General features: G+C 74.1%; 50 protein-coding genes (2 of these 50 only partly in view). 21 read left to right on the plus strand and 29 right to left on the minus strand.

The annotated features are described in order from the left end of the window. Together HZZ00_RS12210 and HZZ00_RS12215 are read right to left on the minus strand one after the other, a co-directional pair. A protein-coding gene (locus HZZ00_RS12210; RefSeq protein WP_180332194.1) for a phosphodiester glycosidase family protein crosses the window boundary here: on the minus strand, positions 1-317 show its start. It extends 922 nt beyond the left edge of the window; the window shows 317 of its 1,239 coding nt (coding positions 1-317); it begins with the start codon at positions 315-317; its stop codon lies off the left edge, out of view. Positions 318-725: 408 nt separating this feature from the next. Then, positions 726-1,220: a MarR family winged helix-turn-helix transcriptional regulator gene (locus HZZ00_RS12215; protein WP_180332195.1), complete on the minus strand. Its 495-nt coding sequence runs from the start codon at positions 1,218-1,220 to the stop codon at positions 726-728. An 86-nt stretch (positions 1,221-1,306) separates the two neighbouring features. Between HZZ00_RS12215 and HZZ00_RS12220 the strand changes: the two genes are divergently transcribed. The 3 genes from HZZ00_RS12220 (at position 1,307) to HZZ00_RS12230 (ending at position 4,764) form a co-directional block, all read left to right on the plus strand. Continuing rightward, positions 1,307-2,518 (plus strand): multidrug effflux MFS transporter, encoded by a 1,212-nt coding sequence (locus tag HZZ00_RS12220; protein ID WP_180332196.1) that lies wholly within the window; start codon positions 1,307-1,309, stop codon positions 2,516-2,518. A gap of 53 nt (positions 2,519-2,571) precedes the next feature. Continuing rightward, the gene (locus HZZ00_RS12225; protein ID WP_180332197.1) at positions 2,572-3,558 is read left to right on the plus strand and encodes a hypothetical protein; all 987 of its coding nucleotides are present in this window, start codon (positions 2,572-2,574) and stop codon (positions 3,556-3,558) included. A 108-nt stretch (positions 3,559-3,666) separates the two neighbouring features. Next, on the plus strand, positions 3,667-4,764 hold the full coding sequence (locus HZZ00_RS12230; RefSeq protein ID WP_257585936.1) for an alcohol dehydrogenase catalytic domain-containing protein: 1,098 nt from the start codon (positions 3,667-3,669) through the stop codon (positions 4,762-4,764). 128 nt (positions 4,765-4,892) lie between these two features. Here HZZ00_RS12230 and HZZ00_RS12235 read toward each other — a convergent pair whose 3' ends face one another. Next, positions 4,893-5,255, minus strand: coding sequence for a DUF779 domain-containing protein (locus HZZ00_RS12235; RefSeq protein WP_180332199.1), 363 nt, complete (start codon positions 5,253-5,255; stop codon positions 4,893-4,895). Between the two features lie 41 nt (positions 5,256-5,296). After that, positions 5,297-6,781 carry a cytosine permease gene (locus HZZ00_RS12240; RefSeq protein WP_180332200.1) on the minus strand — a complete coding sequence of 495 codons (1,485 nt, stop codon included), beginning with the start codon at positions 6,779-6,781 and terminating at the stop codon, positions 5,297-5,299. Positions 6,782-6,875: 94 nt separating this feature from the next. Here HZZ00_RS12240 and HZZ00_RS12245 point away from each other — a divergent pair, with 94 nt between their 5' ends. Both HZZ00_RS12245 and HZZ00_RS12250 read left to right on the plus strand, forming a co-directional pair. Beyond that, a complete protein-coding gene (locus HZZ00_RS12245; protein WP_180332201.1) occupies positions 6,876-7,610 on the plus strand; it encodes a TetR/AcrR family transcriptional regulator in 735 nt (244 codons plus the stop codon). A gap of 9 nt (positions 7,611-7,619) precedes the next feature. Then, positions 7,620-9,239, plus strand: a complete 1,620-nt coding sequence (locus HZZ00_RS12250; RefSeq protein ID WP_180332202.1) for an amidohydrolase — start codon at positions 7,620-7,622, stop codon at positions 9,237-9,239. Positions 9,240-9,263: 24 nt separating this feature from the next. Here HZZ00_RS12250 and HZZ00_RS12255 read toward each other — a convergent pair whose 3' ends face one another. Beyond that, on the minus strand, positions 9,264-9,950 hold the full coding sequence (locus HZZ00_RS12255; RefSeq protein WP_180332203.1) for a DedA family protein: 687 nt from the start codon (positions 9,948-9,950) through the stop codon (positions 9,264-9,266). A gap of 167 nt (positions 9,951-10,117) precedes the next feature. Here HZZ00_RS12255 and HZZ00_RS12260 point away from each other — a divergent pair, with 167 nt between their 5' ends. Beyond that, positions 10,118-10,693 carry an HD domain-containing protein gene (locus HZZ00_RS12260; protein ID WP_180332204.1) on the plus strand — a complete coding sequence of 192 codons (576 nt, stop codon included), beginning with the start codon at positions 10,118-10,120 and terminating at the stop codon, positions 10,691-10,693. A gap of 48 nt (positions 10,694-10,741) precedes the next feature. Further along, the gene (locus HZZ00_RS12265; RefSeq protein WP_257585756.1) at positions 10,742-11,989 is read left to right on the plus strand and encodes a GAF domain-containing SpoIIE family protein phosphatase; all 1,248 of its coding nucleotides are present in this window, start codon (positions 10,742-10,744) and stop codon (positions 11,987-11,989) included. A 37-nt stretch (positions 11,990-12,026) separates the two neighbouring features. Here HZZ00_RS12265 and HZZ00_RS38305 read toward each other — a convergent pair whose 3' ends face one another. The 17 genes from HZZ00_RS38305 to HZZ00_RS12350 all read right to left on the minus strand — a co-directional run bounded on the left by HZZ00_RS38305 (position 12,027) and on the right by HZZ00_RS12350 (position 32,406). Then, on the minus strand, positions 12,027-12,791 hold the full coding sequence (locus HZZ00_RS38305) for a zinc-ribbon domain-containing protein (RefSeq protein ID WP_257585757.1): 765 nt from the start codon (positions 12,789-12,791) through the stop codon (positions 12,027-12,029). Positions 12,792-13,293: 502 nt separating this feature from the next. Further along, positions 13,294-13,857, minus strand: a complete 564-nt coding sequence (locus tag HZZ00_RS12275; protein WP_180332206.1) for a phage tail protein — start codon at positions 13,855-13,857, stop codon at positions 13,294-13,296. After that, positions 13,854-15,812, minus strand: coding sequence for a putative baseplate assembly protein (locus HZZ00_RS12280; RefSeq protein WP_180332207.1), 1,959 nt, complete (start codon positions 15,810-15,812; stop codon positions 13,854-13,856). Before HZZ00_RS12280 ends, HZZ00_RS12275 begins: the two co-directional genes overlap by 4 nt. Then, a complete protein-coding gene (locus HZZ00_RS12285) occupies positions 15,812-16,234 on the minus strand; it encodes a GPW/gp25 family protein (protein ID WP_070028115.1) in 423 nt (140 codons plus the stop codon). Before HZZ00_RS12285 ends, HZZ00_RS12280 begins: the two co-directional genes overlap by 1 nt. Further along, entirely contained in the window at positions 16,234-16,551 is a 318-nt protein-coding gene (locus HZZ00_RS12290; protein ID WP_180332208.1) for a PAAR domain-containing protein, read from the minus strand. The genes HZZ00_RS12285 and HZZ00_RS12290 overlap by 1 nt, the downstream gene beginning before the upstream one ends. Positions 16,552-16,596: 45 nt before the next feature. Continuing rightward, positions 16,597-18,423 (minus strand): VgrG-related protein, encoded by a 1,827-nt coding sequence (locus HZZ00_RS12295; RefSeq protein ID WP_180332209.1) that lies wholly within the window; start codon positions 18,421-18,423, stop codon positions 16,597-16,599. Then, positions 18,420-19,142, minus strand: a complete 723-nt coding sequence (locus HZZ00_RS12300) for a LysM peptidoglycan-binding domain-containing protein (RefSeq protein WP_180332210.1) — start codon at positions 19,140-19,142, stop codon at positions 18,420-18,422. The genes HZZ00_RS12295 and HZZ00_RS12300 overlap by 4 nt, the downstream gene beginning before the upstream one ends. A gap of 49 nt (positions 19,143-19,191) precedes the next feature. Continuing rightward, positions 19,192-19,617: a phage tail protein gene (locus HZZ00_RS12305; RefSeq protein WP_070028111.1), complete on the minus strand. Its 426-nt coding sequence runs from the start codon at positions 19,615-19,617 to the stop codon at positions 19,192-19,194. A gap of 48 nt (positions 19,618-19,665) precedes the next feature. Beyond that, the gene (locus HZZ00_RS12310; RefSeq protein ID WP_180332211.1) at positions 19,666-22,755 is read right to left on the minus strand and encodes a hypothetical protein; all 3,090 of its coding nucleotides are present in this window, start codon (positions 22,753-22,755) and stop codon (positions 19,666-19,668) included. A 3-nt stretch (positions 22,756-22,758) separates the two neighbouring features. Beyond that, positions 22,759-22,917: a DUF6760 family protein gene (locus HZZ00_RS12315; RefSeq protein ID WP_167381391.1), complete on the minus strand. Its 159-nt coding sequence runs from the start codon at positions 22,915-22,917 to the stop codon at positions 22,759-22,761. Then, positions 22,914-23,411, minus strand: a complete 498-nt coding sequence (locus tag HZZ00_RS12320) for a hypothetical protein (protein ID WP_180332212.1) — start codon at positions 23,409-23,411, stop codon at positions 22,914-22,916. Before HZZ00_RS12320 ends, HZZ00_RS12315 begins: the two co-directional genes overlap by 4 nt. After that, the gene (locus HZZ00_RS12325) at positions 23,408-23,848 is read right to left on the minus strand and encodes a phage tail protein (protein WP_046428592.1); all 441 of its coding nucleotides are present in this window, start codon (positions 23,846-23,848) and stop codon (positions 23,408-23,410) included. Before HZZ00_RS12325 ends, HZZ00_RS12320 begins: the two co-directional genes overlap by 4 nt. A 44-nt stretch (positions 23,849-23,892) precedes the next feature. After that, positions 23,893-25,446, minus strand: a complete 1,554-nt coding sequence (locus HZZ00_RS12330) for a phage tail sheath family protein (protein ID WP_180332213.1) — start codon at positions 25,444-25,446, stop codon at positions 23,893-23,895. A gap of 194 nt (positions 25,447-25,640) precedes the next feature. Next, complete coding sequence (locus tag HZZ00_RS12335) at positions 25,641-27,707, minus strand: ATP-binding protein (protein WP_180332214.1); 2,067 nt, start codon at positions 27,705-27,707, stop codon at positions 25,641-25,643. Then, a complete protein-coding gene (locus HZZ00_RS12340; RefSeq protein WP_180332215.1) occupies positions 27,707-28,411 on the minus strand; it encodes a DUF4255 domain-containing protein in 705 nt (234 codons plus the stop codon). Before HZZ00_RS12340 ends, HZZ00_RS12335 begins: the two co-directional genes overlap by 1 nt. Then, complete coding sequence (locus tag HZZ00_RS12345) at positions 28,408-31,593, minus strand: hypothetical protein (RefSeq protein WP_257585758.1); 3,186 nt, start codon at positions 31,591-31,593, stop codon at positions 28,408-28,410. Before HZZ00_RS12345 ends, HZZ00_RS12340 begins: the two co-directional genes overlap by 4 nt. A 141-nt stretch (positions 31,594-31,734) precedes the next feature. Next, entirely contained in the window at positions 31,735-32,406 is a 672-nt protein-coding gene (locus tag HZZ00_RS12350; RefSeq protein ID WP_180332217.1) for a LuxR C-terminal-related transcriptional regulator, read from the minus strand. Positions 32,407-32,708: 302 nt separating this feature from the next. Between HZZ00_RS12350 and HZZ00_RS12355 the strand changes: the two genes are divergently transcribed. Beyond that, positions 32,709-34,016: a hydrolytic protein gene (locus tag HZZ00_RS12355; RefSeq protein ID WP_180333476.1), complete on the plus strand. Its 1,308-nt coding sequence runs from the start codon at positions 32,709-32,711 to the stop codon at positions 34,014-34,016. Between the two features lie 328 nt (positions 34,017-34,344). Here the strand turns inward: HZZ00_RS12355 and sbnA are convergent, their stop codons facing one another. From sbnA to HZZ00_RS12385, 6 genes are all read right to left on the minus strand, one after another. Then, positions 34,345-35,370, minus strand: a complete 1,026-nt coding sequence (sbnA, locus tag HZZ00_RS12360; protein WP_180332218.1) for a 2,3-diaminopropionate biosynthesis protein SbnA — start codon at positions 35,368-35,370, stop codon at positions 34,345-34,347. Between the two features lie 35 nt (positions 35,371-35,405). Continuing rightward, positions 35,406-36,476, minus strand: coding sequence for a 2,3-diaminopropionate biosynthesis protein SbnB (gene sbnB / locus HZZ00_RS12365; protein WP_180332219.1), 1,071 nt, complete (start codon positions 36,474-36,476; stop codon positions 35,406-35,408). Beyond that, a complete protein-coding gene (locus HZZ00_RS12370; protein WP_180332220.1) occupies positions 36,473-37,477 on the minus strand; it encodes a TauD/TfdA family dioxygenase in 1,005 nt (334 codons plus the stop codon). The genes sbnB and HZZ00_RS12370 overlap by 4 nt, the downstream gene beginning before the upstream one ends. Positions 37,478-37,519: 42 nt before the next feature. Then, positions 37,520-40,765, minus strand: a complete 3,246-nt coding sequence (locus HZZ00_RS12375) for an amino acid adenylation domain-containing protein (protein ID WP_180332221.1) — start codon at positions 40,763-40,765, stop codon at positions 37,520-37,522. 13 nt (positions 40,766-40,778) lie between these two features. Then, positions 40,779-43,391, minus strand: a complete 2,613-nt coding sequence (locus HZZ00_RS12380) for a Pls/PosA family non-ribosomal peptide synthetase (RefSeq protein WP_180332222.1) — start codon at positions 43,389-43,391, stop codon at positions 40,779-40,781. Positions 43,392-43,603: 212 nt separating this feature from the next. Beyond that, positions 43,604-44,083: a hypothetical protein gene (locus HZZ00_RS12385; protein ID WP_180332223.1), complete on the minus strand. Its 480-nt coding sequence runs from the start codon at positions 44,081-44,083 to the stop codon at positions 43,604-43,606. A gap of 238 nt (positions 44,084-44,321) precedes the next feature. On the opposite strand from HZZ00_RS12385, the gene HZZ00_RS12390 reads away from it, so the two are divergent. From HZZ00_RS12390 to HZZ00_RS12435, 10 genes are all read left to right on the plus strand, one after another. Further along, the gene (locus HZZ00_RS12390; protein WP_180332224.1) at positions 44,322-44,657 is read left to right on the plus strand and encodes a hypothetical protein; all 336 of its coding nucleotides are present in this window, start codon (positions 44,322-44,324) and stop codon (positions 44,655-44,657) included. Positions 44,658-44,966: 309 nt separating this feature from the next. Continuing rightward, positions 44,967-45,719, plus strand: coding sequence for a dienelactone hydrolase family protein (locus HZZ00_RS12395; protein WP_180332225.1), 753 nt, complete (start codon positions 44,967-44,969; stop codon positions 45,717-45,719). Positions 45,720-45,843: 124 nt separating this feature from the next. Beyond that, a complete protein-coding gene (locus tag HZZ00_RS12400) occupies positions 45,844-46,461 on the plus strand; it encodes a TetR/AcrR family transcriptional regulator (protein ID WP_180332226.1) in 618 nt (205 codons plus the stop codon). Positions 46,462-46,572: 111 nt separating this feature from the next. Next, a complete protein-coding gene (locus HZZ00_RS12405; RefSeq protein WP_180332227.1) occupies positions 46,573-47,802 on the plus strand; it encodes a cytochrome P450 in 1,230 nt (409 codons plus the stop codon). A gap of 35 nt (positions 47,803-47,837) precedes the next feature. Beyond that, positions 47,838-48,032, plus strand: a complete 195-nt coding sequence (locus HZZ00_RS12410; protein ID WP_070028092.1) for a ferredoxin — start codon at positions 47,838-47,840, stop codon at positions 48,030-48,032. Then, a complete protein-coding gene (locus HZZ00_RS12415; protein ID WP_180332228.1) occupies positions 48,029-49,264 on the plus strand; it encodes an NAD(P)/FAD-dependent oxidoreductase in 1,236 nt (411 codons plus the stop codon). The genes HZZ00_RS12410 and HZZ00_RS12415 overlap by 4 nt, the downstream gene beginning before the upstream one ends. 88 nt (positions 49,265-49,352) lie before the next feature. Next, the gene (gene dnaK / locus HZZ00_RS12420; RefSeq protein ID WP_180332229.1) at positions 49,353-51,236 is read left to right on the plus strand and encodes a molecular chaperone DnaK; all 1,884 of its coding nucleotides are present in this window, start codon (positions 49,353-49,355) and stop codon (positions 51,234-51,236) included. Positions 51,237-51,238: 2 nt separating this feature from the next. After that, positions 51,239-51,697: a nucleotide exchange factor GrpE gene (gene grpE / locus HZZ00_RS12425; protein WP_180332230.1), complete on the plus strand. Its 459-nt coding sequence runs from the start codon at positions 51,239-51,241 to the stop codon at positions 51,695-51,697. Between the two features lie 176 nt (positions 51,698-51,873). Then, positions 51,874-53,112: an MFS transporter gene (locus HZZ00_RS12430; RefSeq protein WP_180332231.1), complete on the plus strand. Its 1,239-nt coding sequence runs from the start codon at positions 51,874-51,876 to the stop codon at positions 53,110-53,112. 23 nt (positions 53,113-53,135) lie between these two features. Beyond that, entirely contained in the window at positions 53,136-53,675 is a 540-nt protein-coding gene (locus HZZ00_RS12435) for a GNAT family N-acetyltransferase (protein WP_180332232.1), read from the plus strand. A 56-nt stretch (positions 53,676-53,731) separates the two neighbouring features. On the opposite strand, the gene HZZ00_RS12440 is transcribed toward HZZ00_RS12435, so the two are convergent. Further along, complete coding sequence (locus HZZ00_RS12440; protein ID WP_180332233.1) at positions 53,732-55,156, minus strand: PLP-dependent aminotransferase family protein; 1,425 nt, start codon at positions 55,154-55,156, stop codon at positions 53,732-53,734. 46 nt (positions 55,157-55,202) lie between these two features. On the opposite strand from HZZ00_RS12440, the gene HZZ00_RS12445 reads away from it, so the two are divergent. The 3 genes from HZZ00_RS12445 to HZZ00_RS12455 form a co-directional block, all read left to right on the plus strand. Beyond that, the gene (locus tag HZZ00_RS12445; RefSeq protein WP_180332234.1) at positions 55,203-56,411 is read left to right on the plus strand and encodes an MFS transporter; all 1,209 of its coding nucleotides are present in this window, start codon (positions 55,203-55,205) and stop codon (positions 56,409-56,411) included. Positions 56,412-56,436: 25 nt separating this feature from the next. Beyond that, complete coding sequence (locus tag HZZ00_RS12450) at positions 56,437-56,703, plus strand: FAD-dependent oxidoreductase (RefSeq protein WP_180332235.1); 267 nt, start codon at positions 56,437-56,439, stop codon at positions 56,701-56,703. Positions 56,704-56,880: 177 nt separating this feature from the next. After that, positions 56,881-57,074, plus strand: the start of a protein-coding gene (locus HZZ00_RS12455) for a helix-turn-helix domain-containing protein (RefSeq protein ID WP_180332236.1). Its footprint extends 424 nt past the window's final position; only the first 194 of its 618 coding nucleotides appear in the window; its start codon is at positions 56,881-56,883; its stop codon lies off the right edge, out of view.

Below are 57,074 nucleotides of genomic sequence, written 5' to 3' on the forward strand. Positions count from 1 at the left end.
TTGACGCCCGCGAGCGCCTTGGCCGCGTCCGCCATCGCGGAGACCGTGGCCCGGGCGGCCACCGCCCCGGGGTGCAGCAGGCCGACGCGCACGTGCGGATTGCCGAGGTCGACCGTGAGCAGATGGGCGTGCGCCGTCCCCGCGGCCGCGGGCACGTCGAACTCCCGGTAGCTGACGCCCGGTGCGATGCCCTTCCCCTCCGCAACGGCACCGGCCGGCGCCGCCCCCGCGAGGGCCGCGCCGGCCAGTACACCGAACGCCGTGACAACCGTGAGAACCGCTCTGCCCGCTGCCGAACGCCCGCGACGTCTGGTCACCGTGCCCCCTGATGTCTCGTCAACCGTCCCTGTGTCCAGGGACAGTGGACCAGAAGGGCACGGACGGCGGGAGGACTACGGATGTCCGGCCGATGATGTGACTGTCGGCCAATCGGATCGTTGTTCGCGTCAAGGGACGGGGCGAACGCGGTGGTCCGCCGGGCGCGCAGGGGGCGGCTGCGGCCCTTCCTGCCTGTGGCCGACGGTCGGTGCTGGCGGTGGTGTGATAGCAGGCAAGTGAGCGACACGATGCTTCACCGGATCGGGGGACCGGGGCGCGTGGCGCGATCCGCCGGTTCCCCGGCCGTGGGCAGCCTTTCTTCCGCCACGCCGAGCGCGGCGGAAAGCCGCGTGCCCGGGTCCCCCGGGGAGATCGCCGGCCTGGGCGCCCCATGGGCCACGGTGCGTTCAGGAGGGTGGGCGCAGGGCGTCGGGGTTGAGGTGCGTGACCAGGCGATGCAGGAGCAGGTGGGCGGTGGCCTGTTCGGAGGGTGTCAGGACGCCGAGCGCCTCGGCGTTGACGTCCTCGATCACCGCCTGGGCGCGGGCGGCGAGCAGGGCGCCGGCCTGAGTGGGGTGCAGGCCGAGCATGCGCCGGTTGGTGGGGTGTGGGCGGCGTTCGAGGAGTCCCCGCTCGGTCAGGTCGGCGACCGCGCTGCCCATGGACTGCGCGGTCACGCCTGTGCGGCGGGCTGATTCGGCGCTGGTGACGCCGGGGCGTTGGACGGCGTGCTGGAGGGCGTTGTGCTGGGCGAGCGTGAGGTCCAGGTCACGCAGCGCCCGTTCGAGGCGGGCGCCCAGGGCGTGCCCGAGCTGCCAGACGAGGTAGCCGGTGGACGGTTTGAACGCCGCCGCGCCGACTCCGTCGGAGGGCGAGGAAGAGGAGTTGTCGGGCAGGTTCATGAGCGCACCACTTGTCAGTCAACTTATAAAGCGCATAACTTATAAGCCACCTTACAAGTTTGGTGGTTCTTCCGGTGCCCTCTCCCGTGATCTCCCGCCGTCAGGGTCCGCCCATCGTGCTGCTCGGTCTGCTGTGCGCCATGGCTCCCATGGCGATCGATCTGTACGTTCCGGCTCTGCCGGTCATCGCGACCTCGCTGGAGACCAGTCCGGCGGCGGTGGGCGTCACCCTGTCCGCGAACGTCGCCGGGCTGGCAGTGGGGCAATTGCTCATGGGCTCGCTGTCCGACGTCCTGGGGCGCCGACAGCCCCTGCTCGCCGGCCTGCTCGTCTTCGCGCTGGCCTCCCTGGGCTGTGCTCTGGCGCCCTCTCTGGCGGTGCTGACCGCCCTGCGGTTCCTGCAGGGCCTCGCGGGTGCGGCCGGACCGGTGCTGGGCCGGGCCATCGCCCGCGACCTGTACTCCGGCAGCAGACTCGCCCAGCTCTTCGGAACACTCTCCCTGGTCATGGGCATCGCCCCGGTCTGCGCCCCCGTTCTGGGCGGCGGGCTGCTGCGCGTCTCCTCCTGGCACGGCCTGTTCGTCGCTCTTGCGGCTGTCGGCGCCGTACTGGCCTTGTGGTCGGTGCGCTCGATGCCGGAGACCCTGCCGCCCGGACAGCGGACCAGCGCCGGCCTCTGCGACGTCTTCCGCGCCTACGGCCGACTGCTGGGCAACCGCACCTTCCGGGCGTACGCGCTGACCCTCGGCGCGCTCTTCGCCGTTCTCTTCGCCTACATCGCCGGGGCGGCCTTCGTCCTCCAGAGCGGCTACGGCCTCACACCCACCGCCGCCGGCGCCGTCTTCGCCCTGGTCGCGGCGTGCATGGTGGCAGGCGGTGCGGCCACCGGCCGCCTGGCCCGCCGCACCACCCCCCAGCGCATCCTCACCAGGGCGACCGCCGTCCTCGTCGTGGCCGGCACGGGGGTGCTGACAGCGTCCTGGGCCGGGGCACCACTCCCGGTCTTCCTGATACCCCTGGTGGTGCAGATCGCCGCCTTCGGCCTCGCGGCGCCCTGCTGCACCACGCTGGCCATGTCCGGCCAGTCCGGTGCCAGCGGCTCGGCATCGGCACTGCTGGGTGCCACCCAGTTCGCCACCGGCGCCCTGGTCACCCCGCTGGTCGGCCTCGGAGACGCCGACCAGGGCCGGACGATGGCCTGCGTCATGACCGGCGCGGCTGTCGTCGCCGCGATCGGCGCCGGCATCGCCCGGCGTGCGGCGCACCGCAGCTCCCTCACCCCCGGCCAGGCCCGCTGAACCACCTCGCCGCCATCCCCCGTTTCACTGCCTCTGACATCGAGGAGCCCGTCATGGCCATCGTGACCGAAACCTTCCGCCTGCTCGGCCACGAGCAGCCCCTGCGCACGATCCGGCGCGACGAAGAGCTGCTGCTCACCGAGCCCGCCCCCGGGCCGATGAAGTTGTGGACCGACCAGCCCCTGCTGGAAGCGGTGCACTTCCCACAGCGGTACGCGTCCCAGCCGTTCGCGCCGCCGCGGGGTCTCTACGAGAACGACCAACTGCGCGTCGAGTGGCAGACCATGGACAACCGGCAGCCCTTCTACCACCGCAACTGCGATGTGGACGAGATCTCTTATCAGATCGCGGGCGAGCGCACCCTCATGACGGAGCTGGGCACGGTCGAGCTGCAGCCCGGCGACTTCTCCCGCATCCCCCGCGGCGTCGCCCACGACAACTACGGCCGCAAGGAGAGCCATCTGCTCTTCTACACCCCCGCGCCCGTCACCGAGGAACACGCCGCCCACCACGTCTCCCGCCCCCTCTTCCCGCCCTTCGACGGCTGGGAGGCCGGCACCGTCACCGAAGTCACCACCCAGTGCCTGGGCGCCCCCGGCCACGACGTGGCCGCCCACTGCGGCGACGAACGCCTGTTGCTGGAACAAGCCCACGACGAGACCGGTCGGCTGACCGTGCTGCGCCCGGACCCCGCCCCCGCCACGACCTCCTGGCTCTACCGGGCCGACAGCTTCCGGCTCGGCATCGCCCGCCTGTCCGGCGCGCCGGGCAGGCGGGCCTACACCCGAACCCTGGACGCCGACGAGATCCAGTACCAGATCAGCGGGCGGCGCATGCTGCTCACCCAGCGCGGTGCCCTCGAACTGGCTCCGGGGGATTTCGTCCGCATCCCTCTGGGGGTTGCCCACACCAGCATCACCGAGGAACCGGCCTGTCACCTCACCCTGCTCTCCCACCGCCCGGCTCCCCGCGTCGCACCCGCCGGCCGCGCCGCCGAACCCCTCACCTCTCGCCTGGTGCGCGAACTCATCGCGCACTGAACTACGACCACCCACCCGGGAATGACGGACGCCGCCCCACGCGCCAGCCGCTTCGCCGCGCCATCACACCGACCATCGAGAAACCGGGAGACAGACTCCGTGCCCACCATGCAGGCCGTCACCGCCCACGCCGGCTCCGCCCGGATCCATCTGGACACCGTTCCCGTCCCCGAACCCGGACCACAGGACGTCCTGGTCCGCGTCGCCGCCGCCGGACTCGCCCCCGGCATGCTGACCCTCCTGTCCCGTGGCGCCTTCCGTCACCTGCCCACCGTCCTGGGCCACGAGGCCGCAGGCGCCATCACCACCGCCGGTCCGGAGGCACAGGCCCACGGCTGGGCACCAGGACAGCGGATCCGCGTCCATCCCCAGCTCAACTGCCGTACCTGCGCGGCCTGCACCACCGACCGCGACATGCTGTGCGCTCAGCAGGCCATGATCGGCCACGCCGCCTTCGGCCCCGCCCCCATGCCTCTGTACGCGCGCTACCATGACGGCGGCCTGGCCGAATACATCCGCGTGCCCTATTGGCTGCTCGACCCACTGCCGGACAACGTCTCCTTCGACCTCGGCGCGAAGGTCCACGACCTCGCCAACGCCCTGCGCGCACTGAAACTCGCCGCACTGCGCCCCGGCTCCGTCATGGTCGTCACCGCCGCCACGGGCACCATGGGCACCGCCACCATCAAGCTCGCCCCCTACTTCGGCATAGCGCGGCTGATCCTCGTCGCCCGCTCCCGCGCACGCTTGGACGCCGTGACCCGGCTCGCCGGCGCCCTCCCCACCGACACCGTCGCCCTGGAAGAGCTGGACACCGACTGGACGACCAACTCCGGCCTCACCGCCCGGCTACGCCACCTGCTGCCACAGGGCGCCGACGCCGTTCTCGACTACACACCCGACGGCCCCACCACCTGGCAGGCCACCGCCGCCCTCGCCACCGGCGCGACCATGGTCCACATGGGCGGAAATCCCACCCCCTGCCCGTTCCCCGCCCTCACCTTGATGACCAACTGCTGGCGCCTCATCGGCACTCGCTCCTGCACCCGCTCCGACGCCCACGAGATCCTGCGCCTGATGGGAAGCGGCCTTCTCCAGGCGGAAGACCTGATCACCCACCGCTACCCGCTCGCCAACGTCCGGACCGCCCTGCACGCGCTGCAGACCCGTACCGAGCCCATGTGGATGGCTGTCGTCAATCCCTGAAGCGCGACCCTCCGACGCGAAGTGGGCCGCCGTCGCACGTGACGTGATGTCGGCGGTCAGCGCGCAGGGACCGGATGCCAACGGTGCCAGGACGAGCTGCGCGTGAACAACGCTTCAGGTCAATACATCTAGGCCTCGACCACACGGGAACGGGTGAGGAAACGCACCCCCTCGGGTGCCTCCAGGGAGAATCCGCTGCCGCGGCCCGGCACGACGTCCACGATGAGCCGGGTGTGGCGCCAGGCCTCGTACTGGCTGCGGGACATCCAGAAGGTGACCGGCTCGGCCACCCCCGACACGTCCAGCTCCGCCAGCAGTACGTCCGAGTCGCCGGTGCGGAACTCGCCGTCCGGGTAGCACATGGGCGCGCTGCCGTCGCAGCAGCCACCGGACTGGTGGAACATCAGCGGTCCGTGCGCGGCGCGCAGCCGGCGCACCAGTTCCTCGGCGCGCGGGGTGAGTTCGACGCGGGGGACTTCCTCTACTTCCATGTCACCGTCCTGGAGGCCGGGGCGTCCGTCCCGGCCCAGTCTCACGGATGGCCGGGGGACCGTCCAGAGCGCGGCGCGACTCGGACGCCCGTGCGCACCGGGCCGCGCATCAGCAGGGCGTAGGCGGCGGCGGAGACCAGGAGGCCCGCGGGCAGGGCGAGGTCCACATGGCCGAGGGCCGCGGCCGCCGGGCCGGTGTAGACCGTGTCGACGCACAGCGCGGAGGCGGCGACGCCCGCCGAAAGGGCGAGCGCTCCACGCCAGTTGACGCCACCGGTGTACCAGAAGCGGCCGGTGGGGGACTCGTCGGTGAGGGCGGGGCCGTCGTAGCGGCCCCGGCGCAGCAGGATGTCCACGGCGTACACGGCGGTGCTGGGGCCGAGCAGGACCACGGTCAGCTGGAGCACATCGCCGACGGTGTCCAGGAAGTCGGAGACGAGCAGCGCGCACAGGGTGAGCGAGACGGAGACCGTGCCGTCGACCAGGACGCTGAGCGAGCGGCGGATGCGGATGCCGACGGCCTGCAGGGCGAGACCGGCGCTGTAGGCGGTCAGCGCGTTCAGGGCAACGGTGCCGAGGACCAGCGCGAGCAGGAACAGCGGCCGGAACCAGGCGGGGAGCAGCGGTCGCAGCGCCGACTGCGGGTCGTTCATGTCGACGGCGGTGGCCGCGCATGCGCCGAGCCCGCAGACCACCACGCCGGGCAGGAAGCCGCCGAGCGCCGTCCAGCCGGCCACCGCCCAGGGTGAGGTGGTGCGCGGCAGATAGCGGGAGAAGTCGGCGCTGGTGGTGTAGGAGAGGGGGCCGGAGGCGATCAGGGCGACGCCGGCCAGGACGGTCGCCCACAGCGCGTCGCCGCTCAGGGGCCGGTGCGGGGCGTAGGAGAAGTCCGTGTGCCGCAGCACGGCGACCGCGAGGACGGCGAACACGGCCGTCAGCACCAGGGTGATCGGCATGTAGAGACGCACGATCGCGGAGTGGCCGTAGACGCTGATGGCCAGGGTGACCGTGGCGATGAGCACCACGACGACCGCCTTGACCGCGGAGTTCACCGGCAGGCCGGTCCCGGCCACCAGGGAGAAGGCCGCGGTGGCGGCGGCGGCCAGGTTGAGCGCGAAGTAGCAGACGGAGATCAGCCAGCCGGTCACCGCGTTGTTGACCCGGTTGCCGCGCACCCCGTACAGCGCCCGCGTGATGACCTCGCTGGGCGCGCCCGCGGCCGGGCCCGGGACCGCGAGCAGCCCGGTGAGCAGCCAGAAGAGATTGCCGACGACCGTCACCGCGAGCGCCTGCCACAGGCTCAGGCCCATCAGCACCAGCGCGCCGCCGACCACCAGGCTCAGGTAGTTGACGTTGGCGGCGGCCCACACGGAGAACAACTCCCGCGGTCTGCCCCGGCGTTCGGAGTCGGGGATGTGGTCGATGCCGTGCGTCTCCACGCCGCCGGAGTCCCGGGGGGAGGGGGCGGGCCCCTCGGCGGGCGCGGTCTGCGCGTCGGGACAGGGATCGGGGAGCGTGGACGCCATGGGGCCCTCCGGAAGCGGCGGGGAAGGGAGGCCGGGCGCTTGTCGGGCACGCGACCAGTTGCTTATTGGTCGCACACTCAATAGCATCGCTGTCATGTCGTCAAGCGTTCAGCGCAAGCGGATCCGCAAGGATCCGGCGGCCCGGCGGGCGGAGATCGTGACCACGGCCGCCGCGGTCGCCCTGGCGGAGGGCCTGGAGTGCGTCACCCTGCGCCGGATCGGTGAGGAACTGGCCGTGCGCCCGGGGTTGATCAGCCACTACTTCCCGTCGGCCGAGGAACTGGTCGCCGAGGCCTTCGGCCACGCGGCGACCGCGGAACTGGACCGCCTGCTGCCGGGCGCGGGGGGCGGTGCCGGCGAACCGGAGCCGGGTACCGCGGCCGACCGGGCCGAGCCTTCCGGCGCCGAGCCTTCCGGCGCCGGGGCCGTGGAGGCCGGGCCGCTCGCCCGGCTGAGGCGGTTCCTGGGGCGGACGACGGGGGAGGAGTACGACGCCATCAGCCGGCTGTGGATCAACGCCCGGCACCTGAGCCGCTACCGGCCGCTGCTGCGCGAGCGGGTGGCCCGGCAGGAGGCCGCCTGGCGCGGGCGCCTCGAAGGGCTGATCCGGGACGGCGTGGCCGCGGACGAGTTCCGAACCGCCGATCCCCTCGGCGCCGCCGTCCAGATCCTCGTCGTCCTCGACGGCCTCGGCGTCCACGTCAACACCGTCACCCCCGCCCGGCCCGCCGCGGTGCTGCGCATGGCGCACAGCACCGCCGAGCGCGAACTCGGCCTGCCCGCAGGCGCGTTGGACCAGCCCGAGCCCGCCGAACAGTCCCCCTCCTGAAGGAGCCCCGTGCCCGCCGATCTCGTCCTGCTCTCCGCCCGGCTGCTCGACCCCGGCACCGGCGCCCTCCTGCCGCACACCGCGCTCGCCGCGCGGGACGGCCGTATCGTGCTGCTCGGGGACGACCGGGAGGCCCGTGCCCTGGCCGGGCCGCGCAGCACCGTGCTGGACCTGCGCGGCGCGGTGGTCCTGCCGGGCCTGACCGACGGGCACCTGCACCCCGTCTCCGGTGCCGAACGCACCATGGGCGTGGACCTCTCCGCCTGCCGCGACCTCGACGCCGTACGGGCCGCCCTCGCCGACGCCGTGCGCGCGCTGCCGCCGGGCGGCTGGCTGCGCGGCTGGGGCCTGGACCCCAACGCCTTCGGCGGCGCGCCCGTCGGTCATGCGGCCCTCGGGCCCGTCCTCGACGGCGTCCCCGCCTTCATCGAACTCTTCGACGCCCACTCCGCCCTGGCCGGCGCACGTGCCCTGGAACTGGCGGGCATCGACGGGCCGCGCGCCTTCGAGCAGGGCTCGGAGATCGTCTGCGACGCCGACGGACGGCCCACCGGACTCCTGCTGGAGGACGCCGCCTGCGCGCTCGTGGAGGCCGTCGCGCCCCGGCCGACCGAGGCCGAGGTCCGCGCCCGGGCCACCGAGGTGCTGCACGCGATGGCCGCCGCGGGCCTCACCGGCGGGCACGCCATGGACGCCAACGGCGACACCCTCGCCGTCTACGCCGCGCTGGAGGCCGAGGACGCCCTTCCGCTGCGGCTGCGGGTGCACCCCTGGTGCCCGCCGGAGGCCGACGACGACGCCGTGGCCGAGCTGATCCGGCTGCAGGGCACCGGCGGGGCGCTGTGGCGGGTGGCCGGTGTGAAGCTCTTCATGGACGGCACCATCGACAACGGCACCGCCTGGCTGGAGGCGCCCGACCGGCACGGGGAGTCCACCCGCGCCTTCTGGCCCGACCCGCGGCGCTACACCCGGGTGATCGCCGCCCTGCACCGGGCCGGGGTGCCCACCGCCACCCACGCCATCGGGGACGCGGCCGTACGGCATGTGCTCGACTCGGTGGCCCGGGCGCAGTCGGACGGCCCCGGCGCCGTACGGCACCGCGTCGAGCACATCGAGACCGTGCCGGACGACACCGTGCGGCGGTTCGCGCCGCTCGGGGTGGCCGCGTCCATGCAGCCCACCCACTGCTGCGAGTTCACCCGCGCCGACCACACCGACAACTGGTCGCGGCGGCTCGGCGAGGAGCGGGCCGGGCACGCCTTCCGCTGCCGTGACCTGTGGGACGCCGGGGCCCGGGTGGTGCTCGGCTCCGACTGGCCCGTGGCGCCGTACCCGCCGCTGGAGGTCATGGCGGGCGCCCGGCACCGCCGTCCCGCCGATCTCTCCCTGCCGCCGCACGGCCCCGACCAGGCGCTCACCCCGCTGCGGGCCCTGCGCGCGATGACCGTGAACCCGGCCTGGGTCGCGGGGGAGGAGGAGGCCGCCGGGCGGCTCGCCGTCGGCTGCCGCGCCGACCTCACGGTGCTCGCCGAGGACCCGCTGGCCGTCGCGGACACGGAGCTGGCGCAGGTGCCGGTGGTGGCGACCGTGCTGGCGGGACGCGTGACACACCGGGGAGCCGCGCTGTAACCGCCCCGGCGGCGCGGGACCGGATCAGGGATGGCGCCGGTCCTGCCGTTCCCGGCTGTCCCGCCGGTCCTGCCGGTCCTGTGTGTCCCGCCGTTCGCGGCGGGTCCGGGCGGCCTCCAGCAGCAGCGGCAGCAGCGACAGCACGACGACCGCCACGACCAGCAGCAGCAGATAGTCGTTCACCTGGGGCACGGAGGCGCCGAGGGTGAAGCCCGCCAGCACCAGGACCTGCGACCAGAGCACCCCGCCCACGCTCTGCCAGATGGTGAAGGGCCGCAGCGGCACCTCCAGCGCCCCCGCCACCGGATGCAGCACCGTGCGCAGCAGCGGCACGAACCGGCCGAGCACCAGCGCCTTGCCGTAGCCGTACCGGGCGAGCAACTCCTCGGCGCGGGACGCCGCGCCCTTCACCCGCCGGCTGGAGGTGCGCGCGAGCAGCGCCCGGCCGCCGTGCCGCCCGATCAGATAGCCGACCTGGCCCCCGGCCACCGCGCCGACCGCCGCGCACAGCAGCACCTGCCACAGCGCCAGCCGCGGCGGCTGCTGGGCGGTGCCCGCGCACAGCACACCGGCCGGGAACAGCAGCGTGTCCCCGGGCAGGAAGAAGCCGACGACCAGCAGACCGGACTCCGCGAAGATCACCGTCAGCACCCCGAGCGCGCCGAAGGCCGCCAGCACCGAGGCGCTGTCCATCGGGTTGACGGCGATCACCGGCCGCGCCTCCTGGCCTCCTCGCGGGTCTCCACCCTCACCAGGATCGCGTGCCCGGCACGCCGGCGCCCATGCCCGCACGGACCGCGCGGAGCGGAACGGACCGGACATCCCCCGGCCACCCCTCGTACACCCGGCCGTACACCCCGCCGAGGCAGCGTGGCCCCATGACGCACCACCCGATCCGCCCCGTCCCGTCCGTCGACGCGCTGATGGACCTGCTGGCCGGCTGCGCCGGCGTCTGGGACACCCCGGACCGCTCCGGCGACCCGGTGGACATCCTCGACCACGGCCTCCAGGTCGCCGCCCTGCTCGCCGCGAGCCACCCGGACGACGAGGAGGTGCAGGTCGCCGGGCTCGTGCACGACCTCGGCCACCGCCTCGTGCCGGGCGACGAGGCGGGACACGGCGCGCATGCCGCGGCGGCGGTCGAGGGCCTCCTCGGCCCCCGGGTCGCCCGCCTGGTCGCCCTGCACGTTCCGGCCAAGCGCTATCTCGCGGCGACCGACCCGCACCTCGCGCTGTCCCCGGAGAGCGCCCGCACGCTGGGCCGGCAGGGCGGCCCCATGACCCCCGACGAGGCCGCCGCCTTCGCGGCCGGCCCCGACTTCGCGGCGGCCCTCGCGCTGCGCCGCGCCGACGACGCGGGCAAGGTGGTCGGCGCCCGCGTGGCGGCGCCGGAGACCTGGCGGCCCGTCCTGGAGCGGGTCGCCGCCCGCCGGGCGGGGACCCGTGCGTGCTGATGTGGTCATGGCGGGACGGTGCGGGGATCCCCCTCTAAGGTGAGTGCTGTGGTGGATTGGTTTCACCCGTTCCGTCAGCCGACGGTGGACGCCGTCGGGCCCGGATACGGCAGACCCGCCCGGGAGGAGACCCGCGTCCCGGCGGGCCCGGCCGAGCTGCGCGCGGTGGCGGCCGGGATCGGCACCACCCTGGACGAGGACACCACCTGCGCCGAGCTGACCCGCACCGCCGCGGCCCGGCTGGGCGGCGCCGCGGCCGTGCTCAGCTGGGGCCGCGAGACCGCGGTGGGCTACGCGGCCGTCGGCGGCGACCCGGAGCTGCTGCCCGAGGCGCGGCGGGTCGCGGCGGCGGTCCCGCCGGGCGCCGACCCGGACGAGGACCGGTGGATCGCGGCCGGGCCCGGCGACGAACGCGCCGCGCTCTGTGTGCCGCTGACGGCGGGCGGCCACTGCTACGGCGTGCTCGTCTGCGCCCGCGGGAACGAGCCGTACCCGGGGCCGGAGACCGAGTTCCTGCGGTTCCTCGCCGAGCGCGCCGCCTCCCACATCCGGCACGCCCGCGAGCACCACGCGGTCAGCGGCATCATCGGCAAGCTCCAGCGCGCCCTGCTGGCCGAACCGGGCCGGCCGCACCCCAATCTGGACGTCGCCATCCGCTATCTGCCGGTCGGGAACAGCACGCTGGTCGGCGGAGACTGGTGCGAGACCGTACGACTGCACTTCGGCCGCACCCTGCTGGTCGTCGGCGACGTCATGGGGCACGGCCTGGAGGCCGCCGTCGACATGACCGCCTACCGCTCCGCCCTGCGCTACGTCGCCTCCGCCGACCTGCCCCCGCACCGCGTGCTGCGCCAGCTCGACGGCATGGCCGCCGAGGAACCCGACCGCAGGCCCGCCACCTGCCTGCTGGCGCAGGTCGACCCCAACCGGGGCATGGTGACGCTGGCCGGTGCCGGACACCTGCCGCCGTTCGTGATCGACCGGGACGGGCGGGCCACCCGGCTGCCGGTGCCGGTCGGCCCGCCCCTGGGCACCGGCTTCGGCGGCTACGAACCGGCCACCTGCCGGCTGGCGCCCGGGCAGACCCTCGTGCTGTTCACGGACGGTCTGGTCGAGCGGCGCGGCGAGGACATCGACCGCTCCCTGGACCGGCTGGCCGGCATCCGCTTCGGGACCGGCGCCGGACCCGAGGAGATCCTCGACACCGTCGTCACCCGCCTCGACGTCCGCGACACGGAGGACGACGTCGCCGTCCTGGCCGCCCGGCTGCGCCCGCGATCCTCCCCGGCCGGGTAGCCCGGACGACGGCGCGCCGGCCGGGCCGGCCGGACGCTCAGCTCCGCTGGAAGAACTCGACCTCCGCGAGCGCGACGTGACGGCCCGCCGTCAGCCCCGTGACCGAACGCAGCACCAGTCGCACGCCCACCACGTCGTCGATCCCGGTCGTGACGGTCTGCGGGCCCGCCTTGTCGCCGAGGGACACCGACGTGCGGTGCACGGTGCCGTCGGAGGACGTGACCTCCATGTCCATCTGCAAGGCGCGGGCCTCGGCCGCGTACTGCTGCGGCGAGTCGGAGGCGCCGTTGGTGATGATGAGATCCACCAGCCGGAACGGCTTGCCGAAGGTGTACGTCACCGACGCCCCCGGCCCCGGCGCGCCCCAGTAGCGGTTGCTCAGGCCGTCCGTGGTGTTCGAGGCCGGATGCCCGCTCACCGAGGCGCTCGCCGTGACGTGCACCGGCGTGACCGCCTTGGTGCCGCCCAGTTTGTCCCGGGTGTCCTCGACCAGGGAGCGTCCGGCGGGCAGCAGCAGGAACCCGCCCACGCACAGCGCGGCGACCACCACCAGGATCACCAGCAACCGCACCCAGCGTCCGGAGCCCGCCCGCACCCGGCGCCGGAACGGCCACACGGTCCGCCACCACGGCAGCGCCTCCGCAGCCGCCCGCGGGTCCAGCGGGGTGGCGCAGCGGCGGCAGAACCGGCGCCCCGGCGGGTTCGGCGTCCCGCACGCGGGGCACGGCGGCCCCACCACCTCCTCGCGCTCGGGCACCGGCCGCACGACGGGCCGCGGCGCGACCGCCTTGGCGGGCTGCACCGGGGCGGGCTGCCGCGGATCGGGTTCGGCGGGCTCGGGTGCGCGGGGCGCCGGGGGTGCCGGGCGCGCCGGGGGCGCGGCCGGGGTCGGTGCGGAAGAGACCGGCGGTGTCGGTGGTGTCGGTGTCGGCGGGTTCGGCGGTGCATGTGGTGCCGCTGATGCCGGAGGTGCGGAGGGTGCCGCGGGCGTACTCGGGGCGTCGGCGCTCCCGGGAGGGGTACCGGCCGTCGCGGTGGTCGTACCGGCCGCCGAGCGGATCGTACCGGGGGCAGGCGCGGTCGGGGCGCTCGGCGGGTCGTCGTCGATGCCGGGGGTACGGTCGTCCCCCTCACGGCGGGCCGAACGGGGTTCCCGAGAGGGCAGGGGGGCGTCGGTAGCCGGGTCCGGCTCCTCCGCGGAGCGGCCGGCCTCCGCCGACCACCCCAGGTACGCCCCGCAGTTGCCGCAGAAATCGTCGTCGGGGCCGTTGGACGCCCCGCACGCGGGACAGGCGCGCATGGCGTCACCTCCCTTCGTCGGCGGGCGGGCCGGACAGGATCTCCACCCGGCAGGGGACATGGACAGGACAGTGGGCGCGGACGACCTCCCGGACGCGGACCGCGTCCACCTCCGGCTCCCGGCCCGGCCACACCCGGACCAGCACCTCGCCGGACGGCGCGGGCGGCAGGGGCGTGCCCGCGGTGCGGGACCACACCGCGCCGCCGTCGCCGACGACCTCGGCGTGCACCCCGAGCGTCAGCCGCAGCCGCTCCACCAGACCGCGCCGGGTGCCGCGCCAGCGGTGCAGTTCGACCGCGCGCACCACCGCCTCGCGGCGCAGCTCCGCGGGCCGTTCGGGGTCGTCGGCGGCGCCCACCCAGGACGCCAGCCAGGCCACGAAGTCCGCCGGGGCGACCCGCGGATCGAGATACGCGGGGAGGTTGTCGAGGGTGGAGAACACCGGGGCGAGGACGGTGTCCAGGCCCGCCGTGAACCGCTGGGCGAAGTCGTCGTCGGCGTAGAGCGCGGGCAGCAGCCCGCCGATGGGGTGCCGGCTCGGCAGTCCGGGTACGGCGGCACGGCTCATGGGCGGGCCTCCGGCTCCATCGGCTGCACGACGACCTGGTGCTGGTAGGAGAAGACCAGCGCGCCCGGACCCACGTCGATGCGGTCCACCGGCGCGCCCCGCCGCCCGGTGATCGGGTCGGCGGCGAACAACCGGATCTCCTCCACCAGCGCGTTGCCCGTGGCGCGTTGCAGCACGCCGAACACCTCCCCGTACTGCACCGGCCGCCCGAACGGCCACCCGGTGCCGTCCGGACCGCCGCGCAGCGGGTTGAGGTACCGGAACAGCGCGGCGAGCGCCGCGTCCCGCACCCGGTCGGTGTCGCCGGGCGCGGTCGCGAGCCGGGCCACCACGGTGACGCCCTGGTAGACCGGCGGCTCCACCACCAACCGGGTCCCGATCAGCCGCCGTTCGTCCAGACTCCCGGTGATCGCGGCCAGCACCTGGTCCGAGGGGATGAGCTGCTCGAAGCGGAGCCGGTCGCCGTCGTCCGCCACCGCGTCCGGCACCACCAGCACCCGCACCGCGCCCGCCCCGTCCCCGGCGGGCAGACAGCGCACCCGGCGCACCGAGGGGGCCGCCTGCCGGGCGATGATCTCGTGGTCCTCCGCGGTGACCGCCCGCTCCTGCATGCGCAGCGCGTCCGGGGCCCGCAGCTTGGCGTTCTCCACCGTCTCGCCGTCCACCCCGCCGCGTGCCGCCTCCCGGTTGACGACCCGCGCGATGTACGGCACCGAGCTGCGCAGCACGGAGATCGCGCCGCGGGCGACGTTGCCGGCCGGGCCGCCACCGGTGCGGTAGCGGGTCACCCGGATGTGGGCGCCCTTCTCCGGCACCGCGCCGCACAGCCGCAGCGTGCCGTCCGGCTCGCGCAGCGCGGGCGGGAAGAGGAACTCGCCGGTGGTGGCGTCCACCCGGACGTGCCGGTCGCCGGGCCCCGAGCGGCCGAAGTGCTCGACGACCTCCCAGCGCTGCCAGCCGTCGGCCGAGGAGACCTCCACCAGCGGGGGCTCGCCGTCCAGCAGCACGGGCGGTCGGCCCAGCCGGAAGCTCTGGCCCGCGACCCCCTCCGAGGTGCCGAGCGGCACATCGGTGACGGTCTCGGCGTGCTCGACCGGGGTGGTGCCGCCGACGGTGAACACCGTCGCCTCCCGCACCGTCGGCGACTCCGAGTAGAACGGCTGGCCCGGCTCCGCCTCGGTGACCCGGCAGCGCAGCCAGCCCGCCCGGGTGCCGCCGATCACGGACGCCGTGTGCCCGGCCGGCACGTACACGATCACCTCGCCGGGCCGGTTCAGACCGCCCGTGCTGTCCGAGCCGGTCTCGCACTCCTGCCAGCGGCCCCCGTCCCACGCCTCCCACGCCAGCGGCGGCTGGCGCGGGTCCACGCCGACACCCTCCACCCGGCTGTCCAGGCGCACCGCCACGATGCACCGGGGCACCGCGGCGGGCAGACCGAACAGCAGCGCGTCGCCCGGCTGCGGGGCCGCCTGGAAGCACCGCACGTCCCGGCCCTCGGCCAGCTCACCGGTCCGGTCGGTCTGCTCACCGGACCGGGGCGCGGTCACCAGCCGCACCAACTCGCTGGGCACGATGCGCAGTTCGCCGGTGGTCGCGAACACCACCGGTTCCTCGGCCTCACCGTCCGCGGTGGTCACCTCGGTGCCCGCGGGCAGCGTCACCGCCTCGGGCTGCGGCGCCGACAGCCAGAAGTCGACCTCGGCGCCGGCCGCCGCGGGCGGGAACAGCCGGATGCCCAACAGGTCCAGGAACGCGGTGTAGTTCTTGTCCGGCACCCGGTTCAGCCGGTACAGCAGCTGGTCCACGAGGTAGGCGAACGTCTCGATCAGGGTGACGCCCGGGTCGGACACGTTGTGGTCGGTCCACTCGGGCGCGCGCTGCTGCACATAGCGCTTCGCCTCGTCGACGAGTTGCTGGAAGCGCCGGTCGTCCAGATTGGGGGAGGGCAGGGCCATCAGTCCGCGACCGCTTCCTCGGCCCCCTCCTCGGAGGGGATCGTGTAGAAGGGAAACACCAGGTTGCGCCGGTCGTTGGTGGAGCGGATGGTGTAGCGCACGTCGATGTAGAGGGTGCCGGCGTCGACCTCGTCGAAGGCGACCACCACCTCGTCCACCGCGATCCGCGGCTCCCAGCGCTCCAGCGCCTCGCGCACCTGCTGGGCGATCCGGCCCGCCGTGGCGCCGTCGCCCGGCGCGAAGACGTAGTCGTGGATGCCGCAGCCGAACTCCGGCCGCATCGGCCGCTCGCCGGGGGCGGTGCCCAGGACCAGCCGGATGGCCTCCTCGATCTCCCGCTCCCGCTCCACCAGCGCGATCCCGCCGGTCGGCCCGACCCGCAGCGGGAACGCCCAGCCCCGCCCGATGAACCGCTCGCTCATCACACCCCTCCGATCTGCACGTTCAGGGCGCCGAGCAGCACCGTCGCGCCGCACGCGGCGGTGTCGCCCGCCCGCGCGGCCGGCAGCCCGCCGATCAGGACCATGCCCGAGGTCAGCGAGGCCGGACTGGGCAGGATCACATTGGCCGGGCCGAGCAACGCGTGCGGCGGCATCGGACAGGTGTGCAGACTGCCCACGACGGCGGCGGGACGGCCGCCGATCAGCACCCGGGCCACCGTCGCGGCGGCGCCGGGCGGCGGGGTGGCGATCACACCGCCGTGACTGGTGGAATCGCCGGTACGGGCTGCGCCGGACATGGCGGGCTCCTCCTCGAAGTACGTGCGTACACAAAGTGCGGTCGGTCAGTTGATGCGTACGAGGTCCGCCTTCAGCACCCCCAGCAGGCCGCCGTCCAGCGTGAGGTCGGTCTGCCCGTTGACGGACGCCGAACGTCCGTGCGCCCTCACCGAGTTGGTGCCTTCGATCTCCACATCGGCGCCCTTCACGGTGACCTTGCCGGTGCCCGCGTCGAGCGTGATGCCGCGCTCGTCCAGCCGCACCGAGGACAGCGCCCGCCGGCCGCCGGCCGCGTACACGGTCAGCTCGATCCGGTCGTTGCGGTCGTCGAGCAGCACCTCCATGCGCTCGTCCGCCGTCCGCAGCCGCACCCCGGACGGACCCGGCGCCCGCGCGTCCAGCAGTTCCACCCGGTGCCCCGAACGGGACACCACGGAGCGGCGGTTGACCTTGCCGCTGGTGCCGTCGACCAGCGGCACGTCGTGCGGGGAAGGACCGTCCACGCCGTTGTAGAGGCCGCCGATGACGTACGGGCAGTCCAGCAGGCCCTGTTCGAAGCCGACCAGCACCTCGTCGTTGACCTCCGGGCTGACCACACCCCCGCCGCCCTTGCCGCCCCACTGCACCGTACGCACCCAGTCGGTCACGTAGGTGTCGTCCAGCCAGGGGAACTTGAGCCGTACCGCGCCGTTCTGCGCGCCGCCCGGCTCCCGTACGTCCGTCACCACGCCGATCGCCAGACCCGGGATGCGCGGCCCGCGGCCGGGCGCGTTGGCGCCGGTCACCAGGCCCGCCAGGGACCGGTCCGGGCTGGCGCTGACCCACACCGTGGTCCGGTAGCCCTCGCCGGGGTCCAGACTGTGCTGCACGGCCGTCGCCGTGTACCGGCCGGAGAACGCCGGCCCGACGTTGCCGAGCGCCACCGGCAGCCCCGCCCGCAGCCGCGGACTGCCCTCCGCCACGACCTCCAGCTCGGCGAACCCGTCGGCCACCTGCGCGGAGATCGCCGCCGCGGCCGCGGCCGTCTCGGCCTGCGTGCGGTACGGGGTGTCCGTCACCGTCAGCTTTGCCGACGCCCCGAACGTGGCGGCGAGCGCCGGGGAGAGGCCGGGCAGCACCGTCTTGCTGGCCACCGACGGCTGCCGGGCCACCAACGGGGTCCTGGTGGAGACGTCCCAGCCGCGCACCTCCACCGAGGACGCGCCGTCCGCGCCCGACAGCGCCGCCCGCAACGCCAGCAGATTGCGCCCGTACTCCAGCACCATGGGGTTCTGCGTGGCCGGGGTCGACGGCGCGGGCGCCCCCGACGCCGGCTCGGGCCGGGTGAACTGGAGCACGCCCTTGGTGTCCACCCGCACCTGCGCGCCGCTCTCGCCCGCCAGGTACTGCAGGAAGTCCCAGTCGGAGACGTTGGCCTGCGACAACTGCTTGTAGGTGACCGGCGCGGCCTCCACCTTCCCGCAGGCGAGACCCGCGCCCGCGGCCACCTTGCGCACGATGGCCTCGGCCGTCATGTTCCGGTACGCCACCACCTTGCGGCCCCGCTGGAGCCGGTGAGCCTTGGAGTAGCCGCGCACCACCGTGAACGACCCGGTGCCGTCCCGGTCGATCTCCACCGCGGTGACCTCGCCGTCGAACAGCGTCTCGCGCGACTGCCCGGAGACCGTCATCACCGACACCCGCAGCGGCGTGCCGAGGGTGATGCCGCTCGCCCCCAGGAACTCGTTGTCGGGATCGCGGTAGGTGAGCACCGCGGTGTCCGGCAGGCCCACGTTCTCGTCCACCACACAGCTGACCAGCTGGGCCGCCCAGACCTGCGGCAGCTCGCCGGGCGCCTCCACGATCGGGTCCGCCGCGAAGGACCGGCCGCCCCGCGCCTCCGGTGTGCTCACCGCTCCTCCTCACCGCCCGCGTCCCCGAGCGCCGGCACCACCAGTTCGGTGCCGGGCGGCAGGTCCATCGGGTCGTCGATCCCGTTCGCCTCCGCGATGACCCGCCAGGCCGTCGCGTTGCCGTACTCCCGCCAGGCGAGCAGCGCGAGGCTGTCCCCGGCCACCACCGTGTGGGTGCTGCGGGCCGTGCGCGATCCCGAGGTGGGGTTCTGCCCCGCCGGGTCGACGCTCGCCTCCTCCACCGACAGCGCGCAGGTCGCCCGCAGCGGCTTGCCGTCGACGTCGAACAGCGTGTACGTCACCGACAGGCTGGACAGCACCCCGTCGAACGACGTGGTGCGCGCGGTGCCCCACTCGAACCGCACCCAGGGGCTCGCCGGTTTCTTGCGCGCCAGACTCGCCGGCGTCGGCACGCAGCCCTTCATCAGCTTCTCCACCGCCTGCTCGACCGAGTCGTCGTGCGTCGAGGTCGCGTCGAGGAACACCTCCAGGCTCAGCTCCCGCGGCCCGCTGCCCACGAACTCCGGCAGCGCCGACTGCCCGGCCATCCGCGAGGGGGTGCGCCGCCACGAGGTGGTCTTGCGCAACTGCAGGGTGGACGGGTTGAACTGGAGGTTCAGCCGCGCGATGGTTCCGCCGGGCTTCGCGCCGACCACCGAAGGGGGTTCCTTCAGGGTCAGCTGGGCCCGGGCACGGCTGGTGCGGGCCGCAGGGGACATACCGGGAACTCCTTTCGAACGGATCGGGGCGTCGGGGGCGGGGGCGGGATCAGGAGGGCCGCAGCCCCTCGTGGGCGATCTCCAGCGTCTCCACCGCCGCCTGCGAGGACGCCGGATCGAACGACGGGCCCTGCCAGCGCACCGGCACGATGCCGAGCACCTGCCAGCTGATGATCCGGGACAGATCCGGCTTCAGCGCCACGATCTCCCCGTCCTTGGGCTCCACCCGGCGCAGCGTCTGGTCGAGCCACCGGCCGATCTTGACGGTGTCCGCGGTGACCGGCCGGGTGAGCGTGATGTTCGACCAGGTGACCCGGCCCGGCAGCTGCCAGGTGAAGCCGTTGTTGCCGCCCTCGGCGTAACTCTCCAGCTCCACCTGCGCGCCCATCCCGGAGCAGGTGTGAAAGGCCCCCAGGTCGTTGCCGCCGATCGAGAGCCGGAAGAACACGCTCGTCGCGAAGATGTTGTCCGTCATCCGTGGGCCATCCGTTCCATGTCCTCAGCGCGTCCTTCGGTGTGTCCTCTAGCGGCGTGCGTCGTAGGGCCGCCCGGCGCGTTCCCGGCCGCGCCGCAGATCGGCGCGGAGCAGCCGGGACAGCGGGTCCAGCAGGCGGCGCGCCAGGTCCTCCAGGTCGATCGCGGGCGCCTCCTGCGGCGCCGCTTCCTCCTGGACGTCCGGGGTGGTGGCCGCCGCCGGGAAGGAGGGCGGCGCGGAGACCGACCGCGGCCGGCCGGCGCGCGCGGCCTTCGTCGCGTCCCGCTGGACGACCTGCATCGGAACGGCCCCCAGGGGAACGGGAGCCGACTGTTCCGGCCGGGCCGCGCGGACCACCGGCACGGGCAGACCGGGCGCGCTCTGCGGGGCCGGGGCGCCCTGGAGCGGCGGTGCCTGCGCCTCGGCCAGGGGCAGCACGGGCGCGCGCGTCCCCGGGGCGGCGCCGGACGCCGCCCGCTGCACGGGGGCCGGGCGGACGACGGGGACCTCGGTCCGGGCCGTCGTGGCGGACGGTCCGGCAGCGGAGGACGCCCGCCGCACGGGGTCGTGCGGGGCCGGGGGCGGCGGTTCGCGCCGCCAGGACGCGGCGACCACGGGCGGCCTGGCGGGCGCGTCCTGACGGGGGCGCGGCGTGCCGTCCGGGATCCGGGTGCCGAGGGCGAGCGGGCGGGCGGCGAGCAGGGAGAGGGCAGGGGCGGGCGCGGGCACGGCGGGCCGGGTCCCGGCCAGGGCGCGGGCCACGACGACGGGACCGGTCAGCGCGGTGGGGCTGGTTCGCGCGGTGGGGTTGGTCCGCGCGGCGGGGCGCGCGGCGGCCGTGCGGCCCGGGCCGGTCGCGCCGGTCGCGTCGCCGGTCGGGGGCGGTGCGAGCCGGGGCACCAGTGGTGGGGCCGGGGGCCGCGCGGCACCCGCACCGGACGGTGAGACGCCCGGCGGGGCGGGGGAGTCGGCCCCGGCCCGCGCGCCCAGGAGCGGAGCGGCCGCGGGCCGGCCGTCCGGCCGGGCAGGGGCCGGGCCGCGCGGCGAGGCGGTCGGCGGCAGCGCGGGGAGCGGAGCGCCCAGACCACTACGGGCACGGGCCCCGGAGGGAGCGGCGCTCCTGGCGCGGTGCGGTGAGCCGTCCTTCTCCCCGGCGGCCGCCGGACCGGCCGGGCTGCCGCCCCCGGGAAGGGCACCGGTCGCACCGGGAGCCGCCGACTGGCGCTGCACGACCGGGAGTTCCGGCGCGGTGGCCGGCCGGGTGCCGGGGGCGACCGGGGACTTTGCGGACCCGGGAGCCTTCACCCGGTGCTCGACACCGGGCAGCAACGGCCCGGACGCCGACCGGTTCTCGGCCGGGGTGGCGCCGTCCGCCGGGCGCCGCACCGGCCCGGCATCGGTGGGGGCGGATGCGTCCGCTCGGGTTCCTGGCGGCACGGGGCCGGACGCCGGCCCGGCTTCGGCTGGGGTGGGGTCGGTCGTCTGGCGTTGTACGACGGGGAGCCGGGGGGCGGTCGCCGTCCGGACGTCGGGTTCGGTGGGGCGGGTGGTCGCGGGCGCGGGTTCGTTTCCGGCCGGGGCGGAAGCGTCCGCTCGGGTTCCTGGCGGCACGGGGCCGGACGCCGGCCCGGCTACGGCCGGGGTGGTGCCGGTCACGCGGCCTTGCACGACGGGAAGTCGGTGATTGGTCGTCGTCCGGGCGTCATCGGGTGCGGGTGCGTCACCGGCCGGACCGGAAGCGTCGGGCCGGGGCCGCGCTCCCGGCAGCACCGGCCTGGACGCCGCTCCGGCACCGGCCGCGGCGGTGTCGTCCGCCCGGCGCTGTACGGCGGGCAGCGGGGCGCCTGCCGCCGCCTGGGCGTCGGCTGCCGCGGGGCCGGTGGCGTCCGTCCGGGGCCCGACGACGGGTGCCGTCGTACCGGCGGCCCGTCCGCTGCCGGGCGCGGCGGGGCGCGGCCCGGAGTCGGCCGCTGCGGCCGGGGTGCCGGAGGCGTCCGTCCGGCGCCGGACGACCGGAGGGGCGGAGCCGGCACCGTCGGTGTCGGACCCCCGTGTCGGGCGCGGTCCGGCGGCCGGCGTGACCGTCGTCGCGGGTTCCGAAGCCGCCGCCTGGCGCTGCACCACCGGGAGCGACGGATCGTTCCCCGGCCGATCGCCGGCGGTGGCCGGGCCGGGCGCGTGGGAGGCCGCCGGGACGGCGGTGGGAGGGAGTTCCCCCAGCGGAGCGCCGAGCGCGGCACCCAGCGGGGACCGGCTTCCGGGGCGCGCGGGAGCGGCGGCACGCTGCACCACGGGCTCCACCCGCGCGGGCGTCGCGCCGGGCAGCGGTTCCGGCCGCAGCGCGGTGACCCGGCGCACCGGCCGGGCCGCCCGGCGGGCGACGGTCAACGAGGGCCCGACCGGGCGGGGGCGCACGGTCGGTGCCGCGGCCTTCGGCGCCGTACGGGACGCGGCCTCGGGCCGTACCGGTCCGGCGTTCCCGACACCGGGCGCGGGCACGGCGTTCGCGGCGTGGGGTACGACGGCGACGCGCCGTACCACCGGCAGTTGCGGACCGGTCACCGGCGGCCCGCTCACCGGTCCCGTGCCGTCGGCCACCGCCCGTTGGACGGGCGCCTGCGCGACGGGCCGTGCCCCGGCCGGTGAGCCGGGAGCGGCGGTTCCCGCGGGACGCGGCGCCCGGGGGCCGGACGGCCGCGCCGCCGACGGCACCCGGGCCTCAAGACCGGCGCCCTCGTCGGCCTCGTCGGTGTCCCGCCGCAACGCACGCAGCGGCAACGGCCCGCCCTCGGCGGGCGCCGACCGACGCACGGCGGGCCGGGTCACGCCATGGACGAGACCGGCCGGGGCCGAGGGAAGCAGACCGTGGCCGAGACCCCGGTCGAAGGACGGGTTCTGCCAGGAGGCGAGGCCCGAGCGGAAGGTGAGGCCGTCGCTGACGCCGAGCGGGGCGCGGGAGACGGTCGGCACGACCGGCGCGACCCGGCGCCAGCCGCCGTCCCAGTCACCCGGCACGGACGCGGCCGGGCTCTCCGGGCCCGTAGCCGCCCCCGGGGCGGCTCCGACGGCAGCCGGACCCGCCGGGGCGCCGGCCGTGCCCGTGCCGACCCGGCGCCGGACCCCCTTCCACCAGCCCATGACTCAACCACCCTCGTTCATGCGGGCGTTGATGCGCGCGATCTCGCCCACCCACTGACGGCGCTCCGCGTGGGTGAGGTCGAGGATGTCCGCGCGCTGCCAGTGGAAGTGGTAGGCGATGTACGCGACTTCCTCCCGGAGCCGGGGAAGCGCGTACGTCACGATTCCCCCAGGCGCCCACCCGAGATGTCGACCTCGAAGGCGCCCTCGCAGTGCGGGCAGGTCACCGCGGCGCGGGTGTGGCCCTCGCTGTTGACCCGGCGGTAGAAGTCCTGGAGGAAGGCGACGTCGGTGGCGTACATCCGCTCCACGACGCCCGCGTGCACATCGGTGATGGTGCCGAGCCGGGTGATCACCTGGCTCAGCAGCACCACACTGAGGTACGCGGGATTCTCCTTGACCCGCAGGTCGATCTGCGGGCGCAGCTCGTCTCGGGCCGTGGCCAGCCGCATCGAGCCGCTGCGGTGCAGGGTGCCCGACTCGTCCACGTACCCGCGCGGCAGCTCGAACTCGAACTCGGTGCGCAGCCCGTGCTCACGCGTGGCCGCGGGGCCGGACGGTGGCGCCGGGGCCTGCGCCTGCTCGGGGGCCGGGGCGGGCGCCGTCGCGTCGAGGATCTCCTCCAGGCTGCCCGCCGTCACCGTACGGCGCCTCATTCGACGACGATCTCCTCGAAGACGATGGTCACGGTCTCGGTGGCCGCCGCGGACTCGCCCGCCTTGAGCGAGGGACCCTCCCACCGGGAGGCCCAGCCCTGCATCAGCTGGATGCGGCGGACGGTGTCGCCCTTGGAGTCCTTGATCTCGATGGTCAGGTTCTGCCGGGCGGTGTCGACGGCACCGTTGTTCAGGGTCTCCTTGATCCACTTGGTGAACTCGCTGGACTTGTCGAGCCCCCGGGTGATCGTGATCTCGCCGGCCTGCCGGGCGCCCGGCTGCTTGCGGATGATCTGCTTGCCCTCCGAGGTGACCTGCCGTACCTCGACGACCTCCTCCTCGACGGTCAGGCCGCTGATCTCCTGGATGGACTCCACCATGTAGCCGCCGAGCTGCACGCCGAAGACATGGGTGGAAAGAGCATCGCCCTCTGCCATGACTGTTCGTCACCTTTCCTTGACCGACCCGCGGGTCACTGGTCTCACTCGTCGATGAGGCTGGTGCTGTCCGAGAACTGGGCCAGCCGGAAGACCACGAACTCGGCGGGCTTGACCGGCGCGACACCGATCTCGCAGACGACCCGGCCCTGGTCGATGGACTCCTGCGGGTTGTTGTCGCGGTCGCACTTGACGTAGAACGCCTCCTCGGCGGTGCGCCCGAAGAGCGCGCCCCGCCGCCATTCCTCGGTGAGGAACGCGGTGACGTTGCGCCGGATGCTCGACCACAGCCGGTCGTCGTTCGGCTCGAAGACCACCCACTGGGTGCCCAGCAGGATGGACTCCTCCAGGTAGTTGAACAGGCGGCGCACGTTCAGGTAGCGCCAGGCCGGGTCGGAGGACAGGGTGCGGGCACCCCAGATCCGGATGCCCCGGCCGGGGAAGGCCCGCACGCAGTTCACGCCGATCGGGTTCAGCAGGTCCTGCTCGCCCTTGCTGAGCCGCAGTTCGAGGTCCACCGCGCCGCGGATCACCTCGTTGGCGGGCGCCTTGTGCACACCGCGCTCGGCGTCGCTGCGCGCCCACACGCCCGCGATGTGACCGCTCGGCGGGACCGTGGTGTTGCGGCCGGACGCCGGGTCGAAGACCCGCACCCAGGGGTAGTAGAGGGTGGCGTACCGGGAGTCGTAACCGGCCTCGTCGTTGCGCCAGGTGCGCACCTGCTGGGCGGTGAGTCCGGGCGGGGCGTCCAGTACGGCCACCCGGTCGCCCATCTGCTCGCAGTGCGAGATCACCGCGAGCTGCACGGTGCGCACGCCCTCGGCGTCGATGTCGCCGCGCTGGTAGGCGCCCATCAGGTCGGGGACCGCGACCATGGTGATCTCGTCGATGGCCTCCAGGCCGCCGAAGCCGGTGCGGGCGCCGGCGTCGCCGACGTACTCGGCGGGGTCGAGCCGGGACACCTCGCCGGACGCGGGCGCCGCGGGCGCGGCCGGGGCGTCCGGCACGGCGACGGTCTGGGCGGCGGGCCGGGTCTGGGCGGCGTCGCGCTGCTCCGTGACCTCGATCAGCTTGGACGCCCGGACCTGGCCGACCACATAGCCCTTGACGTTCTTGCGGGTGGAGACGTCGTACGTCTCGGCCACCTGGTCGCCGCGGCGGACCAGCAGCCGGAAGCGGTCCTCCGGCGGGTTCTCGCCCTCCGGGTCGGCGACCTCCACCGACACCCCGGTGACACCGGGGCGGGCCGCGATCAGGAAACCGCCGAGCGCGACCGGCTCGGGCGCCTGGCCCTGCCGGGGCACGCCCGCGGCCGGCGCCGAGGAGTCCCGGCCGGAGCCGCCGACGCGCACCACGTAGGCGGCGCCACCGCCGTTGGCGAAGTAGCCGTACACCGCGTGCGGCAGATAGGCGCCCTCGGCGAAGCCGCCGAACAGCTGGGTGTACTGGTCCCAGTTGGTGACGAGCGTCGGTTCGTGGAAGGGTCCGGTCTGGGCGAAGCCGACGAACGCGGCAACGGCGGTGCCGACCCCCTCGATCGGTCGGGCACCGGACTGCACCTCCTCCACGTACACGCCCGGGGTGAGGTACGTCGGCATGCTCGCTCCTTCATGTCCCATCGGTGTCACCTGCGTCGACGTCGAGTCTCCGAGGCGGGTGCGGCACGGCGACAGGGGCGCACGGACCTCCGCGAGGGCAACCCCACTGCCCCCCGGGGCGCCCGCGCCCGGCCGGGCCTTCCCTTTCGGGCAACGGGGTCACCGGGGACGCCCGCCCGCGGCGGGCGGCCGGTTCAGAGGTCCGCGAGCACGTCCCGCGTCCACGGCCCGAACTCGCTCTCCAGCACCAGCCTGCCCAGCTTGCGGTACTCCTGGGCCACCGCCGTCATCAACTGCCCCATGGCGAGCGGCCGTCCGGACTCCGCGGCCAGATACGCGGCGGTCACCGCGCACGCCCGGATGGAGCCCCCGGCCAGCTCGAAGCGGTCGGCGCAGAACCGGAGATCGAGGTCGGCGGCGCGCGGCAGGCGCCCGCCCAGACACCGTTCCCACAGGGCGAGCCGCTGCTGCGCGTCGGGCACCGGGAAGTCCGCGATCACATCGAGCCTGCGGGTGAACGCCTCGTCCAGATTGGCCCGCAGATTGGTGGTCAGCACGGCGATCCCGTCGAACGACTCCATGCGCTGGAGCAGGTACGCCGACTCGATGTTGGCGTGCCGGTCGTGCGCGTCCTTGACCTGCGAGCGCTTGCCGAAGATCGCGTCGGCCTCGTCGAACAGCAGCACGGCGTTGACCGCGGAGGCCTCGGTGAAGATCCGCTCCAGGTTCTTCTCGGTCTCCCCGACGTATTTGTCGACCACCGTGGACAGGTCGACCACGTACAGGTCCATGCCGAGGTCGGCCGCGACCACCTCGGCCGACATGGTCTTGCCGGTGCCCGACTCCCCGGCGAACAGCGCGATCACACCCCGTCCGCGTCCGCCGCCCGGCCGCATCCGCCACTGTCCGAGCACCTGCTCGCGATGGCGGGCGCGCACCGCCAGCTCGCGCAGCCGCCGGTGGGTCGGTGCGGGCAGCACCAGGTCGTCCCAGCCGACGGCGGGCTCCACCCGGCGGGCCAGCCGGGCGAGCCCCGCGCCGTTCTGCGCGCGGACGGCGGCCCGCAGGTCGTCGGCCAGCACGGGGCGGCCCGCCAGCGCCGCCGTGCGCACCGCACCGGCGGCGGCCCGGCGGAGCTGACCGCCGTCCAGGCGGTGCGCGGCCACCGCCAGCGCGAGCTCCTCCGCCTCGGCCGGCGCGACGGCGTCGGCGCCGGCCTGGGCGAGCGCGTGCCGCCAGCGCGTGGTCATGCGTTCGGGCGAGGGCGGGGCGACGGTGAGGACCACCGGGGTGTCGGCCGCCCAGGCCGGGTCCCAGCCCTGCGTGCCGTAGGTGAACAGGGGCAGGCCGCGCAGCGCGGCGCACACGTCCCTGACGACGCCCGCGCGTCCGGCGGGCTCCGGGGGCAGGGCCTCCAGCGGGCCGAGGACGACGCCCGCGCCGGACAGCCTGGCCTCCAGCGCCGCCACCCGGGCGAGCGCGGGCACCTCGGCGGAGCGCCGGGCGAGCGCCGCCGCGTCCAGGACCAGCGGGCGCAGCCCGGCCGCGCGCAGGGCCGCGGCGGCGAGGCCGGGCGCGTCGCCGCCGCGGCCCAGCAGATGCACCAGGCCCGGCGCGGAGCGGACCGCCCCGGCCGCCCGGTCCACGTCGGCCGGCTCGGCCGTGGGGTCGGCGGCGGCCTCGCCGAGCAGTCCGGCCAGGCGCGCGTCCGGCTCGGTGCCGCCCAGCAGCTGTGCGGTGACCCGGTCCGGGACCGTCAGCACCCGGGACAGCGGCGGCCGGTCCGGCTCGGTCACCTCCACCAGCCCGCCCGCGATCAGCGGCGCCCCGGGAGACAGCCGGAAACGGGCCGCCGACGCAGCCGGCAGTCCGCACAGCTCCAGGGCGAGCGCGACCGTCGGCCGACGGCGTGTCAGGTCGTCGTTGAGGTAGCCGTACAGCCGCTCGAACCGGGGGTCGAGGTCCGGCGCCAGGGCCACCAGCAGCAGATCGGCGTCCAGCGGCGACAGCCCGAACCGCGCGGCCAGCGTGCCCAGCGCGGAGGCGGGCGGCAGCGGCGGCGGCTCGTGCCCGGGCAGCCCGAGCCCGCCCTGTCCGGCCAGGATCCGCTCGACCGCCTCGGGGGTCAGGTACTGGCCCCGGTAGGGGTCGTCGGGGTCCGGGTCGACGGCGCGGCGCGCGGCCACCGCGTGCCGCACCCGTTCCTCGACCAGACGCAGCCGCGCCCACAGGACGTCCGCCTCGGTCTCGACCGCGTACATCAGGGCTGCCGCCTTCCCCGCCGGCGCCGGGCCGGGGCCGGGGGCCGCTCACGCGGTCCGGCGAAGCCCTCCGGGCCGGGGTCGCCGACCTCCGCGTACCGCAGCCGGCGGCCCGGTGCCGGTTCCCCGCCGGGCACCGGCCCGGCGGTACGCACCACGAGCCCCTCGGTCACCGGAGGTCCGGCCGGGCGTTCCACCCCGGCGAGCGGCGCCCGCACCCGCACCCCGAGCGACGCCTTCAGCTCCCCGCCGAGCGCCGACCACACGTCGGACGCGGACGGCGCGTCGAGCCCGGCCCCGGCGGTGTCCAGGGACACGGTCAGGCCGAGGTCCGCGAGCGAACCGGTGAGCAGCGGCGCGGGCAGCACGTCCGTGTGCACCAGGGTGCCCAGCACCTGGGAGAGCAGCCGGTGTTCGTCCTGCGGGCGGCTCGCCCACGCCGTGACGAGATAGGTCAGCTCGAACCAGCGGGGCGGGGAGCGCCGGGCGACCACATGGCCGTCGGCGTCGTGCACCTCACCGGCGCCGCTGCCGCGCCGGGTGGGGTCCTCCTGGATGTGGTACAGGAAGACGCACACCGTGGGCGCGTTGCGGCGGGCCGCCCACTCGCGGGTCGGGGCGTCGAAGACCACCTCGACCCCGGACGCCTCCAGCCCGGACCCGGCGAGCAGCGCGCGCAGCGCCTCGTCGACCTCGTGGATCACCGGCGGTTCACCTCGTCCGGCGGCTGCACACTGCCCGTCACCACCAGGAAGTCCGTCTTCACCGCGGAGAAGCCGGGGCCCCGCGCGGTGATGGTGCGCGGTCCCGTCTGGTCCTTGGCGAGGATCAGCAGCTGGCCGATGAAGGTGCCGTCCGGTCCTGGCCTGGTCGGCGCGGCGGCCGCAGTGATCCCCGGCTTCCAGGTGAAGCGCACCGGCACCCCCGGCGGGAAGTCCTTGCCGCGCACCGAGGTGACGAACCCGGGCTTGCCGATCGGCGGCACGGCGACGATCCTCGGCTGGAGGATCCGCAGCGTCGTGGCGGCCCTGTTGTCCCCGGGGTCGGCGTCGGTGCCGGTGGTGGTCAGCACGCCGGTGACCCGTCCGGTCAGCGCGTGGTCGGGGGCGAGCACCACCCGCACCACGGTGCCGTCGCCCGGCGTCAGATCCGGCAGCGCGCACAGCCACGAGCGGTCGCAGCCCGGCGGCGGTCCGCCGCTCGGGATGCCGGCCGGCAGCCCGATGCGCAGCCGGAGCCCGGTGGCCAGCGCGTTGCGGCCGTTGCGCACGGTGTACGTCACCACGACCCGGCCGCCGACATAGCCCGGGTCGGGCTGGGCGGTCACCGTCACACCGGGGCCCGCCTTCGGCGCGGGCGGCGGGGGAGGTGCCGGTGTGGGGGTGGGCGTCGGAGTGGGGGTCGGCGTCGGCGGGGCCGGCGGGCGCACCGGCACCACGGTGCGCGCCGCGTTGTCGCCCGGCTCCGGGTCGACCACGCTGCCGGTGACCGACCAGCCCAGCGGCTGGTCCCCGGTGATCTCGCCCCGCACGGTCACGGTGACCGGAACCGTCGTGCCCGGCGGCACCACCCCGAGCCCGCACTGGAGCGAAGCCGCGTCGCAGACGCCGCCCGGGAAACTGATCCTGGTGACGGTCACCCCGGTCGGCGGTGCCACGGTCAGCAGGGTGCCGGGGGAGGCGGCCGGGCCGTTGTCGACGACGTCCACCCGCACGTCCGTCGAGCTGCCGACGGGCACCGGGGAAGCCGTGTCCGGCGCGTGCACCGCGAGGTCCACCGACTGCTGCACACCGGGCTCCTTCTGACGGCCCGGCAGCTGCGCGGTGAGGTTGGTGACCCGGCCGGTGGCCACGGTCAGCACATACAGGTGTTCCGGGCAGTAGACCGGCGCGTCGTCGCGCGCGCTGAACACGATCCGGCTGCCGTCCGCCGTCCAGGCCGCGTCCCGCGGCTGGTGCGGCCCGGTCAGGGTGGTGTCGGGCAGCTCCCGGTGGCAGGCGTCGGCGGTGTTCCGGGCCGACTGGGGCAGCAGCACCCGGCAGTCGGAGCCGGACACCGAGGTCAGCACCAGGCCGTTGCGCTCGTCGACGAGGCCGCCGCCGTTCTTGCGGTTGAAGGCGATCGAGCGGCCGTCGGGGGAGAAGGCGGGACTGTCGTCGATGACCGAGCAGTCGCCCGGGCAGATCGACGCGCTCAGGTCCCGCTGCCGGCCCAGGTCGTTCACCGGCACGGTCCAGATGTGCTTGTTGCCGCCGTTGCCGCCGATCACCTCGTTGCGGGTGAAGGCGAGCACGGTGCCGTCCGGGGACCAGGTGGGCTGGGCGTCGCCCCCGGCCTGCCGGCCGGCCGGCGGGACGATCTCGTGCACGATCGCGCCCGTGGTGGCGTCGGCGATCAGGATGCGCCCGGGATGGGTGGCGGAGCCGACCCCGCCCGGCGAGACCCGGGTGAAGGCCAGGTACCGGCCGTCGGGCGAGAACGTCGGATCGGTGTCCCAGTCGTCCGGACCCCGCCCGGCCAGCGGCATGGCCACCGCCTTGGTCCCGTCGGCCTCCGTCGTCCAGATCCGCTCGATCCGCCCCTGGCCGCCGTTCTCGAACCGGGTCACCACGATGCGCCGCCCGTCCGGCGTGTAGTTCTGCCGCTCGGTCCACGGATCGTATCCGGGCGCCGGCTCGAACAAGGGGTCCTTCGCCGGATCGGTGTTGGTGCCGGCCGCCGGGTCCTCCTGAAGCACCGGCACCCCGAGATCACGCGGGTCCGAGCCGTCCATCCGCACGTCCTGCAAGGTCGCCACGCGCTGGTCGGGCGTCGCGTCCACGCCCTTCACCGCGGGCGCGGGCTCCGAGAGCCGGTCCACCACCGGGTAGCCGCCGTCCGGCGGGCCGACCCAGGTCACCGACGAGACGTCGCGGTTCTCGCTGAGCACCAGCGTCGGGTCCGGGCTCTGGTCCGGGTCGGCCGTGGACCGCCACACATGGTTCCAGTCGCCCTCGCAGGAGCAGGTGTGGTCGACGCTGAGGAACAGCACGCCGGTCCCGTCGGGCATCCAGGCTGCCCCGTGGGTCCGCCACCCGGCCGCCGTGCCCGCGAGCAGCGGCTGGTCCCCGCCCGGGCCGCCGAGCTGCCGCAGCCGGGGGCCGGTGCGGGAATCGGCGGTGTACGTGTACGCGAGCAGGTCCCGGTGCGTCGCGTCGTCGACCGGGTTGAACACCGGCTCGGTCGCCTTGCCGCCCAGCGCTCCGGTGAGCGCGGTCGGGTAGCCGCCGTCCAGCGGGCGCGCGTAGATCTGCGGGCCGGCCGCCGCGTCCGGGTCCGCGCTGTAGGCCAGCCGCCCGTCCGTCGACACGGTCGGGCTCTGCTCGTCGTACGGGGTGTCGGTCAGCCGTTTCAGTCCGCCGCCGTCGGTGTGCACCAGCCACAGGTCGCGCTGCTTCTTGCCGTCGGGGCCGCCCGGCTCCGCCGAGTCGAACACCACCGAGCCGCCGTCCGGGGTCAGCCGCGGGTGCGCCGCGTCCCGGCCGCTGGTCAGCTTGCGCACCGAACCGCCCGGGGTCCGCAGATAGATCTGCGGGCGCTTCTCGTCGCGGCGGCTCGCGAACACCACCGTGTTCCCGAGCGCCGTCGCCTGGACGTCGTAGTGCGCCGGGCCCGAGCCGAACAGCGGATCGCTCTTGTCGGTGCCGGTGACCCGGCCCAGGCTGCGATGACCGGTGCCCGCGTACGTCACCCGGGCGGGGGCGGTCCGGGCGGCCGCCGGTGTGGCGGTGTCCGCGCCGCTCGGTCCCGAGGCCGCGGTCACCGCGATCAGCGGGACCACCAGCAGCAACGAGGCGCCGAATCTCCCCAGCCGGCGCTGCCCGCCGGGGCCAGCGGTGCCGTTCACGGTCCACCTCGCAGTCTCGGAACACATGGGTGTGCCCGGCCACTGTGCGCCGCGGGCGCGCGGCGCGGCAGGGCGGCGGGGACCGTCCCGGGGGAAGCCCGGCTTGCGCTTTCGGGCAGCGGCGGGGTGCCCGGGCGGTCCTCAGATCAGTCCGTTGCGCAGCGCGTAGCCGACCGCGTGTGCCCGGTTGCGCAACTGGAGCCGCGTGGTGACCTCGTGCAGCACGTTCTTGACGGTCCGTTCGGAGTACGAGGTCTTCGCGGCGATCTCCGCGGTGTCCAGCCCCTCCGCCACCAGGCGCAGCATGTCCGCCTCGCGCGCGGTCAGCGTGGACAGGGACAGCCCCCGCGGATCGAGCGCCGAACGCTGGAGGCTGCCGACGTGGGTGAGCAGCTTGCCGAGCAGATCGCCGGGCAGCACCCCCTCTCCCTTGGCCAGCGCCAGCACCAGGTGCAGCAGCCGGTCCTGGTCGGCCTCGGCCCGCCGCAGCACCGCCCCGACCCCGCACTCGATCACCCGTTGCAGCGCCGCCGACTCGAACGTGCCCACGACCAGCCCGATACGGGTGCCCGTGTTGCGCTGTAACCGTTGCAGCAGCGCCGTCACCTCGTCGTCCACGCTGTCGACGACCACGAGCGAGATCTGTGCGCCGTCCGCCTCGCCGTCCGAGACCAGCTCCAATTCGGGCCGCTGACGAAGCTGTTGGACGATTCCGATGTGCAGGACCAGGTCTTGGGCGTAGACGGCGACGGTCACCCGGTCCGGGCGGCCGACGGTGGCGGGGACGGTCCCGCCGGGCATCTGGACGATCATGAGCGGTTCTTCTTTCGCAAGGCCGGAATGGCGGCGTTCCGAAATTCAGGACGCGACCCGGGCGACGGCGGTGGCGCCCAGGACTGGTGGGTTCGAGCACACGTCGACTGTCGGCCGGAGCACAAGGCGGCGCCCCGGGATCAGCCTCCGTGCCGTGGATGGGAGATGACCTTGGCCGCTGCGGGCACGTCGACTGCCCGGATGTTGCCCCCGCATCTCTCGTGGTACGCCGCGAGCGGTCCTACCGTCGTGGCGTGACGCCTTCTGCAGCCTCTTCCGGTCCCGGCGCCCCCGGTCTCGACATGCCGGCCGTGACGGTGACCCCGGGCGGCACCGCCGCCACCAGCCTGACCGTCCGCAACGACAGTGACATCGTCGAGGCGTACACCCTGGAGGTCGTGGGCGACTGCGCGCCCTGGGCCGTCGTGGAACCCGAGCGCGTCTCGCTCTACCCCGGCACCTCCGAGACGGTCACCGTCCGGCTGGCCCCACCGCGCTCCCCGGAGGTGCGCGCGGGCGATGTGCCGCTGGGCGTACGGGTGTTGCCGGCCGAGCACCCCGAGTCGGTCACCGTGCCCGAGACCACGGTGCACGTCGAGGAGTTCCACGAGCTGCGGACGGAGATCCTCCCGCGGCGCCGGCGCGGCTGGCTGCGGGGCCGCTACCGGGTGGCGGTGCGCAACGAGGGCAACACCCCGACGCAGGTCGCCTTCCGGCCCGAACAGGCCGGTGAGGAACTGCGGTTCGGGTTCACGCCGGGCACCCTCGACCTGGCGCCGGGGGAGTCGGCGGAGACCCGGCTGCGGGTACGCATCGGCAAACCGGTGTGGTTCGGCAAGCCCGCCGTCTGGCCGTTCACCGTGCACGCCACCGACCGCGCGGCCGAGGAGGACCCGGAGGCGGGCGCCCGCGCGGGCACACTCGTACGACCGCCGCTGGAGGCGGAGTTCGTCCAGATCCCGATCTTCCCGAAGTGGCTGCTGGCGCTGCTCGCCGCCCTGCTCGCGCTGCTGCTGGCGTGGTTCGCGCTGGTGCGGCCCGCGGTGCGCAGCGCGGCCCGGCAGGCCGCCGACGAGGTGGTCCAGCCCCGGCCCACCCCCGGCGGCAAGAACGGACAGTCGCCCGGCACGGGCGGTGGCGGCGCCGGCACCGGCAAGGAGCAGGGCGACAGCGGGGCCGGCGCGCCTGTGGGCTCCGGCACCGGCACCGGTACCGGCACCGGCACCGGCCCCGGTACCGCGTCGGGCGGCGGCGGGCAGAGCTCGACCACCATCGACGTGCAGACGTCCGGCGGGCAGACCAAGACCGGCAGTTACACGGTGCCGACGGGCAAGACGTTCCGGATCACGGACATCGTGGTCGCCAACTTCCAGGGCGACGAGGGGGTCATGACCATCACCTTCGGCGATCGGAAGATCACCACGATCGCGCTGGAGACCTTCCGCAACCAGGACTACCACTGGGTCACCCCCATCGAGATCCCCGCGAACGCCACCGTCACCGCGAACGTCACCTGTGCGAAGCCGGGCACCCCCGCCACGGGACAGCAGGCGCGGCAGTGCCATGAGGTGCTGAACGTGAGCGGCGTGCTCGCCGACATCGCAGGCTGAGGCGGCTTTTCCGAAAATAGTTCGCCTGGTGTGGCCTGTGAGGGAAGGGGAGACTTTCAGTCCGTCCGAAAACCGATTCCACGGCGAGTTGTGCAGAAGATGTGCAGCTCAGCGCCGATGGCCTGGGAATGCGTGGCCTGCCGTCCGCGGTCGTCGGACCGCCTGTGCGTGCGGCCCGGGACGGAATGGCCTATTCCCCACCCGTGGTGTGGGTGACCGGTGCACGAGCGGGCGCACGGAGGCACGCGCGCCCCTCGAATGCGCCGTGAAGGGCGCCTTCCCGGGCAACGGCCCTGGACAGACGCCCTTCCACGGACGGAGCGCGCCGCTACGGTCGGCGCCTGCGCTCCGATGTCCGGGTCACGGGCTCGGCCTCCTCGGCGACGGAGCCCGCCCCCTCGTCGTCCAGGACGTGATCGCCGTACAGGTCCTGGAGCCAGTTGGTCTGGTAGACGGTGTCGAGGTAGCGCTCGCCGAGATCCGGTGCGATGGCCACCGCGGTGAGGTCCTCGGCGTCATGCCGGGCCAGCCAGTCCGTGGCCCCGCTGACCACCGTCCCGGTGGAGCCGCCGAACAGGAACCCGCGCCGCGCCATGCGATGGCACATGCGGATGGTGTCCGCCTCCTCCACCCGGATCACCTCGTCCACGAAGGACTCGTCCAGGAGCGGCGGGCGCATGCTCATGCCCAGGCCGGGGATCATCCGGCGGCCCGGTTCGCCGCCGAAGGCCACCGAGCCCACGCTGTCCACGGCGACGATCCGCACCGGCCGGTGCCACTGGCGGAACCAGCGCGCGCAGCCCATCAGGGTGCCGGTGGTGCCGGCCCCGATGAACAGCACGTCGAGACCCGGGAACTGGCCCGCGATCTCCGGGGCCGTGGTGCGGTAGTGCGCCCGCCAGTTGCCGGCGTTCGTGTACTGGCTGAGCCACACGTACCGGTCGTCGGAGGCGCACAGCTGGCGGACGTACTCGATGCGCGTCCCCAGGAAACCGCCGTTGGAGTCCTGGTCGGCGATCACGTGCACCTCGCTGCCGAGCGCCTCCATCAGCAGTCTGGTCGAGAGGTTGCAACGGGAGTCCGTCACGCACAGGAACTGGTAGCCCTTGCTGGCGGCGATCATGCTGAGCGCCACGCCGAGGTTCCCGGAGGAGGACTCGACGAGGATGGACTCCGGCGTCAGGAGTCCGTCCCGCTCGGCGCTCTCCACCATCTCGTTCGCGGCCTTCAGCTTGATGGACCCGGCGAAGTTGAAGCCCTCGCACTTCAGATGGAGGGGTCGTCCGCAGATCGACTCCAGGTCGACGAAGAGCTGGCCCTCGTTGAAGGCATAGGGAGCGGTAATGACAGGCACGGCGGACCTCCTGGTGCCGGGCCGAGGACGGGTCCTCAGCCGTACCGGCGCAGGTCGTGGAAGAAGTCGTCGATGAGGCGGAGACTGCCCGCCCGGGATACTTCGTCGTAGACGTACTTGCCGACGGCGAGATCGAGGACACCGAGTCCGAAGGGCGAGAAGATCACCGGCCGGTCGGTCGGCGGCGCGGCCCGGCCCAGCAGCACGTCGTACAGCGTGCCGTTGAGGAAGTCGCGGTCGCCGGTGAGCTGTTCGACCAGATGCGGTGAGGTGTCGGCCTTCAGGCAGTGGTCGACGTCGTCCACGAAGTTGGCGGCGCCGAGCAGCACTTCGGGTGCCAGGTCCCGCAGGGAGACGTGCAGGACCAGCGGGTTGTGGTCGAACCACGCGGGATCGCTGACGTGGGGCGTGCCGGCGACGGTGGCGAAGACCACGAGATCGCTGGCCCGGACCAGGTCCTCGGCACTCTCGTGCACGGTGACCCGCCCGGCGGCGCCGGACTGGCGCAGATAGCCCCGGAATCCCTCGGCGCTGTCGGCGGACAGGTCGTGCACGCCGATCGCGTCGAACTCCCAGCCGGTGCCGGCCAGGAAGGTGTGGATGTACCGGGCGATCAGCCCGGTGCCGAAGAAGCCGACCCGTGTCGGGCGGGACCGGCCGCGGCTGAGCCAGTCGGTGGCGAGCGCCGCGGACGCGGCGGTCCGGGTGGCGCTGATGATGGAGCTCTCCAGACAGGCGAACGGATAGCCGGTCCGCGGATCGTTGAGGATCAGCACCGCGGAGGCCCGCGGCAGCCCGGAGCGTACGTTGTCCGGGAAGCTGGAGATCCACTTCAGGCCGTCCACGGCGACCGAGCCGCCGATCGAGGCCGGCAGCGCGATGATCCGCGAGGACGGGCGGTCCGGGAAGCGCAGGAAGTACGACGGGGGGTTCACCGACTCCCCGGCTCCGTGCAGCCGGTAGGTGGCCTCCACCAGTGCCACCAGCTCGTTCTCCCGGCCCTCCAGCGCCTGTTGCACCTGTTGCCCGGAGATCACGGAGAACGTCGGCACCGGGGGCCGGCCGTCGTCGGCCCGTTCGGCGGGCGTCGTCAGCAGATCGGTCATCGCGCGCTCGCCTCCGGGGTCGGGCGGCCGTCGGCGAGCCGCAGCGGCTCGGCCATGCCCACCAGCACCTGCCGCTCGCCGGTGAACGGCTCCCGGCTGTGCGCGGTGCCGATGTTGTCCACGAGCAGCAGATCCCCGGCCTGCCAGGGCTCTCGCCGGGTGTGCGCCTCGTAGGTGGAGTTGAGCAGCTCGACCACCTCCTCGCCGATCGGACTTCCGTCGCCGTAACGGGTGTTGAACGGCAGCCCGTCCGCGCCGTACACGTCCACCAGGTACTCGCGCACCTCGGGGGCCAGCGTCCACTCGTTGAGGAACGCGATCTGGTTGAACCAGCAGCGCCGGCCCGTGACCGGATGCCGTACGACGGCGCTGCGGCGCTGCGTGGTGTGCAGCGAGCCGTCCGCCCGCCAGGTGAACTCGATGTCGTTCTCCCGGCAGTAGCGCTCGATCTCGGCCCGGTCCTCGGTGCCGAACGACTCGGCCAGGGACGCCCCGATCTCGTCGTTGTAGCTGCGGGTCAGCAGCCAGCCCTCGCGCTCGAACCGCTCGGTGAGCGAGGCGGGCAGCGCCTCCAGCACCCGCGCGGCGTCGGCCACCGCCGTCGCCCCGCCCTCCTCGGCCGCGGTCGGGCAGGCGAACATCATCAGGCCGGGCACGTCCAGGGTGTAACTCAGCTCGTGGTGCATGCACATCGGCTGGTTGGCCGGCCAGGGAGTGGCGGAGTACAGGCCCCCGCCGAAGTCCTCGCGGGGCGCGAACGCCTCGCGCTCCGGCATGAGTTCACCGGCGATCCGCCGGAAGACGGCTGCGGTGCGGTCCGCGTCGCGCAGTCCGAGACCGCGCACGAGCAGCGCCCCGTGCTCGGTGACCATGGCGCGCAGCGCCTCGCGGTGCTCGGCGGCCCAGCCCGGGGCGTCCGGCGGGGAGTCGACGCGCAGCAGCGCGGGTCTGTCCGGCCGCAGCTCCACATCGAGCGGCGCTGCCAGGGAAGAGAACGGCATCTCGGTTTCCTTTCGGTTGCCCGTCTGGAGGTTCCGGCTGGCTCAGGACGTGGCCAGGGGCACGGCGGCCCGCAGCACGGCCCGCGCCGCCTCGGCCGGCCGGGTGCGTGGGAAGTAGTGGCCCCCGTCGGCGAGTTCGTGCAGCTCCACCTGTTCGGCCAGGCGCAGCCAGTCCCGGTGGAGCGCCGCGGAGCCGGCGGTGTGCGGGTCGTCGGCCGCGACGACCACCGTGACCGGCGCGGACAGCCTGGGCGGCTCGGGGGTGTCCAGGGCCGCGCGGAAGTAGTGGTGCGCGGCCACGCAGTCGTGCCGGTAGGCGGCGCCGATGTGCTCTGCGTGCGCCTCGTTCAGCTCGGCGAGTTCGGTGTAGCCGCCGTCCGCGGTGAGCCGGGCCGCGATCTCGGCGTCACCGAGTCCGCCGAGTTCCGCGACGGCCGCCGCTCGCTGCTCGGCGGTGCCGAGGAGCTGGGCGCCGATGAACACCCGGGTGACGCGCACGCCCCGGTCCGCGAGGCGCCGGGCGGTCTCGATCGCGGGCGCGGCACCCGAGGAGTGGCCCCACAGCATCACCCGGGTCAGCCCGCGCGCGACGATCTCCGCGGTGACCTGCTCGGCCACCTGGGCGATCGAGGCGAACGGCTCCCGGTGCGCGGCCACGTCGTGGCCCGGCAGGTCCACCGCGAGGACGGTCAGCCCGCTGTCCGCGAGCGCGCTCGCCAGCGGCCGGAAGTTGACCGCGTTGCCGCCCGCGTGGGGGAAGCACACCAGTGCGCCCTCCGCACCGTCCCCCTCGGTGAGCGGTTGCAGCAGCTCCCCGTGCCGGCGGGCCGTGTCGTCCAGCAGCGCGGCCAGATCGGCGAGGACCGGGGTGCGGGTGATGTCCTTGAGGGACACCGCCCGCTCCAGCTCGATGCTGAGCTTGACCGCGGTCAGCGAGGTGCCGCCGGACTCGAAGAAGTGGTCGGTGCGGCCGACCTGTTCGGCGGGTACGCCCAGCACCTTCGCCCAGGCCGCCGCGAGCCGCCGCTCGGCCGCGCCGAGCGGAGCCTTTCCGGCCTCGGCCACGGCAGGCGCGGCCCGCTGGGCCAGGGCGGTCAGTGCCTTGCGGTCGATCTTGCCGTTGGCGGTCAGCGGCAGGGCGTCCCGCCAGTGGTAGCCCGAGGGGACCATATAGGCGGGGAGCACCGCGCCGAGCGCCTCGCGCAGCTCCTCGTCCGGCCGGGGCGCACCCGCGCAGAAGGCGATCAGGTGCCTGCTCCCGCCGGCCCGCTCGGTGACCACCACCGCCGCGTCCCGCACCCCGGCCACGCGCAGCAGCGCGTTCTCGATCTCCCCGATCTCGATGCGGAAGCCGCGGATCTTCACCTGGTTGTCCCGGCGGCCCAGGAACTCCAGCTTGCCGTCCGGGTGCCAGCGCCCCCAGTCACCGCCCAGGTAGAGCCGCTCACCGGGCCGGTACGGGTCCGCGCGGTACGCCTCCCTGGTCCGCTCGGGGTCGTTGACGTACCCGCGGCCCACGCAGACACCGGAGAACGCGATCAGGCCCGGAGCGCCCAGCGGCACCAGCCGCAGCCGCTCGTCCACGACGAGGACGCGTACGTTGTTCACCGCGCGCCCCAGCAGCACCCGCTCCGGCACCCGGTCCAGGACCTCGTGGTTGGTGTCGTCCGACGTCTCGGTCAGGCCGTAGGCGTTGAGCAGCCGGATGCCCGGCTGGATCGCGAACCAGCGCTGCACCAGCTCCCGTTTGAGCGCCTCGCCGGTCACCGACACACAGCGCAGCCGCGGCAGTTCGCGCGGGTGCTGCTCCAGGTAGGAGACCACGACCTCCAGATAGGAGGGCACGAGCTGGGCCACCGCGACCCGCCCGTCGGCCAGCGTGTCCACGAAGCGCTCCACGTCCGTGATCACGTCCTGCGGGACCAGCAGGGTCCGCCCGCCGACCAGCAGTGCGGACACCAGCTGCCACAGGGAGATGTCGAAGCACTGGGGCGCGGTCTGTGCCACCACCGAGCCCTCGCCGATCCCCAGGTCGTCGATCTTGGCGAAGAGATGGTTGAGCAGGCCCGCGTGCTCGCACATCGCCCCCTTCGGCTCGCCGGTGGAGCCGGAGGTGAAGTAGATGTACGCCAACTGGCCGGCGTCCACCGGCACCCGCGGGTCGTCCTCGGCGTGCGGCTCCGCGTACGCCTCCGTCACCAGCAGCCGCCGTGCGCCCGGGACCGAGGCCAGCGCCTCGTCCAGGGTGCCGGTGCTGCCGGACTCGGTGAGCACCAGCCGGCAGTCCGCGCGCGACAGCGTCGCCGCGATGCGGCCGGCCGGGAAGTGCGGCTCGATCGGCAGGTAGGCGCCGCCCGCCTTGAACACCGCGAGCGTCGCCGCCAGCCAGTCGAGGTCGCGCTCCATGACGACGGCGACCACGTCCTCGCGGCCCAGCCCCCGGTCGAGCAGGGCCCGCGCCAGCCGGTTGGCGCGCCGGTTCAACTCGTCGTACGTCCACTCCCGCTCGCCCTGTACGGCCGCCACGGCCCCGGGGTGCGCCCGGACCCGCTGCTCGAACAGCTCGTGCGCCCGGGCGTCGGGCAGCGGCCGGTGCGGTCCGGCCAGCCCCTCCAGCTGCTCGCGCACCTCGTCGGCCGACAGCAGGCTGCCCGCGTCGTGGTCGGCGTCCGGGTCGGTGGCCAGCAGGCCGAGCGCCGTCAGGTGGTAGCCGCCGACCCGGGCGGCGGCCGCCGCGTCCAGGACGTCGGTGCGGTGGGCCAGCCGCAGCACCAGCCGGCCGCCCCGCTCCGACCAGCGCACGTGCAGCACACCGTCGTCGGCGTGGTTCTCGTCGGCGCCGATCGGCCCGAACACCACCTCGTACGGCGGCTCGGCCAGCCCGAGTTCGCGGCGCAGCTTCTCCACCGGGAACTCCCGGTGCGCGAGCACCTCCGCCTCGGCGTGCTCGGCCGCCGCCGCCAGCTCCCGCCACGACCCCGGGCGGACGGCGAGCCGGCAGGGCAGCGGCTCGCCCCGCACCCCGGTGGTGTAGCCGGTCACCACCTCCGGCTCGCCGGACAGCGCGGCCAGCACCTTGGCGTGCGCGGCCAGCAGCAGCGCGCTGACCGGCACCCCCTGGCGGCGCACCAGCTCGCGCACCGCCGTCGCCACCTCGTCCGGCACCGGCAGCTCCTGCTCGGCCGTCCCGGGGGCCGGGCGCGCCGCCCAGCGCGGCACCGTGGTGGCACCCCCGGCGGTCAGGACCCGCTGCCAGAACTCCCGGTCCGCTTCCACGCGCGTTCCCATCGAAAGGCCTTCCTCAACTCACGGTCGCCGCAGCGGCGTTGACGTCTGACGTGGCGGGGACGGGGGCGCCGGGCGGGCCGTCGGCCACCGGCATCTCCACCGCCGGGTTGCCGCCCCACCGCGCGTGCGCGGGGACCTCCTCGCCCTTCATGAGGAAGGAGTCGGCGGCCAGCACCGCGCCCTCGCCCATCGTCACGCCGTAGTGGACGTGGGCGGAGACGCCGAGCGTGCAGCCCGCGCCGAGCCTGATGTAGTCGGACTTGAAGGTGCCGTCCTCCTGCGAGTGGCACTGGACCTTGCTGCCGGCGTTGAGGGTGCAGTGGTCACCGATGACCGCGAGGGTCCGGTCGGTCACGTAGCAGCCGTCGTCGAACACCATGCGGCCCACGCGCACGCCCATCAGCCGCCACACCAGGCTCTTGAAGGGCGTTCCGTTGAAGATGTTCAGCCACTGCGAGGGGACCTTCCAGAGCCGCTCGATCTGCCAGAAGGTCCGGTCGTAGATGGAGCACAACTCGGGCCGCAGGCCCCGAAACTTCGTCAGGCAGCGCTCCAGCACGATGTAGTACACGGTGGAGAAGGTGAGCGTCAGCGCCAGGTAACCCGCTATCACCACGTTCCCGATCGTGCCGTACAGATCCACCGAGGCGAGTGCGAGCAGGGTGAGCCCGAAGACGTGCAGCCAGCGCGCGAACAGCATCCAGGCCATCGAGCGCAGGTTGTAGCGGTTCTTCGACCCGAGCCGGCGGCGCAGTTCGTCGCCCTCGCGCAGATGGTCGAAGCGGGCGTCGCGGTCGACCGAGCGCGGGATCTCGAAGCACGGCGAACCGAGCAGCCCCACGCCCTGCCGGACCTCGCCGTCCAGCGGGATCATCACCTTGGTCGCCAGCAGGCAGTTCTCGCCGATCCTGGCGCCGGCCGGATAGGCGATGTTGTTGCCCAGGAAGCTGCGCGCGCCGATCGACACCCGCGACAGCTTGAACGACGTCGCGGAGTACTCCGCGTTCATGATCGACAGCCCGTCGGCCACCATGGTGCCCCTGCCGACCGAGACCAGCAGCGGGGTCTCGTGCTGCACCTCGGTGCCGAAGTTCGAGCCGGTCTGCTCCACGCGGGACAGGTCGTATCCGAGGCCGCGCAGGTAGTGCACGATGTACGAGCTGTCGCCGAACAGCCACGCGAAGAACTTGATGTTGGTCATGTGGACCGTCACCCGGTGCAGCGCGTAGTGGAAGCCGTAGAGCGGATAGACCCGGTCGGGCCGGATGAACAGCCCCAGCAGCCGCGGCACGGTGTACAGGGCGGCCAGCCCCAGCACCAGGAAGCCGACGAACATCACGAGGGAGACCACCGCCGCGTCCGACAGCAGATCCAGCGGGGTCAGCGAGTCCGTGTCCGGGTCGATCCGCTTGTCGAACAGCGGCACCTCGATGCACAGCATGTAGATGCCGCCGACACCCAACGGCACGTACAGAAGAAGGAGTTGGGCCAGGGTGCCGAAGCCGAACCAGATCCGCCGGAAGGTGCCGCACCGGGCGGGAGCGACCCGCGCGTAGTCGGTCCGGGTCGGCTCCGCGGGGGAGCCGTGCCAGCGCTCGCCGGCCGGGACCGACTGGCCCCGGTGCAGCGCCGAGGCGTGCCCGAGCTGCGCCCCGTCACCGATCGAGGTGTCGATGTCCAGGGTGGTCTTCTCCCCGACGAACACGTCCCGGCCGATGGTGACCGGGCCCGTCTGGATGCGTCCCGCGTGGGCCCGGTAGGCGAGCAGGAAGCAGTCCTTGCGGATCACCGTCCCGGCCCCGATGGTCACCAGGTCGGTGCAGACGGGGAGGGTGCGGGAGAGGATCGTGACCCCTTTGCCGATCCGCGCGCCCAGGGCCCGCAGGTACAGCACGTACAGCGGGGTGCCGGCGAGGAAGATCATCGGATTCGCGTGCAGCAGCACCTTGACCAGCCAGAAGCGCATGTACGCGAGCCCCCAGACGGGGAACTCGCCCGCCTTCCAGCGGCCGACCAGCACCCATTTCGCGAGGACGGGGAACGCGCACAGGGCGACGAACCCGGTGCCGCCGAACACCAGCGACCGCAGGTAGACGTCGGCTACGCCCGAACCGTCGGAGACCCATTCGTAGCCGGTGGCGGTGACCAGTCCGGAGACGAGGGAGTAGCCGAGGAAGACCAGCAACTGGAAGGTGCCGCACAGGAAATGGGTCAGCCTGCCGGCGCGGGTGACCGGCTCGGGCGCTACGGCGGGTGCCGCCGGTGCCGGCCGGGACGGGGCCGTCGGCGCGGCCGGCGCGGCCGGTGTGGTCGGCGGGGGAGCGGCCGGCGCGAGGGCCTGGGCCAGGCTGCGGATGGTCGGATACCGGTAGATGTCCCGCATGGACGGGGACGGCAGATCCGGCCGCTTGCGGACCCGGGCGCAGAACTGGGCCATGACCAGGGAGTTGGCGCCGAGGTCGGTGAAGAAGTGGCTGTCCAAGGGGACGTGTTCGGCTTCGACGAGCTCGGCCAGCGCATCCGCGAGTCTGCTCTCGGTCTCTGTTCCGTCCGGGCCGGCGCCGTTCACGGTGAGGGCTGGTGCGTCCGGCCCGCTTATATCGATCTCGGAGGACTGCTCCACCATTCGATCTCCTGGAGAACGTTGTGGATCGCTGATGCACATACCTGATCAACAACCGCCAATTCAGTGTGGACAGGGCACCGTAAGCCTGTCATTTCGAGCCAATCGCCCGACTCGCCGGAAATGCCCGATGGAACCGTGTTCCTTGGCTGTTCGGGGCCTGGCGGGCGCCGCGGATCACCCGAATGGGCGTTCACTCGTGCGGCAGGGGGATGTCAGTACCGCAGGGTCGTGCCGACGGCCGCCCGTACTGCGCCGTGCAGCCGGTGGTTGCCGCGTGCGGTGCCCTGGCCGGTGGAGCGGGGGGCGACGTTCCCGATCAACACCACGGCCACGTCCAGCAGATTGCCGGCGCGGTCGGTGAAGTCGACCTGGACGGCGAAGGACTTGGCGGAGCCCGCGGTGTTGCGGGCGACGACCCTGGTCGCGGCCCGGCCGTCGCCACCGAGGGTGACGGCGCCGAGCCGCACCTCGTTCCTGGCGTCCACCCCGGCCCCGGCCGCGGCGATGCCGCGCTCGGCCTCGGCCCCGGCCCCGGCGAAAGCGTCGCCGGCGTCCCGGGCGGCGCGGGACGCCGCGGCGGAGGCCGGGCCCGCCGGTCCGGCGGAGCCCGGGAGCCCCGGGGCGCATCCCGTCACGACCGTGGCCAGGACCAGCGCCGCCCCGGCCGCACCCCGCCCGCCGTGCCCTGCCATGCGTGACTCCCGTGCCCTCGAAGCGATGCGTTCCGCCCAGTGAAGGGCGGGCGGCCGGGCCCCGCACACCGGGTGCGACACCCGGCCGAAACCGGCACCCGAAAGGACCCTCGAACGCCTCTGAACAGGCGATCCGCCAGGCGCGGGCGTCCTCACCGGGCGGGCCGGGGCGGTCTGTCGGATAGTGGGGAGGGGACCAGGTCCCAGGCAGCAGCCCGTCCCGGCACAGGAGGCCCGGATGCCCTCTTCACGGTCGCTGGCCGCGCTCACCGGCATCGCACTGCTCGGCGTCGCGCTCACCGCCTGCCAGGACCAGGCGTCCGGCCAGATCGTGGCCCGGCGCGACGGACGTATCGTGCAGAGCCTCACGAACCCGCCGAGCCATGGATGCCACCGCTTCCCCGAGGCCGTCACCCAGGTCACCAACCAGACCCAGAACCGGCTCCTGCTGTACACGACGCCCGACTGCACCGCCCCCGCGGGCGGCCAGAGCGTGTACCTGGACATCGGGGCGACGGACCAGGTCGCGAGGTCGGCCGGTCAGTGGAACAGCTTCTCCTTCGCGTCGGACTGACCGGAGTTCGCACCGGAGCGACCCGGAAGCCGTACCCCGCGGCTCCGGTCGGCCCGCGGGGCGTGCGCGGTCCCGGCGTGGCCACGCGGAAGAACCGCTGGGTCCCGGCGCGCGGCCACGCCGAAAAACCGCTGGACCCGGGCCCGTTCGCGCTGTTGGCTTGTGACCGACCGTGTGACGGCAGAAGGAGGTGAGACCCATGACCGAGGTATCCGCGTGGGTGCTCCCCTCTCCGGCACGGTCGGGCGGCTGACACAGCTGCCGCCGGGAGCGCCTCGACCACAAGGCACTCCCGAAAGGCAACACCTCATGCATTCCGTGCACTTCACCACGGAGTCGTCGTCGGACGGCATCGTCGAGCGCGACTTCACCGTAGGTGACATCCCCGGCGTCCTCTGGTCGCCCGAAGCCGGCTCCCGCCGCGCGCCCCTGGTCCTGATGGGACACGGCGGCGGCACCCACAAGAAGTGGCCCGGCATGGTGGGCCGCGCCCACCGTCTCGTGACCGCGGGCGGATTCCACGTCGCCGTCATCGACGCGCCCGGTCACGGCGAGCGGCCCCGCACCCCCACCGACGAGCGGGAGGTCGCGGCCCTGCGGCGGGCCCAGGAGACCGGCGAGCCGGTCGGCCCGGTCGTCGTCCGCTACAACGCCCACCTCGCCGAACGCGCCGTACCGGAGTGGCGGGCCACCCTGGACGCCCTCCGGCGGCTGCCCGAGATCGGCGCCCGGGGCCCGGTCGGCTACTTCGGGCTGAACATGGCCACCGCCATCGGCGTCCCGCTGGTGGCCGCGGAACCCCGGATCACCGCCGCCGTCTTCGGGCTCCACTGGCCCGACGCCCTGGCCGAGGCCGCCGGGCGGATCACCGTGCCGGTGCAGTACGCGCTCCAGTGGGACGACGAGCACATCCCGCGCGCGTCCGGACTCGCCCTGTTCGACGCCTTCGCCTCACCGGAGAAGACGCTGCACGCCAACAGCGGCCGGCACAAGGACCTGCCCAGGTTCGAGGCCGACAGCGCGGTCCGCTTCTTCGCCCGGCACCTCGGCGCGCGAGTGTGACATGAGGGGATTTCGGCGCCCGGCCCGCCGGCCGGGCGCCGAAACCCGTACGCCGAAGGGGCGGACAGGATCCGGCCACCTCCGGTAAAGCTTCACCCGACGGGCGCAGACGGAGGGAGCACCGGTGGCCGAGACGTTCAAGCGCCGCGCGCCGAGCCAGTGGGGCGAGGGCGCGGCCCTGAAGGAGGAGATCCTGGCGGCCGCCGCGCGGCTGCTGGCCGAGTCGGGCCGGGAGGAGGCGCTGTCGCTGCGCGCTGTGGCCCGGGAGGCCGGCATCTCCGCGCCCAGCGTCTATCTGCACTTCGAGGACCGCTCGGAACTGGTCGCGACCGTCACGCGCCGGGCCTGCGAGAAACTCGTCGCGGAACTGCGCGAGACCCGGGCGCGCGCGGCGGACCACGGACCCCGCGAGGCCCTGCGGGCGATGGGCCGGCGGTATTGCGCCTTTGCGCTGGAGAACCCCCGGCGCTACCGGCTGATGTTCGGCGTTGAGCGGATCGCCGGGCCCCGCGAACAGGGGGCCGGGCATCCGGTGACGCTGGTGCTCGGGGCCTGGCGGGAGGCGCTGGACGCGCTCCCGCCGCCGCGCCGGGACCAGGTGGACGGCGGACAGGACGCTTTGCTGCTGTGGTCCGCGCTGCACGGCATCGTCACGATCGCCATGGCCCTGCCCTTCGAGGCCGACCCGGACGGGCTCGCGCGGCGCGCCGACGAACTGCTCGCCCGCATCGTGGCCGGATAGCGACGGCGAACCCTTCGGCACCGTTGACGCGTCCACCACGCTCCCTAAAGTTGCCTGAAGCACCTAACGCTGTTAGGAGTGTTGGGTGGTCCCTCTGCCGAGGAGGCAGGTATGACCGAGACAGCCGAGCACGCGCCCGCCGGGCTCCCCGAGCACCCCATGCCCCGCGCGGCCGGATGCCCCTTCGACCCTCCCCCCGCCCTGCGCGACCTCCAGGCCCGGCGGCCGGTCTCCCGGGTGCGGATCTGGGACGGCAGCAGCCCCTGGATGATCACCCGCCACGAGGACGTGCGCGCCCTGCTCGGCGATCCGCGCATCAGCGCCGACCCCAGGCGCCCGGGCTACCCCCATCGCACCGCCGCCACCAGGGCACGGGACGGAATCCGCGCCACCTTCCTCACCCTCGACGACCCCGAGCACGCCCGACTGCGCCGCATGGTGACGTCGCCCTTCACGATCAAGAAGATGGAGGCCCTGCGGCCGTCCGTCCAGCGCATCGTGGACGACCTGATCGACCGGATGCTCGCCGGTCCCAATCCCACCGACCTGGTCGAGGCGTTCGCGCTGCCCGTGCCCAGTCTGGTGATCTGCGCCCTGCTCGGCGTGCCCTACGAGGATCACGACTTCTTCCAGCGCAACACCCAGGTCCTGGTGCGCCGCACCTCGGCCGAGGACGACGTGCGCGCGGCGTCCGAGGCGCTCACCGCCTACCTGGACGACCTGCTGGCCGCCAAGCAGGCCAAGCCCGAGGACGACCTGCTGTCCATGCTCGCCGCGCAGCGCGTGGCCACCGGCGAGCTGACGCGCCGTCAAGCCGCCGAGACCGGCGTGCTGTTGCTCGCGGCCGGACACGAGACGACCGCCAACATGATCGCGCTGGGCACCCTCGCGCTGCTGGAGAATCCGGACCAGCTCGCGCTGCTGCGCGACGGCGCGGACCCCAAGCAGGTCGCCGCGGCCGTCGAGGAACTGCTGCGCTACCTCAACATCACCCACTCCGGGCGGCGCCGCGTCGCGCTGGAGGACATCGAGATCGGCGGCGAGCTGATCCGCGCGGGCGACGGCGTCATCCTCGCCAACGACATCGCCAACCGGGACCCGGACGCCTTCCCCGACCCCGACCGGCTCGACCTCGGCCGCGACGCCCGCCGGCACGTCGCCTTCGGCTACGGCGTCCACCAGTGCCTCGGCCAGCCGCTGGCCCGCGTCGAGCTCCAGGTCGTCTACAGCACCCTCTACTCCCGCGTCCCCACCCTGGCGCTGGCGACCGGCATCGACCAACTGGAGTTCAAGCACGACGGGTTCGTCTACGGCGTCTACGAACTCCCCGTCACCTGGTAGCACTCGCACTCCGAGCGAAACGAGGAAAACAGACCATGCGTGTGGAAGTCGATCAGCCCAAGTGCGTCGCGTCCGGGCAGTGCGTCCTGGTGGCTCCCGAGGTCTTCGACCAGGACGACGACGGCATCGTGCTGCTGCTGGACACCGAACCCGGTGCCGAACACGAGGAGGCCGTACGGGAGTCGGCGGCCATCTGCCCGGCCGCCGCGATCCGGCTGGTCCGGGAGTGACGGCCGCGCCCCCGCGCCGCATCGTCGTCGTGGGCGCCTCGGCGGCCGGTCTGTCGGCCGCCGAGACCCTGCGCCGCCAGGGCTACGAGGGCTCGCTGGTCCTCGTCGGCCGCGAACCCCACCCGCCCTACGACCGCCCGCCGCTGTCCAAGCAGATCCTTGACGGCAGCTGGGAGCCCGAGCGGGTGCGGCTGCGCCGCCCGGACGACCTGGAGGCCCTCGGTCTGGAGCTGCGGCTCGGCGTCCCCGCCGCCGCCCTCGACCCGGCCGCGCGCACGGTCACGCTCGCCGACGGCACGGAACTCGGCTACGACGGCCTGATCATCGCCACCGGGGTCCGGCCGCGCCGGCTGCCCGGATGCGGCACCCCGGGCGTGCACGTCCTGCGCGACCTGGAGGACGCCCTCGCCCTGCGCGAGCGGCTGGCGGCCGGCGGCCGGCTGGTCGTGCTGGGTGCCGGGTTCCTCGGCGCCGAGGTCGCCTCCGCCGCCCGGTCCCTCGGTGCGGCCGTCACCCTCGTCGAGCCGTCCCCCGTCCCGCTGGCCCACGCCGTCGGCCGACAGGCCGGCGTGCATCTGGCCCGGCTCCACCGCGACCAGGGCGTGGACCTGCGCACCGGCACCAAGGCCACCGGGATCACCACCGAGGCGGGCCGGGCCACCGGGGTCCGGCTCGACGACGGCACCTCGGTCGAGGCCGACGACGTGCTGGTCGCCATCGGCTCCGAACCCAACACCGACTGGCTGCGCGGCAGCGGCCTGGCGGTGGGCGACGGCGTGGAGTGCGACCGGTACAGCGCCGCGGCGCCCGGCGTCTACGCCGCGGGGGACGTGGCCCGCTGGTACAACCCGCTGTTCGGCACCACGATGCGCGTCGAGCACCGGACGAACGCCGCCGAGCAGGGCATGGCCGCCGCCCGCAACCTCCTCGACCCGGAGCGGGCCAGGCCGTTCGCCCCGGTCCCCTACTTCTGGTCCGACCAGTACGGCCTCAGGATCCAGGCCTTCGGGCACCTCCGGGGCCACGACGAGGCCCGGGTGGTCGAGGGCACCTCGGCCGAGGGCCGCTTCCTCGTCGCCTACCGCAAGGGGGACCGGCTCGCCGGAGCGCTCGCCGTGGACATGCCCCCGCGCGCCCTGCGCCCGTGGCGCGCCGCGATCGCGGCCGCGGCCGACTGGCGGACGGCGATGGCCGGTTCCCCGGACGGCGCGGCGGAACCGGCGCGGACTTGACAGCAGGCGACTCAAGTTTTATTCAGGCTCTATAGGCAAGGAGGTTCGGGGAACACGGTGGGGGAGCGACGAGACAAGGAGGTCCGCCATGGCGCGTTCGGTCGGTATCGACCTGGGGACGACCAACTCGGTGGTCTCGGTCCTGGAGGGCGGCGAACCCACCGTCATCACCAACACGGAGGGCGCCAGGACCACGCCGTCCGTCGTGGCGTTCGCCAAGAACGGCGACGTCCTGGTCGGCGAGGTGGCCAAGCGGCAGGCCGTGACCAACGTGGAGCGCACCGCGCGCTCCGTCAAGCGGTACATGGGCGACCACTCCTGGCGCTTCCCCGACCAGGGTGACATCGACGGCAAGCGGTACACCGCCCAGGAGATCTCCGCCCGGGTGCTCCAGAAGCTGAAGCGGGACGCGGAGGCGTACCTCGGCGAGGACGTCACGGACGCGGTGATCACCGTACCGGCCTACTTCGACGACGCGCAGCGGCAGGCGACGAAGGAGGCCGGGGAGATCGCCGGCCTGAACGTCATGCGGATCATCAACGAGCCGACCGCCGCCGCGCTCGCGTACGGACTGGACAAGGAGAACGACCAGACGGTCCTCGTCTTCGACCTGGGCGGCGGCACCTTCGACGTGTCGCTGCTGGAGATGGGCGACGGCGTCATCGAGGTCAAGGCCACCAACGGCGACACCCATCTGGGCGGCGACGACTGGGACCAGCGGGTGGTCGACCACCTGGTGCAGCAGTTCAAGAACAACTACGGCGTCGACCTCGCCAAGGACAAGATGGCCGTGCAGCGGCTGCGGGAGGCGGCGGAGAAGGCGAAGATCGAGCTGTCCTCCTCCACGGAGACCACGATCAACCTGCCCTACATCACGGCGTCCGCCGAAGGCCCGCTGCACCTGGACGAGAAGCTGACCCGCGCCCAGTTCGAGCAGCTGACGGCGGATCTGCTGGACCGCTGCAAGGGGCCGTTCCACAACGCGATCAAGGACGCCGGGATCCAGGTGTCCGGCATCGACCACGTGGTGCTGGTGGGCGGCTCCACGCGGATGCCCGCCGTCTCCGCGCTGGTGCGGGAACTCACCGGCAAGGAACCGCACAAGGGTGTCAACCCGGACGAGGTCGTCGCCATCGGCGCCTCGCTCCAGGCCGGTGTCCTCAAGGGCGAGGTCAAGGACGTCCTGCTGCTCGACGTCACCCCGCTGTCCCTCGGCATCGAGACCAAGGGCGGCATCATGACCAAGCTGATCGAGCGCAACACCACGATCCCCACCCGCCGTTCGGAGATCTTCACCACCGCCGAGGACAACCAGCCGTCGGTGTCCATCCAGGTCTTCCAGGGCGAGCGCGAGATCGCGGCCTACAACAAGAAGCTCGGCATGTTCGAGCTGACCGGCCTGCCGCCGGCCCCGCGCGGCGTCCCGCAGATCGAGGTGGCCTTCGACATCGACGCCAACGGGATCATGCACGTCTCCGCCAAGGACCTCGGCACCGGCAGGGAACAGAAGATGACCGTCACCGGCGGCTCCGCCCTGCCGAAGAACGACATCGACCGGATGGTGCGCGAGGCCGAGCAGCACGCCGAGGAGGACCGGCGGCGCCGCGAGGCCGCCGAGACCCGCAACCAGGCCGAACAGCTCGTCTACTCCACCGAGAAGCTCATCCGGGAGAACCCCGAGCGGATCTCCGCCGAGGCGAGGCAGGAGACCGAGGCGGCGCTGACCGAACTGAAGGCGAAGCTCAAGGACGAGAACGCGGACACCGCCGCGATCCGCCAGGCCACGGACCGGGTGGCGCAGTCCGCCCAGAAGATCGGCACGGCGCTGTACGAGCAGTCGCGCGCCGAGGGCCAGACGGCGACGGGCACCTCCGGGCCCGGCGACTCGGGCGGCTCCGCCTCCGGTGGCCCCGCCGACGACGACGTGGTGGACGCCGAGATCGTGGACGACGACAAGCCGGAGGCGGGCTGACGATGGACGAGGGCCGGCTGGACACGGAGCCCGCGCGACTGCGCGATCTGCTCCGGGAGCGCACGGCCGACCTGCAACGGGTGAAGGCCGAGTACGACAACTACCGCAAGCGGGTGCAGCGGGACCGGATGGCCGTACGGGAGATCGCGGCGGCCAACGTCCTGCGCACCCTGCTGCCCGTGCTGGACGCCGTGGACCGCGCCCGCGAGCACGAGCCGCCGACGCCGGGTCTGAAGGACATCACCGAGACCCTGTGCACCCGGCTCGGCGCCCTGGGCCTGGAGGCCTTCGGCGAGGAGGGCGACCCCTTCGACCCGGCCTGCCACGAGGCCCTCGTCCACCATGTCCGCGCGGACGCCACCCGGCTGACCTGCACCAAGATCCTCCGCCCCGGCTACCGCACCGGCCCCCACCTGCTGCGTCCGGCCACGGTGGAGGTCACGGGACCGCCCCCGGTCTGAGCCCGCCCGGCCCCCGCCCCCACCCTCGCGAAAAAATGACCACGGCCCGCCGGGCACCCGGGGCTATCCTCAACCCCGGTCTCCGGGCGGGGCGTTGACGGCGATCGGCGCCGAGCCGCCGAGTCTCCTCGCCCAGCGGTGACCGCGTCCGCGCTCACTCGCCCCACTGGAGACACATGCTCGCCCCGTACCGCAGGCTGTTCGCCGCCAAGGGAGCCCTCGGCTTCACCGCGACCGGCTTCCTGGCCCGGCTCGCCCTGTCCATGTCCGGGGTCGGCACCGTGGTGATGATCGCCGCCGTGCGCCACTCCTACGCGCTGGCCGGCGCGGTGAGCGGCGCCGCCCTCGCGGCCACCCTGGTGACGATCCCGCTGCTCGGCAGGCTGGTCGACCGCTACGGACAGGCCCGCACGGCCGTCCCGGCGGCTCTGTGGTCCTCGCTCATGTCGGCGGCGCTGGTCGTCTGCCTCGCCACCGACGCACCCACCTGGACCCTGTTCGTCACCAACGTACTGTCCGCCACCGCGCCGAACGTCGGCGGCATGGCACGGGCGCGCTGGGCCGAACTGTACGGCGACGACGACCGCATGCACGTGGCCAACTCGTTCGAGCAGGTCCTGGACGAGCTGTGCTTCGTCCTCGGGCCCGTCGTCGTGGTCGCGCTCGCCACCGGCGTCGCCCCCGAAGCCGGCCGGGTGGCGCCGCTGGTACTGACCCTGGCCGGCACCGTGCTGTTCTGCCTGCAACGCGGCACCGAGCCCCCGGTCCGGCCCGCCGACCCGTCGGCCGGACGCTCCCCGCTCGCCAACCGGGGCCTCCAGGTGATGATCGCCGTCTTCCTCTTCACCGGTTCGCTCTTCGGCTCCCTCGAAGTGGTCACCATCGCCTTCACCGACTCCCTGGGCCACAAGTCCTCGGCCGGTGTGGTGCTGGCCCTGCAAGCGGTCGGCTCCGCGCTGTCCGGGCTGCTCTTCGGGCTGCTCACCCTGCGCGGCTCTGGCCCGACCCGGTTCCTGCTGGGCGTCGGGGGCATGGCGCTGCTGATGCTCCCGCTGACGCTCGCCACCGGCATGGCCTCGCTGGTCCCCCTGATGTTCATCGCCGGCATGGCCACCTCACCGACCATGATCACCGGCATGGGCCTGGTCCAGGAACTGATCCCGCGGGCCCGGATCAACGAGGGCATGACCCTGGCGGTGACCGGCCTCCTCGGCGGGTCCTCCCTCGGCAGCACGCTGGCGGGCTGGGCGGTGGAACGCTTCGGCGCCGCCTCCGGCTACTGGCTGCCCGTCGGCGCCGCGGCACTGGCCCTCCTGACCGCCGTCACCGGCCTCGGCCGCCTCCGTGCCACCCTCGCCCCAGCCGCCGCCGCACCCTTGGCGCACGACAACGCGGTCGCGCGGCAACGGAGTTGACCGCGCCCTGTTAGCGTGCGCGCATGGAAGACCTGGGATCCGTGCCATGGCCGCCCGCACCGATCAGGACCGACAGGCTCGTGCTCCGCGCCTCCGAGGCACGGGACCGTCCCGCGTTCGTCGAACTGCTCTCCTCACCCGAGGTGCACACCTACCTCGGCGGCCCCCGGCCGCGTGCCGAGCTGGAGCGCGCATTGCCCGAGGTGCCCGAGCGGTGGCCCGGGAGCTTCGTCGTCGATCTCGGCGGGGCGATGATCGGCCAGGTCCTGCTCCGGAGGGCGACGGGACACCGGCGCCCGGCAGCCGCGGGAAAGGCCGACCTCGGCTATGTGTTCCTGCCGCGGGCGTGGGGGTCCGGGTACGCCACCGAGGCGTGCGCGGCGGCACTGGGCTGGCTCGCCGACGCGCTGCCCGGCGAGCCGGTGGTGCTCACCACGCAGAGCGCCAACGCCGGTTCGATGCGCCTCGCGGCGAGGCTGGGGTTCACCGAGGTGGAGCGGTTCGAGGCGTGGGGCGCCGAGCAGTGGCTGGGCATGCGGCCCGCGCGCACGCCGTCCGGTTGAGCGCCCCGACCGCCGGGAGGCATCCGCTCCTCCAGGCGTGAGCCCCCTGCCGGGTGTCAGCCGCGGCCCGGTGTGCCGCGGCCGGTGAGCAGGTCGCCGACGGCGGCGATGCCCGCGGTGACGGCGCGCTCGCCCACGTTGCCGAAGCCCAGGACGAGCCGGGGCGGGGCGGGTGTCCGCGCGGCGCGGCAGGCGCCCATGCCGTAGAGGCCGACGGAGCGGGCGCGGGCGGCGGCGACGACCGCGTCCTCGTCGGTCCCCTCGGGCAGCCGGGCCACGGCGTGGAAGCCGGCGGCGAGGCCGGTGACGGCCACCCCGGGGGCATGCTCCGCGACGGCGGCCAGCAGAGCGGCGCGCCGTGCCCCGTAGGCCGTCCGCATCCGCCGCAGATGCCGGTCGAAGCGGCCCGACTCGATCATCCGGGCGAGCGCCAGCTGGTCGAGGACCGGTGATCCGCGGTCGCTGACGTGCTTGAGCGACACCAGCGTGTCCGTGAGCGCGGGCGGACACAGCAGCCAGCCGATCCGCAGCGCCGGCGCCAGGGACTTGCTGACGGTGCCGATGGAGACGACCCGGTCCGCCGCGAGCCCCTGTAGGGCCCCGACCGGTTCCCGGTCGTAGCGGAACTCGGCGTCGTAGTCGTCCTCGACGACCACGCCGTCCCGCGCCGCCGCCCAGGCGATCAGGGCCCGTCGCCGCTCGGGCCCCAGCACCACGCCGGTCGGCCACTGGTGCGCCGGAGTGACGACGACCGCACGCGCGCCGGTGGCCGCCAACGCCCCCACGTCGAGGCCCTGTTCGTCCACCGGCACCGGGACCGCGTCGAGTCCCGCGGCGGCCGCGGCCGCCCGGACGGTGGCGGGGGAGCCGGGGTCCTCGTAGGCCACCAGGCGCACCCCGTCGCGCGCGAGGGCCCGCAGCGTCAGCGACAGACCCTGGGCGTATCCCGAGCAGACGACGGTGTGTTCCGGGTCGGCCGCCGCCGCGCGTACCCGGCGCGCGTACCCGGCGACCACCTCCCGCAGCACCACGTTGCCCCGCGGATCGCCGTAGTCCCACTCCGCCACCGGCATCCGCCGGGCCGCCTCCCGCAGCGCCCACATCCAGTCGGACAGCGGAAAGGCACCGAGATCCGGTACGCCCCAACGGAAGTCGGCCAGCAGCGACGGCCGTTCGGCGGGCGGCGACGACGGCACGGGCGGCGGACAGGCACCGGCGGCCACCCGGGTGCCGGAGCCCACCCGTGCCACCAGATAGCCCTCGGCCCGCAGTTGGGCGTACGCCTCCTGCACCAATCCCCTCGACAGCCCGAGCGCGACGGCGAGTTCACGCGACGGCGGCAGCCGCTCGCCCACCCGCAGCCGGCCGGTGCGCACCGCCTCGCGCACCTGGCGCTCCACCTGCGTCCGCAGCGGTTCTCCGCTGTCACGGTCGAGCACGACGAGCAGTTCCGACGGCGCATTGGACCACTCGGGAGACATGGAATTGGAGCTTACCGGTGAGCTGGTCCGTTCCTAGAGTCCGACCATGACCACCACCCAGCCGCGGCGCCCGGCCTCGCCGAAGGGCCGCTCCAACCACCAACCCCCGCTGATCACACGCCCGTTGCTGCTCCGATTCGTGAGCCTGATCGGGGGCTCGGCGAGCTACTACCTCCTGCTGTCGGTCGTCCCCCTCTACGCGACGCGCTCCGGGTCCGGCGGCAACGGTGCCGGGACGACCACGGGCGCCTTGATGCTGGCCACGGTCGTCGGCGAGTTCGCGGCGCCGTGGTTCATCGGACGCCTCGGCCACCGAGTCACACTCGGCGCGGGCCTGTCGCTGCTCGGTGCGCCCGCTCTGGCCCTGACCCTGTACTCCGGCATCGGCTGGATCACGGCGGTCTGTCTGCTGCGCGGCGCGGGCTTCGCCCTGACGGTCGTGGCGGGCGGAGCGCTGACCGCCTCGCTGATCCCCGACGCCCGTCGGGGCGAAGGGCTGGCACTGGTCGGCGTCGTGTCGAGCGTGCCCTCGCTGCTGGGGCTGCCCCTGGGTGTCTGGCTGGTCTCCCGGGTGGGGTACGGACCGGTGGGCGTGGCCGCCGGCGCGTGTGCCCTGCTGGCGATCCTGTCGGTGCCGGGGCTGCCCGAGCGGGAGGTGACGGCCGGACCGCGGATCGGCATCCGCGACGGCCTGCGCGACCCCGCCCTGGTGCGGCCCGCCGCCCTGTTCGCGGTCACGGCGCTGGCCGCCGGGATCGTGGTGACCTTCCTGCCGCTCGCCGTGCCCTCCGGGTCGGCCGCGGTGGTGGCCGTAGCCCTGTTCGTGCAGCCCGCCGGGGCGACCGTGGCCCGCTGGGTGGCCGGTCGGCAGGGCGACCGCAAGGGGCCGTCCCGGCTGGTCGTGCCGGGGCTCGCCGCCTCGGCGGCGGGGATGCTCGTCACGGCGTACACCCACAGCGCCGTCGCGGTCGTCGCCGGCGTCGCCCTCTTCGGCATCGGCTTCGGCGTCACCCAGAACGCCACGCTGACCCTGATGTACAAGCGGGTCCCCCGGTCCGGGTACGGCACCGTGAGCGCCCTGTGGAACATCGCCTACGACGCGGGCATGGGCGTCGGTGCCGTGGGCTTCGGCCTCCTCGCCCAACGGGCCGGGTACTCCTGGGGCTTCGTCTGCACCGGCGCGCTGATCGCCCTCACCCTGCCGTCCGCGTGGCGCGACCGTGCCGCCGACCGGGGCACGGCCCTCACCCCCTGAGGTGATCCCGGCGTGTCCCGCGCAGGTGACCGCGCGCGGCGAGAGCCGGGCGTTCGAGCCGGGGGGCCGTCTGGACGTGGTCACCGGCAACGCGGTCGTCGCGGTCAAGCCGGGCCCGCGCACGGTACGCCTCCACCTGGCCGACGGCACGACGGTGACCGCCGGCCGCGCCGTACTGGCCGCGCCCGCGCCCGTGGCGCTCGCGTTGCACGCCGACCTCCCCGACGACGAGCGCCCGTTCCTGACGGCGGCGATCGCGGCGCGGCGCGTGCTCGCGGCACAGGGGGACTGACCACCGGAAAGGCCACGTCGCGAGGTGCCGTCGGCCGCTCCGGCACGCGCCCTCGCCCGGCCCCGCACGGCGGAGATGGTGCGGCGCCCGACGATGCCCGATCCTGATCCGTGTAGCGAACGTGACCCGGGAACGTCCGTACGCTATACCGAACGGAGATGGAAGGGCAGGGGTGAGATGGTGAGCGTCTCCGAGGGGTCGGTCCGGCGCATGCTGGCGGTCAACCTGCGGCGGGCCAGGACCCGGCGGGGGCTGTCGCTCTCCGAGCTGTCCAGGCGGTCCAAGATCGGCAAGGCGACGCTGTCGCAGCTGGAGTCCGGGACGGGAAATCCCACGATCGAGACGGTGTTCAGCCTGTCCCGGGTGCTTCA

The organism is Streptomyces sp. NEAU-sy36, from assembly GCF_013423905.1.
Classification (GTDB): Bacteria; Actinomycetota; Actinomycetes; order Streptomycetales; family Streptomycetaceae; genus Streptomyces; species Streptomyces misionensis.

Bases quoted from the DNA above. Each gene is read 5' to 3' on its own strand.
- HZZ00_RS12215 (WP_180332195.1), bottom strand. From the start codon at position 1,220: ATGAACCTGCCCGACAACTCCTCTTCCTCGCCCTCCGACGGAGTCGGC.
- HZZ00_RS12225 (WP_180332197.1), top strand. From the start codon at position 2,572: ATGGCCATCGTGACCGAAACCTTCCGCCTGCTCGGCCACGAGCAGCCC.
- HZZ00_RS12230 (WP_257585936.1), top strand. From the start codon at position 3,667: ATGCAGGCCGTCACCGCCCACGCCGGCTCCGCCCGGATCCATCTGGAC.
- HZZ00_RS12235 (WP_180332199.1), bottom strand. From the start codon at position 5,255: ATGGAAGTAGAGGAAGTCCCCCGCGTCGAACTCACCCCGCGCGCCGAG.
- HZZ00_RS12240 (WP_180332200.1), bottom strand. From the start codon at position 6,781: ATGGCGTCCACGCTCCCCGATCCCTGTCCCGACGCGCAGACCGCGCCC.
- HZZ00_RS12245 (WP_180332201.1), top strand. From the start codon at position 6,876: ATGTCGTCAAGCGTTCAGCGCAAGCGGATCCGCAAGGATCCGGCGGCC.
- HZZ00_RS12260 (WP_180332204.1), top strand. From the start codon at position 10,118: ATGACGCACCACCCGATCCGCCCCGTCCCGTCCGTCGACGCGCTGATG.
- HZZ00_RS12275 (WP_180332206.1), bottom strand. From the start codon at position 13,857: ATGAGCCGTGCCGCCGTACCCGGACTGCCGAGCCGGCACCCCATCGGC.
- HZZ00_RS12280 (WP_180332207.1), bottom strand. From the start codon at position 15,812: ATGGCCCTGCCCTCCCCCAATCTGGACGACCGGCGCTTCCAGCAACTC.
- HZZ00_RS12285 (WP_070028115.1), bottom strand. From the start codon at position 16,234: ATGAGCGAGCGGTTCATCGGGCGGGGCTGGGCGTTCCCGCTGCGGGTC.
- HZZ00_RS12290 (WP_180332208.1), bottom strand. From the start codon at position 16,551: ATGTCCGGCGCAGCCCGTACCGGCGATTCCACCAGTCACGGCGGTGTG.
- HZZ00_RS12300 (WP_180332210.1), bottom strand. From the start codon at position 19,142: ATGTCCCCTGCGGCCCGCACCAGCCGTGCCCGGGCCCAGCTGACCCTG.
- HZZ00_RS12305 (WP_070028111.1), bottom strand. From the start codon at position 19,617: ATGACGGACAACATCTTCGCGACGAGCGTGTTCTTCCGGCTCTCGATC.
- HZZ00_RS12310 (WP_180332211.1), bottom strand. From the start codon at position 22,755: ATGGGCTGGTGGAAGGGGGTCCGGCGCCGGGTCGGCACGGGCACGGCC.
- HZZ00_RS12320 (WP_180332212.1), bottom strand. From the start codon at position 23,411: ATGAGGCGCCGTACGGTGACGGCGGGCAGCCTGGAGGAGATCCTCGAC.
- HZZ00_RS12325 (WP_046428592.1), bottom strand. From the start codon at position 23,848: ATGGCAGAGGGCGATGCTCTTTCCACCCATGTCTTCGGCGTGCAGCTC.
- HZZ00_RS12330 (WP_180332213.1), bottom strand. From the start codon at position 25,446: ATGCCGACGTACCTCACCCCGGGCGTGTACGTGGAGGAGGTGCAGTCC.
- HZZ00_RS12335 (WP_180332214.1), bottom strand. From the start codon at position 27,707: ATGTACGCGGTCGAGACCGAGGCGGACGTCCTGTGGGCGCGGCTGCGT.
- HZZ00_RS12350 (WP_180332217.1), bottom strand. From the start codon at position 32,406: ATGATCGTCCAGATGCCCGGCGGGACCGTCCCCGCCACCGTCGGCCGC.
- HZZ00_RS12355 (WP_180333476.1), top strand. From the start codon at position 32,709: ATGCCGGCCGTGACGGTGACCCCGGGCGGCACCGCCGCCACCAGCCTG.
- sbnB (WP_180332219.1), bottom strand. From the start codon at position 36,476: ATGACCGATCTGCTGACGACGCCCGCCGAACGGGCCGACGACGGCCGG.
- HZZ00_RS12370 (WP_180332220.1), bottom strand. From the start codon at position 37,477: ATGCCGTTCTCTTCCCTGGCAGCGCCGCTCGATGTGGAGCTGCGGCCG.
- HZZ00_RS12375 (WP_180332221.1), bottom strand. From the start codon at position 40,765: ATGGGAACGCGCGTGGAAGCGGACCGGGAGTTCTGGCAGCGGGTCCTG.
- HZZ00_RS12380 (WP_180332222.1), bottom strand. From the start codon at position 43,391: ATGGTGGAGCAGTCCTCCGAGATCGATATAAGCGGGCCGGACGCACCA.
- HZZ00_RS12385 (WP_180332223.1), bottom strand. From the start codon at position 44,083: ATGGCAGGGCACGGCGGGCGGGGTGCGGCCGGGGCGGCGCTGGTCCTG.
- HZZ00_RS12390 (WP_180332224.1), top strand. From the start codon at position 44,322: ATGCCCTCTTCACGGTCGCTGGCCGCGCTCACCGGCATCGCACTGCTC.
- HZZ00_RS12395 (WP_180332225.1), top strand. From the start codon at position 44,967: ATGCATTCCGTGCACTTCACCACGGAGTCGTCGTCGGACGGCATCGTC.
- HZZ00_RS12405 (WP_180332227.1), top strand. From the start codon at position 46,573: ATGACCGAGACAGCCGAGCACGCGCCCGCCGGGCTCCCCGAGCACCCC.
- HZZ00_RS12410 (WP_070028092.1), top strand. From the start codon at position 47,838: ATGCGTGTGGAAGTCGATCAGCCCAAGTGCGTCGCGTCCGGGCAGTGC.
- dnaK (WP_180332229.1), top strand. From the start codon at position 49,353: ATGGCGCGTTCGGTCGGTATCGACCTGGGGACGACCAACTCGGTGGTC.
- grpE (WP_180332230.1), top strand. From the start codon at position 51,239: ATGGACGAGGGCCGGCTGGACACGGAGCCCGCGCGACTGCGCGATCTG.
- HZZ00_RS12430 (WP_180332231.1), top strand. From the start codon at position 51,874: ATGCTCGCCCCGTACCGCAGGCTGTTCGCCGCCAAGGGAGCCCTCGGC.
- HZZ00_RS12435 (WP_180332232.1), top strand. From the start codon at position 53,136: ATGGAAGACCTGGGATCCGTGCCATGGCCGCCCGCACCGATCAGGACC.
- HZZ00_RS12440 (WP_180332233.1), bottom strand. From the start codon at position 55,156: ATGTCTCCCGAGTGGTCCAATGCGCCGTCGGAACTGCTCGTCGTGCTC.
- HZZ00_RS12445 (WP_180332234.1), top strand. From the start codon at position 55,203: ATGACCACCACCCAGCCGCGGCGCCCGGCCTCGCCGAAGGGCCGCTCC.